This is a genomic window from uncultured Gimesia sp. (assembly GCF_963976445.1).
In the GTDB taxonomy this organism is placed as follows: Bacteria; Planctomycetota; Planctomycetia; order Planctomycetales; family Planctomycetaceae; genus Gimesia.
Window position 1 is genome coordinate 115,344 of the sequence record NZ_CAXBKP010000012.1, and the last position, 57,671, is coordinate 173,014.

The window sequence follows — 57,671 nt, forward strand, 5'->3', positions numbered from 1 at the left end:
TGAACCTTTGGCGAAGGCAGGCCGTTTCTTGAATTCCGAAAAGTCGCATCATCGAATCAGTTGGCGTACCTGGAGTCTGGTGTGCATGGTGGTCCTGGCGTGGATCGTAATTTCGGGGCGGCTGATTTTCCTGCAATATATTGGGCACCGTCAATTCGCCAAAGTTGTGGCGCGGCAGCAGATGTACAAAGAAAAAATTCCCGCCCGACCGGGAGATATTCTTGATCGCAATGGCCGACTACTGGCGACCACAATTGTTAGTAACAGCCTGTATGTAGTGCCGCAGAGGCTGGAAGATCAAAAAAACGTAAAAGCAATTTGTGAGGTGTTGCATCTTGATCTGCCGCATTTTCGCAATCGGTTGAAGCAGAACCGGGAGAAGCTGTTTCTCTGGGTGAAACGTCGCCTTTCCGAGCAGGAACTGCAGGCGATTCGCGGTCTCGATTTATCTGATGATGCCTGGGGTTTTCGTCAGGAATATCGCCGGCAGTATCCTCAGGGCGCGTTAGCGGCCCATGCTCTAGGGCTACGGGATATTGATGGCAAGGGGCAGGGCGGTCTTGAAGAGGCGTTTGACCATTTGATTTGTGGGCAAGACGGCCATCGTTTTCTGATACGTGATGCGCACGGTCGCGTGATTGAAGTTCGCAATGATTCACGTGAGGCAGCTCGGAATGGGGAGACGCTTGTTGTGACGCTGGATTCGATTATCCAGTTGTACACAGAGCGTCAGTTGCAGGCGATTATTCAGGAATGGCAGCCAAAAAGTGCCTGTGCAATCGTGATGGATGTCAAAACCGGTGAAGTGCTGGCGATGGCATCGGCGCCGACGTTTAATTTAAATCATCCCGAAGCGATTTCCGAGTCAGCCTGGAAGAATACGGCGATTGCTTCGATTTATGAACCAGGTTCAACCCTGAAGCCGTTTATTGTGGCAGCGGCGCTGGAAAAGGGACTTCTGGAAAAGTATGAAGAGTTCGATTGTGAGCAGGGTGAGTACCGAATGGGAAAGCGTTTGTTGCACGATCATCATAGCTACGGGATGCTAAGCGTTACGGATATTCTGGTGAAGTCAAGTAATATCGGGATGGCAAAAATTGGGGAACGGTTGACCAACCCCGGGTTATATGAATCGGTGATGGCATTTGGATTCGGGCAGAAAACCGGAATTCAATTGCCGGGAGAACTGACTGGAATTGTCAGGCCACTCTCGTCGTGGAATATCTATTCGACCGGTTCGATCCCGATGGGACAGGAAATTGCTGTGACTCCAATTCAACTGATTACGGCCCACGTTGCGCTGGCAAATCAGGGAAAGTTGTTGAATCCCCGCTTGATTCGAGACCAGATTGACCATAATTATTTCCCGCGTTCCGAAGAAGAGCCGGCACAGGTGCGCCCGATGATTTCAACTCCCATTGTTTCACCCGAAGTGGCAGACTGGCTGGTCAGGGTTCCTATGACGGAAACCGTTGAGCGGGGGACCGGTAGGAAAGCCCAGCTTGAGGGGTATACCGTGTTTGGGAAGACGGGGACCGCACAAAAACCTGATCCAAAGACAGGGAAATATTCTTCACAGTTGCATGTGAGTTCGTTTATTTGTGGGGCCCCGGCCAATGATCCGCGGGTGCTGGTGTTGGTTGTAGTGAACGAACCTTCGGTTGGAGAAAATCATTACGGTGGGACTATTGCAGGTCCTCCCGCTGCTGAGATCCTTAAAAAGACGCTGATGTATCAGCGGGTTCCCTTTGATAAGTCTGGTCAACAACCGTTGGAACGAACTGCCCGTCGCCAGCGGAATGCATTACGCTAGACTTCGTATAACTCCCCGGCTTCCTGTTTTTGCGTTCGTTGACTGCTTTTTTCTGCGATCAGCTGCCGGGAAGGCCCGATCAACTTGAATCAATATTGACAAAAAGTTGCTTTTTTTTGTATTAAGACTCAAGTTTCATTTCTCTCACTTCCACTTCCTTTTCAGTCACACACAAGACGCTCCGTCTGAATCTGTGTGGTTTTCATTTCACTATAGCGGAATCCCGGTTGTCATTGTGGCAATTCTGATTCCATATCACCAATTCCATTTTTAGATGAACCTGACCGTTTCGTTTCAGGGAATCATTAATTGCATAGGATTTCCTGTCAATTCGATGGGCTGTTAAGTCATGGCAGAAGAAAACGAAGAACAACCAGAATCAGACGAGGCTGCAAGCGTTGCGGTGCAAGAACCGCCTGCAGATAAGGCTGCAGATAAGGTTGTAGACAAGGCTGAAGAAACTGCGGTCGAGGAGACCGAAGCGGTTGCACTCTCGTTACGTGATAAGGTTACGACATTTGCCAAAGCACGCTGGAAGCTTCTGGGGATTGCTGCTTCTGTGTTGACGTTGTTGTCGATTTATTTTCTATCGGGGACTGGGGAGCCTGAAAAGACTCCCAAAGAGAAGCTGATGGAAGCGTTGCTGACGCTGGAGACTTCACAGGATGCAAAATCGTGGGCTAAAGCGAAGAGAGTGGCATACGACTTGAAAAAAGAAGAGTATCAGGACCCGGATTTCCCAGGGGCCTTGTATTATATCTTTGGTGTTGTTGTCTTTCGCAATGCCGAGGAATTAAATGGAGAAGCTCAGGACAAACAATTTTTGATCGCCAGCCGTTACCTGAAAGAGGCGGAACGAAGAGCCGTCGATCAGGAGCATCGTCCAGAGTGGTGTTATGCTTTGGGAACCTGTCTCAATTTACTGGGGTCTACCAAACAATCACGTCCCTTGCTGGAAGAGGCGGTCGAGACCTATCCTGCAGGTCGATTAAAGGGTTCGATGTTACTGACAGACATCTATCTTGATCACAAAGCTGATGCTGAACTGAAAAAGGCATTTGAATTAAATACGGATGCAATTCAGATTGAAGGCCTGGATGTTGAGACGCTGGATCGGTTGTATCTCCAGCGCGCACAGATATTTCTGGCACAGGGGAAGAACGAGCAGGCACAGAAGGTTTTGGCTCAGGTGAAACAGAAGGAGTCTGTGAATCAAGTAACGCTTGTGTTCAAGGCACAGACGTTAATGGCAGAGGGGAAGTTTAAAGAGGCATTGGCGATGTTGGCGCCGGTGAAAGACAACCTGGGGCTGGAACGAAAATTTCCCAGACAAGCATCCTATTTAATGGGATTGTGTGCGGAATCTCTGAACGATGATGAGGCTGCGATTGGTTTTTATGAGCAGACGACACATCGTTATGATGGGACCCATGAAGGCTTGGCTTCCTATTTGCACCTTGCCGAGTTATTAAGGGAAAATGGCCGAACAGAAGAGGCCTTGATCGCTTATCGAAAGGCTTTGAGATCGATAGAAAATCCCTCTGAATTTCGTAATCGCTGGATCAGCCTGGAAGGGATTCAAAAGTATGTCCTGGATGCCTGGAATGACTGGGTAGACGAAGAGAAGATTAAAAACGGTGTGACCTATTTCAATGCGGCCATCCAACTGTCAGATTATTTGCCTCCCGTGTTGCCTGAAGTTCAGGCGAAAGAATTAGCAGCCAATGCCAATCGGCGATGGGCAGAGTATTTAGAGCGTCTCAACGAAGACTCTAATGTCACAGAGCAGGAGGCAATGAGGCCGAAATTGAATGAGCGTTGGAAGCAGAGCGGTATCGCCCATTTCGAGCTTGCCAGGAAGTTGAGTACTTCTGATCGCTATGGAGAAATATTATCGATTTCCGCGGAGCACTTCCAAAAAGGGCATGATTTTGAAACGGCCTTGAATGTGTTGACGCGCTTTATTAATACGAATCCAGACAAGCAGATGCCTCAGGCACTGGTCCGCCGCGGTGTGATTCTGCTTGAGCTGGATCAACTCGATAAAGCCATTGATCATTTTCAACGTGTGATCACAAACTATCCCACAGACGTAGCTTCATTTGAGGCTAAATATTTGATGGGAGTTGCCTATCTGGAAAAAAATGAACTGGATCGTGCCCAGGGCGTCTGGAAAGACATTCTGGAAATCAGCAATTTAACTCCGAAAGCAACGCAGTGGGGCGATTCCTTGTTTTCACTGGGAAAGCTGAATTTTCATCTGGGCAAAATTGCAGATTCAAAAAAAGACAACGTTGAGACGAACGCTGCTGAAGAGCAGCAATCGCCGACAAAGGCAAAGAATCTTTATTACGAAGAAGCAACGAAGCGGTTGCGCGAATATGTGGATCGGTATCCTGATTCGGAAAAAGTCCATGAGGCACGGTATCTGTTGGCGCGTTCACTCCAGAATCTCGCAGACCAACCGTTTCGGGAAATGAAAAATGCGAAAACAGACAATGCGCGAGAGGAGCTGAAACGCAAACAGTTTGCATATTTAAATTTGGCCAATGAGCAACTTCAAGTTTTGAACCGTGAGTTGCGACGGTTGGAAAGCCTGGATCGGCTTGACGTTCTGGGGAAACGGTTGCTGAAGTCAACCTGTTTTGGGATGGCACATTTGCTGTATCTGACTGAAGAGTACGAAGAAGCAATTAAATATTATCATGATGCGGTCAATCGCTATCCTCAGTGCACAGAGGTGTTAATTGCTTATATGAAAATGTCAGGCTGTTATGAGAGCCTGGGAAAAAAAAATGAAGCCAAAAGCATGCTCGAACAAGCAAAGATTATTTTGAGACAGATGCCCGATAGTGTGTTTGATTCCAAAGCAAGCAATCTGGGACGCGACGAGTGGAATCGTTGGTTGGACTGGTCTCGCGAATTACGTGATTCGGATAAGCGGACAGATCAATTGCAGAATGGTAATGGTGCGTAAAATTTAGTTTACAGAACTGGAATAAACCTGGAAATCAGCATCGTACTGCGGTCTGTTCCAGATGTAATTTAACTCGAAATTTGATGTAGTTTATTATGAACTCCACACAGATGATTGATTATCCCAAACTGTTTTCGGTACGCCTGGATTATTCAAAAGCATTGTTGAAGCTTTCATTTCAACAGCAGGACCTGATTAACCAGGATGACTATTCCGGCTTACTGGATGTATTGAGTAAAAAGCAGCGATTGCTGGAGCAGCTGGATCAATATAAGAAACAACTTCCTGCGCTCTGGGAAAAATGGAAGAGTGACCGAGATCAGATGTCTGCCGAGACACGCGAAACATGCGAGCAGATCTTAAGTGAGTCGGAAGCTGTGTTGGCGAAGCTGCTGCATAATGAAGATACGAGCACACAATGTATGGTTGATCGTCGCGATCGCACGAAGCAGCAGATTCTGTCTTTGAATCAGGGAGAAAAAGTAGGTGAAGCCTATCGTGACAGTCTGGCGCCGGTGACCCATCGGCATTTGAATATTGATCAGTAACAACAGTTTTAATAAAAAAACGTTTACCTTTCAGTAAGACAGGTTTTGAATAAATGAATACAAGTGTAATGAAGCATTCTGCAGTACGTGGGATTGTTCAAGTGGTGTCTGAAGATCGGATTCGCCGGTTAGAAGTCTGTACTCAATTTTCGAATCTGGGGTACACGGTTGTTCCTCTGTCGGAAGTTGTGTTTTCGCAAGGGGCACGGCTTCCCGAAGGGGATGTTTGCGTGCTGCTGGATCAAAAGGCAATTTCAGAATTTATGATTACAGTGGAGTCGGTACCTGAGGAAAATTTAATTCCGGTATTGTATTATCCGGCCTTCAGCAATGATGCGTCGCAGGCCTTTTTGAATCCATCTCGCACTGCTTCTCATGAAACAATGGCACCCTTTGCTGAGTTGAGATCACAGGATTCTCTGGACAATATCAGCCGGCTGCTTAATTCTGCGATCAAATATGCCCGGTTGTCACACGAATGCAATGATTTGGTTTCTGAACTCAATGCACGCTCCAGCCGCCGATTGATTGGTTACAGTCAGGCCATTCAGACTTTGAGGGATCGTATATCCGATGTTGTTCATTTACGGGTTCCTGTTCTGGTCCAGGGAGTGGCGGGTTCAGACGTGTCGCTGGTTGCGGAAATTATTCATGATTCCAGGTTTCTGAATTACCAGCCTTTGATCAAGGTGAATTGCAGTGGCTTGACTATCGAAAATATTGAACGGGAACTATCAGGCTACTTTTCGCATGAGGAAAGTAACTACTCGAATGAGCCCCTCTGGAATCCTGGTCAGATTGAGCAGGCAGCGGGAGGAACGCTGGTTCTGGATCAGGTGCATCTGGCATCGTTGCCTGTTCAGGCGGTGTTGTTGAAAATTTTAGAAAGTGGGGAATATTATTCTCCAGAAGATTGTCAGCACAAAAAAATGAACTGCCGCATCATTTCCACGAGCCATATTTCACTCAAGGAATTAAGCTCTCAAAATCAATTCAAGAGAAAACTGGCAAGCATTCTTTTGCGGTCAACGATTACGGTGCCGCGCTTGAATGAACGCAGGGAAGATCTGGCTCTACTGACGGAACACCTTTTAAACGAAGTGTCTCAGGTCGAAGGGACGGTTCCTAAGCTGTTAACTCTGGATGGGCTGGAAACACTGAAGAAACATGACTGGACCGGTGATGTTCAAGAACTGCGAAATCTGATTCGTCATGTGAATCAGGTCGATAATGGTCCTCGTCTGGATGCAGCGAGTTTATTACCCTGGATTGGGGCGGAATCGCTATCGAACACAGATGCATTAGTCGGAATGACGTTGCGGGAGATGGAACAAAGGTTAATTGAGAGCACGTTTGCCCGCTGTGGTGGGAACCGTGAAAATACGGCTCAAATGCTGGATATTGGATTGCGGACGCTGTCGGGCAAGTTGAGGTCATACGGGTATCCGCCACGTGGAGGTCCGGATTCCAAGCGGAGCTTTACGGTCAAGCGGGCTGCTTGACCGTCGATCAGTGGTGTTTCATTTTGTAAGGTGGTTTTCATGTTAGAGCAAATTCTGAATTCGAAGTCATTGCCATTGCTGGAAAAAATGGCCGCGTTCACTGAGCGCAGGCAGGATGTTCTGGCAGGTAATATTGCGAACATCGATACGCCATCATATAAAATGCGCGATTTGCCTGTCGATGATTTTCAAAAGGCATTACGCGAAGCAGTTGAATTGAAAGCAAAGTTAAGCGGGCCAGCGGCGCAGCAGTCTTTAGCGATGCCGGTGACGTTTGACAATCATCAGCAAGTCGAAACAGATCTGGAAAAATTGTTTCCTCGAAGTCTGTTCCAGGCGCAGGAAGCGACGCCGCAGAATATCACATTTCAAGATGAGAATAATCGGAGTATCGAGACTCAGGTTATGAAGATGACTAAAAACTCAATGATGCAGCAATTTGCCGTTGAGGTCATGATGGCACAGTTGAATCAGATGCTTACAGTGATTTCAGAGCGTGCCTAGTTCTAGAGCTGAATCGGGATACAAAAACGGTACCTTATATAGGAGCAGGACATGTTAAAGGGAATTGATATCAGTACCAGTGCCCTGGTTGCACAACGTCAGCGGATGAATACTATCGCTGGCAATATTGCTGCGGTGAATGTTGCTTACGATCCCAATAGTGGAGAAGAGCCTTTTTATCGTCGAATTGTGACATTTCAGACAGATACAGAGAGTTTAGGGGAGGGGACAGCGGCTGCCGGTGTAAAGTATAAGGTCGAAATTGATACAGACACACCGCTAAGAAAAACATATGATCCCGGACATCGTTATGCGGATCAGGAAGGGAACGTCACGTATCCCAATATTGATGTCGTGACCGAGTTTGTGAATGCCTTGGAAGCCGGTCGTGCGTATGAGGCAAATATTTCCGCGTTGGATATCACGAAAAACATGTTTAGTACCTCATTAAGAATTCTGGCCTGAGTGTTCCGGGGTTCGATAAAAAATCAGGCTCATTTCATCTGATCTCAGGGAAGGGAACAGGATGACAAGTTCCATCAGTCAAATTGGAAACACGTTTTTACCGGGAATTCCACCGGTAGGCATCAACGAGAATACCACCGGCGGCGCCAGTGGTGGGCTTTCGTTTAAGGATATGATGCTGCAGTCGCTCGAGAATGTGAATCAATTGCAGGTTCAATCAGATCAGGCGATTCAAGGTGGCTTGTTAGGCGAAGATATCACACAGGCAGAGGTGTTTTCTTCCATCAAGAAAGCCGATTTGGCACTCCGTATGATGGTTCAGATGCGGAATAAGCTGCTGGAAGCTTATAACGAAATCCAGAGTATGCAATTATAAAGCTACCACGAGTTAGCACGTAACTTCACCATTTTGACACGGATTCGTCGATTGGTCACCCGGTATGGATACTATCAAAAAAATCTATGAGCAGTTTACAAATTTATTTCAATCAATGTCGGGCAGCCAGCGTGCCATCCTGTTGGCGGTGCCTGCATTGATGATGCTGGCGTTTGGGGTTCTTTTTTTTCGGGAAAGCAACTCCAGTTATGTCTCTCTCTCGCTGGGGAAAGATTTTACGACGCAGGAAGTGATACACGCTGAGGAAGTCCTGCTGCGGGCTGGTCTGACTGACTTCTCACGCAAGGGGCAGCGCATCATGGTCCCCCAGACGGAAGTTCCCCGTTATAACGCCGCTCTGATTGAAGGGGGTGGTTTGCCGACCGACTGGGCTTCGGAATGGCAGGAGCAGTTTGAAAAATCGAGCATGTTTGTCAGCAAGGATCAACTGCAGGTCATGCGGGATATCGCACTGGGAAACCAGCTACGACGGATGATTCGGGCGATTCCTTCTATTGAGGATGCCAGTGTGATGTGGGCGCGTTCGAAGAAGCGTTTGCGCTGGAATAATACGACACCAGAAGTCACTGCGACGGTGATGGTTCAGCCGCGTCCGGGAAGAGAGATGTCCGCGACACTGATCACCAGCCTGCGGGCGGCTGTCGCCACCATGGTTCCCGATCTATCGGCGGAATCGGTGACGGTATTTGATCAGTCAACAGGGACCTCCTATACGGCTGATGATAAAAACGAGGCGTTTGATGGGAAATTTATCGGCTGGGTAAACAAGCATACGAAAAATTATCAGAATAAGATCCATGATTCGATTTCGTATATTCCCGACGTCATTGTGAATGTGAATGTCGATGTTGAAAACCTGAAACGGTACGTAGAACGAAAACAGGAAATCAATAAGGATGGGACAGTCACTTTACAGTCCAAAGAGCAATCGAGTGAGCGGAATGTTGTCGAGAAGCCGGTACGAGCCGAACCGGGAGCACGTTCGAATCAACCTAATTCGCTGTCAGTGGCGCGTGGCAATGAAAAAAATGAAAAGGTGACGGAAACCAATAATCAATCGACGTCCGCGCCATCCTTTACCTGGACAGAGAAAGAGTTTGTGGCAGCCATGCCCAGTACGGTGCAGGTGTCGATTTCAATTCCTGAAGATTATTATGCTGCTGTCGCTGTGAAACGTGGGGCTGAGAAAGGTGAAGCCGAAGCGGATATTGCCGCTTTTAAACAAGTCACTGATGCCGTCAAACTGGAAGTGGAAACAAGTATCCAGAAGCAAATTCAGAAATTGATTCCCTCACAATCGGCCACTGATGCGGTGAGTGTTGCTTCTTATGTACGAGTCGATCCGGTTGTGGCTCAAGTCGCTTTGCCGCTGACAGAAAGCGTGGGTGAATTTGTCAGCCAGTGGGGGAGTACCATTGGCCTCGGACTGTTTGCCATCTGGGCATTGTGGATGCTCAATAAAAGTATGCCTGCAATGGAGGAAATTGAGACAGATACCATAAATCCTCCCCTTGATCGATCAGCGTCAGTGGCATCAGAAGACGAAGTAGAAAAACCGAAGAGTGAACCAACGCAGCGCGATGAAGTTCAACTTCTCGTCCGCGACAATCCTGAGGCGGCTGCTTTAGTATTGAGCAAATGGATTCATACAAAATCATAACCAGGGCGTGTCTTCAAAACTCGCTCTTGTAAATCATATGGACTGTGGGCAGAAAAATGGATGAACTGCAAAAAGCTGCTATCTTGTTACTGAGCCTGGATAAAGCACTGGCTGCTGAAGTACTTAGTTTGATGTCTAAAGAAGATGTCGAGAAAGTGACGATGATGATTGCCCGTATGCAAGATGTTTCCAAAGAACAACAAGCTGGTGTGTTAAAAGAATTTACATCGCTAAGTGGCGAACAGACTAATATGGAACGAGGCGGGATCGCTGCCGTCAATGAACTTCTGGAACAGTCACTCGGAAAAGAGGGTGCAGGGTCGATCCTCGATAGTATCAATCAGACAATGAATTCCGTGCCGTTTGGTTTTTTGCAGAAATCAGGAGCGAACAATCTGCTGACATTTATTATCGAAGAGCACCCTCAGACGATTGCGATGATTATGTCACATTTACCCAGTAATATGGCGGCAGAAGTATTGGCCGGTCTACCATCAAACAAGCAGATGGATGTGATTAAACGAATTGCCAATATGGAGCAAACCAGCCCGGAGGTCATCAGGGATGTGGAGAAGAGCCTCGAGCATCGCATGAAGAATACCTTCAGCCAGGGCATGGAAAAAGCAGGGGGTATCGAACTGGTTGCAGAAATTCTCAACGTAACGGACCGGATGACGAATAAAGGGATTCTGGAAAGTATGGATCAGGAAACCCCCGATCTGGCTGATGAAATTCGTCGATTGATGTTCGTCTTTGATGATCTGGTGAAACTGGATGGTAAGGCAATTCAGGCACTGTTGAAAGAAGTGGATAACAATCAGTGGGCCGTGGCCCTCAAAGGCGCCTCAGAAGAAATTAAGTCGAAAGTTCTCAGCAATCTGTCTCAGCGAGCAGCTGATATGTTGCGTGAAGAAATGGAATATCTGGGCCCAATCAAAGTCAGTGACGTGGAAGCAGTTCAGCAACAGATCGTTGACAGCGTCAGACGACTGGAAGATGCCGGTGAAATTGAAGTGGCAGCCGGTAATGAAAGTGAACAGTACATTTCCTGATTCGCTTCCCTCAAGTGTCTATCAGTCGAAGCGTTATCTAATCAAAACCTGAAACACAGAAAAGAAATAAAGTCAGCAGCATGGCGGAATTGGAACCAGTTAAGTTGTTAAAAGCGGAGGCATTTCGGGCGCTGGGTTCGAAAATTGCCTATAACTTCAAGGACATGGAACAACGCTGCGAAGATTACATTCAGAATGTCCGTAATCAGACACGGCAAATGATTATTGATGCGCAGCAGGAAGCGGAGCAGATTAAACAGGATGCATTCGAGGCCGGCAAACAACAGGGGCATGCGGAAGCCCAGCATGAGCTAGAGGCGATCATTCAGACACGATCTCAAGAGAACGCGAATCGCATGGTCGAGGAAAAGCTGGGGACGATTTATCCCGCGATGCAGGCAGCTGTTGATGGGCTGCAGCGTGAGCAGATTCACTGGCGACAAATCTGGGATGCGACGGCTATCGAAATTTGCCTGAGTATTGCAGAAAAAATGATCCGCCATAAAATCAATTCTGATCCTGGATTGGTACAGGGGATGATGGGTGAAGCGCTCAAGCTGGCGTCAGGTACACAGCACATCAGATTTCATCTGAATCCGGTCGATGTCGCACATTTAAGTGAAAGCGCAAAGCAGTTTGTTACGAATCTCACAGGTTGTCAGACTTGTGAAATCTTTGAAGACGAATCAATTTCTTCCGGAGGGTGTTTCATTGAAACACAGCACGGAACGATTGACGCTACGCTCGAAGCGCAATTAGATCGTATTTCCCAGGAACTTGTGATCCAGACTCAGGATTAACTTCATCGTATGTTTGATGTTTCTCAACAGATAAAGCAGATATTACCTTTTCGCCTGACAGGGCGAGTGACTCGGGTTGTTGGTTTGACTGCATCCGTATCCGGCTTTCCGGCTCCCTTGGGGGCAGTTTGTGCGATCGACCGCGAGAACGGACAACCGATTGAAGCAGAAGTGGTGGGGTTTCAAGATGAAGAAACCTTGTTACTGCCTTATGAAGACTTAACTGGCATACGTCGCGGGGACCGTGTTTCACTCATTCAATCAGTGCCTGCGGTCGCCGTCGGTGAAGGGATTCTGGGCAGAGTACTGGATGGTCGTGGACGTTGTATCGATGGCAAAAACCAGGTCATGTTGTCGCACCGAGCAAATTTAAAAGCCAAGCCGATTTCTCCTCTGAGTCGACCACGGATCGATGCACCACTGAGTACAGGCATTCGATGCATTGATGGGTTATTAACCTGTGGTAAAGGACAGCGGCTCGGGATATTTGCCGGAAGTGGTGTCGGGAAAAGTACATTGATGGGCCAAATGGCTCGTCAGAGTTCTGCTGATATTAACGTCGTTTGTCTGGTAGGTGAGCGAGGTCGTGAAGTACGTGAATTTCTGGACAAGGATTTAGGGCCGGAAGGGTTAGCACGTAGTGTGGTGATTGTGGCTACCAGTGATGAACCCGCGTTGATTCGGCTTCGCGCAGCCCATCTGGCGTCCGCCGTAGCAGAATACTTTCGTGATACCGGCAAAGATGTGTTACTGATGATGGACAGCGTCACCCGTTATGCGTTAGCACAGCGCGAAATCGGACTGGCTGCTGGTGAACCCCCGGCAACCAGGGGCTATCCTCCTAGCGTCTTTTCCCTCCTTCCGAAATTGCTGGAACGCAGTGGTCGCACTGATTCAGGGAGTATTACCGGCTTCTATACGGTTCTTGTTGAAGCGGATGATGCGAATGAGCCGATTTCAGATACAGTGCGAGGAATTCTGGATGGTCATATCATGCTGTCCCGTAAGCTGGCCCATGAGTCGCATTGGCCTGCGATTGATGTTTTGCAAAGTATCAGTCGCTCGATGAATGATATTACCAGCCCCGAGCATCAACGATCCGCGGCAGAGTTGAAGAAATTGATGGCCGCCTATCAGCAATCAGAAGACTTGATTTCGATCGGCGCATATCAGGCAGGATCAAACTTTGAGGTTGATCTTGCGATTAAGTTACGACCTTTGTGGAATGACTATCTGAGGCAGGGGAATACAGAAGATTCCAATTTTGAAGAGGCAGAAAACGGGCTTCAAAATTTGATCACCCGGATACAGCAACTTAAGCCAATGAAGACTGATAACGCTCAGCGTGATTCGCCACCGGGGCAGGAGATCGAAGCGGCCGGTAGCACATCTTGAAATATGGTTTGCCCGCAGAATTTTGTTGATTGATTCATGAAAACGGATCCCAAATGAAAAAATTCGAGTTTCAATTTGAGTCTGTGCTTAAAATGCGACGTCATAAGAGAAGCTTGTGCCGTCAATTGCTGGGGCAGATTCTGCAGACGGATCAGCGGTTGCTTGATCAGCGATTACAACTTGAGGGGCTGAGGCAGGAACAGTTCCGGGAAATTCGTTTGAGGCAGTCTGAGGGTGTTGTGGATATTGATGGGGCAACCAGTCTGCGGTTCTATGCAGGACAGTTACAGGCACAGATTCAGAATGTGATTGCAAACCGTAAAAATCTTGAAAAACAGATTATTGCCGGCAGGCAAGCGCTTGCGCGATCTGAGCAGGATGTCAAAGCAATGGAAAAACTGTCTGACAAACACCGTGATAAGTTTCTGTACGTGCAAAACAGAAAAGAGGAAATGGAGCTTGAAGAGACCTGGGCTGCAACTCAACGAACGGGGGCTGTCAGATGATTCGTTCTTTAGCCATTATTATTGGTGTGTTTTGTGTTGCGACGATTATATCCGAATTGCTGGGGATTGGTTTCTTATGGTTTAAGGGAAATTTAAACGCCGATTCAATCAAAGACATTCGCATGATCATAACCGGTCAGTCCCTGGATGATGTGGTACTGGTTGAGGAAGAATCGACTTTACCTTCTCGAAATGAAGTCATGCTGAACCGTGCAACGCGCATTTTGGAATTGACATCGCGCGAAGATGAAATTGATATGCTAAAAAGCTCGATCACACAGTCTTCGGATTCTCTGAAGAAGGATCGCCTGGCTTTTAAACAGGCGAAGCAAGAGTTTGAAGAGGAATTAGAGGTTCTGAAAGAACAGAGCCAGAGTGTGGCAACGAAAAAAACGCAGAGCGTACTCGTTGCTTTGTCTCCCGGTGACGCTGTGCAATATTTAATGCAACTTTCCATCGAGGAGAACATTGAAATCCTCAAAGGCATGGAGGGAAAGTTTATTGCCAAGCTGTTGAAGGAATTCCTGGTGGCCGTTGATCCACTGGTTGTCAAACGGGGGAAAGAAATCTTCAAGAAGATGTCCCAGGACGAGCCATTCCGCAACTTCTCCGATGAGACAATAGATCAGTTATCAGAAAACAATTGAGGCTTTCCCTGCACGCCTAATGTGATTTTTCGATAAAAAATGTCTATTTTACGCATTCTTACGTGATGTCTCCGTAACGATTCTGACGAATATGATACTGGTGAAACAGTTGAAATTGCAGTGTACTCGACTGCGCTGTTTTATCTGAGAGCGCAAGGCGACTGTGTTCGGGTTCATATTTTAACTGAGGTAATGAGAAATGTCTGATTCTCACAAAATTTCCCTGCTCGATCTGCAAGCACCGGATTTGAGTCAATACGGTAAAACAAATCGTGAGCCAAATCGTGAGCCAAATCGAGGGGTGAATCGAGCAGCTGATTCCAGCTATCGCAGGCAGTTGAGTGAATCTCTCTCTAAGAAACAAACAAATTCTTCGAATGACAAAGTCCAGGAGCCTGAATCCAGGTCAGTCGATTTGAAATCGGACCAGAAGCGGAAAGCAACTCAGAGTTCCGAATCTCGTTCTGCCATCGAGACTCGCGACGATCAGGCACCGCTTGAAAAACAACAGCGCGACGTCAGCCCGAAAGGAACGACAGCTGTCTCTGAAGAATCCAGAGTTGAGGATTCACAGTCAGAGCAGACGGTGACCAATCAGGAACAAAACACTCCTGAAAAATCTGAAACGATTGAATCAACAGAAGAGGTCATCAATCCGCAATCGGGGGTTCATCAACCGGCAAATGATAAAGAACAGAACTATTCGCTGTTTAATACTTCCTTTGCGATACAGAATGAAGGGGCGTTTGATCAAGAGGTCACCACTGTTGACAGCGAAATTCAACCGCCGGGTAATTTTCAGTTTGTGAATGATCAGAACCAGGTGAATTTGCAGACAGAAGTCACGGAAACCGGTTTGAATGAGGCGATTCCGATTCCGGAAGGGTTGGCGGATCAGTTGAAGAAACAGGTTGTTCAAACCTCACAAACCGATTCCGGTCAGGAAGTACAGGCGGTTGACGTAACAAGCCTTAACCAGGAATTGAATGTCGTAGAACCGATCGACGAAACACAGACCGAATTCGCGGAAGGTGAAAACCAAACGTCAGAAACAGAATCGGAACTGCTCTTGAATCAAATTTCCGATCTGGAAATGACAGAGGAATTAAAACAGGCGATAGAGGAGCATCAAACAAAGAATTCTGACAACCCGACAGGGGCCACTGATGAGAGTGAAGTCGATATTCAAGCTTTGATCCAACAGCGTTATCAGCGTTCTCGGAATGACGAGGAGTCCGAATCCTCATCCGATGAAGCGAATGAAGGTGAGATTCCATTAGATCAAGAATCCATTGAGCAGATTTCTGATACGGTCATCGCGCAGTTACAGCAGGAGCCGGATTCCGAGCAGCCCGATATTACTGAAATTGTGAGTGAATCGAGTGCCCGAGAAGCAGAGCGGGCAAAGCAGGCAGAACCGCAGACGGCAGATGTTGCTCAGAATCTGGTAAATCAGGGGCTGCAACCTGCTGCCGAGACACTGAGCCAGGCTCAGACCGAATCAACGAAGTCAGCTCCTGTTTCACAGGATAATGTTGCTTCCATAGATCATGATCAGACACTTTCTCAGTCGGCAGGAGCGCATCAGTCGTCTCGAACAACGGGCACACAGTCGACGACACCAGTCGGGCCTCCCGTGGATGTCAAACAGGTTGAGCAATTAGTGGAACGCGTTGTTGAATCGGTGCGACAATCACAGTCTACCGGGCAGCAACTTAAAATTCGTTTGAGCCCACCTGAGCTGGGTACGTTACAGATCGAAGTATCGCTCAAAAATGGAGAATATACGGCGAAGTTGGAAGTGCAAAACAGCCGCACTCAAAAAGTGATCAATGATAGCATCGCACAGTTGAAAGAGGCGTTGATCAAAACCGGAGTTTCATTGGATCGCATCGATGTGCATATTAACACGGATTCCACCGAAGATCAGCGATCATCACACTCCGACGCGCAATCAGAGTCGGGAAATGATTTTGATTCGAATCAGTCCTCTGAGAATACCGGCGATTCCGAAGAGCGGCAGCAGGAACCGGGATATACCGAAGAAGGAGTCAGGCAAGAAGACTCCGCCGAGCAGGATAACCCACAGGTTGCTCGCTCACAGGGTATTACGACAGAGAATGTAGAAGAAATTGACGTCCAAATTTAAGTCTATTTAACAGAAATAAAGGAGTGCCAGGATGGCCGTAGATGGAATTGGTGGCAGTAGTAGTACTAACTCTGTCAATGTAGTAGAGGCGGATAAAGTCGGCTTCAGTGGTTTGACAGCGGAATCATTTATGAAGCTTTTAATCACAGAACTGCAAAACCAGGATCCGACGGAACCTCTGGGGAACGCTGAATTGCTGGCTCAGTTATCGAGTATGCGGGAGTTGCAATCAAATATTGAGCTGTCTGATACTCTGAAGGCAATCACGACTGGTCAATCTTTAACACAAGCCGCGGGGCTGATCGGTAAAGAAATTGAAGGCCAGGAAAGTAATCAGTCACCCGTTGAGGGAGTTGTTGACCGTGCTTTTGTCCGCGAAGGGATCGCCTATGTGGGCGTCGGTTCGTCTGAGCTTCCCGTGTCTTCGATCACGAATGTGCAATCGCCTGTAACTGCTGAATAATTCAGCTCTTACGATTGTTTTTGTGGGTCATATGAATTCATCGGAATCGAAAATTACCAAAAAATGAAACATGAAGCCGAGCAATTTAGACGATACATAAAGTAGAGCTGTAGCGCAGTGAAGACTGATGCTGCGCGATTAGAACCAAAGGATTAGGTTTTTAACCTGGTTGATTCAACCGAGGAGTAGTCATGGGATTGACGTCTGCATTAAATACATCGTTGGGTGGTTTGGCCCAAAATGAAACAAGTATCGATGTGTTGGGTAACAATATTGCCAACGCAGGGACCAACGGGTTCAAGGCATCCAATGTGTTGTTTACGACCCAGTTGTCACGAACATTGAGCGTGGGTTCACGTCCGACAACGACGAACGGTGGTACCAATCCCCGCCAGATTGGTTTGGGTGCTCTGAGTGCATCGATTCGAAAAGACTTCACTCAGGGAAGTGTGACCAATAGTACCAGTCCTTCAGACCTTGCTATTCAGGGGGAAGGTTTCTTTGTTCTGGACAGCCCCGATGGTCAGGTTTACTCACGAAACGGTAACTTTGAACTCAACAGCCAGAGTCTGCTGACAAGTCAGACCGGTTTCAAAGTTCAGGGCTATGGTGTTGACGAAGACTTCAACCTTGTGACAACAACCCTGACTGATATTGAAGTGCCTCTGGGGGATTTAAACGTCGCTCAGGCAACCAAGAATGTAGAGGTTGGCGGTGCTTTATTGCCCACAGGAACCTTGGGGACATTGGGGACAATCACAGCAACAGCACCATTGACCGATGCCGGTAATGCAAATGCTCCGATCACTGGGGCTACATTGCTAACCGATGTGGAAGCCTCGATTGGGACTCCTTTATTTACTGTCGGGGAGACACTGTCATTCACGCCCAGCAAAGGTGGAAGATCTCTCGATCCCATGACGTTACTTGTCGGGGCAGGTACGACTGCTGCAGATTTTACTGATTTTATAGATCGAACAATTGGTATCCAGAATGGAGGTGGTATTCCCAACGATGCTGGTGCTGGAGTTCAACCGGGAGTCACTGTGACTGCGGGTGGGGCATTTCAGATCGTTGGAAATAGTGGTGAAGTGAATGATATTTCCCTTACGATTGGTAATATCACATCGGATGGTGCTACCGTATCATTACCATTTACCAAAGCGCAAACAGCGAATGGTGAAAGCGCCATTACCGACTTTGTGATTTTCGACTCGCTGGGTGAACCGGTAACCATGAAAATGACCAGCGTATTGGAATCGCGCTCGTCGAATAACACGGTCTTCCGCTACTACCTGGACAGTGCCGATGATAGTGATGGTGATATTGCCGTTTCTACCGGGACGATTACCTTTGATAGTAAAGGGGTTGTGACCAATTTTACGCCGAACACGTTTGCGGTGAGTCGGGTTCTGACTGCTGCCGATGAAATGGATGTGACTCTCGATTTGTCGAACATCTCTGGTATTTCATCAGCGGCTGCTGGTAGTACGTTGAAACTGACTTTACAGGACGGTTCCGATCCAGGAACCCTTTCCAGTTTCGTAATTGATGAAACCGGAATCATTAACGGTGTCTTCGATAATGGTATCATTCGTACGTTGGGTCAGGTGACACTGTCTCGTTTTGCGAACCCTCAAGGGTTGCTGGAATCAGGAAACTCAACATTCCAGGAAGGGGTCAGTTCCGGACCTCCGTTCCTCGTGACTCCCGGTAACTTTGGTGCAGGTACGATTCGTGCTGGTTCTATTGAATTATCCAATACCGACGTCGGGCGAAATCTCGTGGATCTAATTGTGGCTTCGACGAATTATCGAGGAAACGCGCGGGTCATCAGTTCTGTGCAACAGTTGGTAGACGAGCTTCTGGTTCTGGGACGATAGTAAAATTACTATGAAGATTTCTTGTCGTCACACTCATGATGTTGCTGTGTCAGGGAGAATTGCAGCATGATCAAATTGACCAGGCTGAATGGTGAAGAGTTTGTCATTAATGCCGCATTGATACAGTGTATTGAAAGCAGACCAGATACCTTTATTACACTCACTTCAGAGGATCGTTTGATCGTCAAGGAGAGTGTGGAAGAGGTCGTCAAACGTTCGATTGCCTATTCGCGGGCGATTCGTCTGGTGCCTGGTCTTTGAAAATCGGATTTCCGCCGAACGAGAGAATTTAAATTTTGATTTTGGGGTCAGTGGCTGTTAAGCGGTTCGCGGTTCAAGTGTAACCAACAGTCAACATTCATCAGGAACGTTTGCAGAAATGGATAAGGCAACAGCCGGTGGACTAGTCGCAGGAGTCGCATTGCTTTTGCTGGCGATCGCCATTGCGCCAGGTTCTAGTTTCGCCGCCTTCATTGATATTCCTTCCGCTGCCGTGGTTATCGGAGGGGCGATTGCCGCCTGCTTTATCGCTTTCCCTGGTGCAGCGATGCTGTTGTTTCCTAAGGTTGTGATGAAAGTCTTCTTCCCCAAACAACAGGATATGGCACCTGTGATTTCACAAATTGTGGAATTTGCTGAAATCGCCAGACGGGATGGTATTTTAGCATTGGAAGCCAAAACGGAGGAGATTCAGGATCCGTTCATTCTCTTAGGCGTACAAATGGCCGTCGATGGCACAGACGTTGACTTAATGGAGCAAATCCTGCGAACGGAAATGGAAGCAGTGGCGGGTAGGCATAAGAATGGAAAATCCTTGATGGATACGGTAGGTCGTTATGCACCTGCTTTTGGAATGATCGGTACCTTGATGGGGTTGATCATCATGTTGGGGAATATGGACGATCCGGAAGCGATTGGCCCTGGTATGGCAGTTGCGTTGATTACGACCTTGTATGGAGCGATTGTATCTAACCTGTTTTTTCTACCGTTTGCAGATAAGCTGGCTTATTACAGCAAGCAGGAATTTCAGATTCGTGAAGTGATTGTCAAAGGTTTGATTGCGATCCAGGAAGGCGATAACCCACGGGTTATAGAACAGAAGCTAAATACCTTTCTTCCTTTGGATCAGCGAGTTGGGAAAGACGATCAGGCAGCCTGACGCTGTTCTGGCAGTTCACGAAGTTATTTTCATCACTTCAATTCCATGACCGGCTCAATGGGGGGGCTCATTGTGTGAATGATTTAACAGGAGTTTTCTCAGATGGCAATGCCGGAAGATGATCCACCTCCAGGCGTTCCTGAATGGGTTGTCACCTATGGTGATATGATGTCTCTTTTACTGACATTCTTCATCATGTTGGTGTCAATGAGTGAAATCCGCAACGATGAAGGTAGCGTGCGCGCCATGCTGGACTCATTGCGTGAGCGTTTTGGTACACATCAAGGTAACGCTGCCGTTCCTGGAAAATCTTTGGATGCCACCAGTAATCAGAGCAAGCCGGCTTCGAAGGGGACCAGTTCAGATGGGGGGACCAAAACCGGAAAAGAGAAATCATCCGGTGGTGGTGGCGCTAATAAAACGGTTGAGCGGATCAATACGGGAACCGAAGTGACTTTGGGAGGCGCTGCCAGTTTTGAGCGGTTTTCTGCAGAATTGACGCCTGGAATTAAATCCAAATTGGATATTATTGCCGAAGTTCTGCTCCCCACCCCCAACCGACTGGTTGTGCGTGGACATGCCTCCCCTGAGCCTCTCCCAAAGGACTCAAAGTTCCGAAACTCACAAGAACTCTCTTTTTATCGAGCCAAAAATGTGGCCGAGTATCTGGAATCCAAAGGGATTGAGCCCGAAAGACTGATTGTCAGTTCAGTGGGTGATGCAGAGCCACGGACCATCACTCGGAACTCCGCCGAGCAATACTTAAATCGTCGGGTTGACGTATTTTTGATTGATGCGTATATAGTCTCTCCACAGACAGGCGATCGTTAAATAGAAACGATCGATTAAGCCTGATCGAGCGTATTGATTAATTCACTCGGTTTTTTCGCTGTGCCTGTTGAACCACATGTCCGCTCTAGGCGGCACGTCAGAAAGACAAGGGATTTGTCTTTCTTCAAAAACAGGGTGGGAGAGTTCAAGGAGGAGACTCGTGGCAACAGACACCGAAACAGATGAAGCGGGTGTCGATCCGGACGCAGAAACAGCTGCTGAAGAGAAGGAAACCTCTGGTGGTCATTCAAAAGCCAAGCTATTGAAGGTCGGAGGACTGTTACTGATCGTCATTGTGCTCCAGATCGGTATATCCTATTGGCTGCTGGCACCATCGGGTCAACCAGAAGAAATTCCCAATGAATTCCCTCAAGAGAGCGAAAACGCAACATCGGAAGTTTCCATAGATAACTTCAGTGTTACGAATAATATCGCTGAGCCGGGGGCAACCATTCATGTGACGTTCAATCTGGTGGGGCTTGTCGAGCAGGGCTCAGCAGCAGATTTCGAATCAATGGTCAAGGAACAAAATAAAGCACGCGTCAAGCAGGCTGTGATCGAAGTGGTTCGAAAATCGAGCTTGAGCGACTTGAATGATCCACAGTTAGGTACGATGAAACGCATGATGAAAGAGGCCATCAATAAAGTTCTCAAGAAAAGCTATGTAGTGGAAATCGTGATCAGTGAATATCGAACCCTGACGCAATGATGTGTGAATAGCATAACAGGATACAACCGTGGCTGATGAGAATGATGATCTTCTGGATCCCTCAGAAATAGAAAAACTATTAAGTGCTCAGGGCGGAGATGCGCCCGCAGATCCTCCCCCGGCGAAGGAAGCAGCGAATGAAGATGCAGCGGGGGCAGGAGAACTTCTAGATCCTGCTGATATCGAAAAATTATTGCAAGGTGCTGGTGCGGACCCCGGAGGGAGCAGTGATGACGCGGGAGCAAGTCCCGTGGTCAACAATGATGATATCGACGACCTGTTCAATCAACACTCAGAACCAGAACCGGCGGGCGATCAGTCTGGCATGCCCATATCTGCTTCGCATGCAGAGACAGAAGCATTACTGAATCAGGCGGAAGCGAATCTGGCAGCAGCGATTTCTCCCAATCTGGGGCCCGGCAGTGGTATTCCAGGTGACCTGGGGGGCACGAAGTCATTTGAGTTTCCCGATTTTGAATCGATGGCCAGTAATCCAGAAGAGGCAATGGCACTGTCTTCATTGCAAAATGTGGAACTGGATTTATGTATTGAATTGGGAAGAACAGAGTTACTGATTGAAGAAGTCTTAAAAATGAAAGAAGGGGTTGTCGTCCCTTTGGATAAACTGGCAGGTGATCCGGTAGATATTCTGGTGAATGGTCGGATCATCGCGAGGGGTGAAGTTCTGGTTCTGAATGATAATTTCTGTGTGCGAGTGGCAGAGATTATTTCTCCGGAACTTTAAATCCTGTTCAGGAAAATGGAATTCCTGTATCTAAAATGATTGGCGACATAAAGGATTCAATGATTCGTCTACTTTATTTTTCTGTCCTCATTCTGATTTGTAGTCTGTCTTGCATTTCCAATGCGATGTCTGCAGATGGGGAACCTGCGTTTCGAACTTCAGGCTTCTCTCATTCACGAGGGGGCAAGAACGAAATGACGGGCTTTGCTCAGCAGCCCCAACGTGGTTCCCGGCAGGGTGCGCAAGGACAGGCTGGGGGGGCTCATTCCAATCAATTTGTACAACGTACAGAAGCAGCGACGACACACGGGGTACAACACAACTCTCCGACGGATAGAAAAAGGAACGTTGTTACCAATCCGATAACCCCCCTCGATCGAGCAAAGCAGGCCAGTCAAAGTAATGCGAAGAATGGTGCCAAGAGATCCGCCCCTTCCATTTGGGGAACCCTGGGGGCCTTGCTGGTTGTGATTTCGATTATTCTGGTATCAGCGAAGTTATTTAAAAAACATAGCCCGCTGGCTTCTTCCAATCTGCCCCGTGAAGTGGTTGAAGTTTTGGGGAAGAAGCCTCTGGACGCACGTCAGACGATTCATTTTGTGCGATGTGGTTCGCGGATTTTGATTTTAGGTTCTTCTCCCGCTGGCATGGAAATGCTCAGTGAAGTTTTGGATCCAGTTGAAGTTGATCTGATCACAGGCATGTGTCGAGATCGGGCTCAGTCTGCACGATCCAATTCCAAATTTTTAAATCTGTTTCAGTCAGCTCAAGCTAAGACGGAACAGAACGTTCGCAATCCGGCTGAAAGCGCTTTTTCTCAGACAGATAATGGCAAACCGAGCCAACCCGTTCGTGAGTCCGGGCAGGAAGATTTTGCAGATTATGATTCCGCTGTCACTCGCTTACAGCAGAAATTAATGCATTCGTCTCGACAGTCGCTGAATGATGAAGCGGAGTCTGGACATGCTTAAGCAGCGGGCGCAGCAAGAACGGACGGCGAGTCAGCGTTTTCTTTTGGGAACGAAAACGCTCCTGGTCATTGTGAGTTTACTTACAATGTCCATGGGAGCTCTAGCAGTTCAAGCACAGCCCCCCGCGACAAATCAGGCTTTATCGAATCAAAGTGTGATTAACCAGAATCCACAGGTCTCTCAGTCGCAACCCACTCAACTGGCGCCAGAAAATGGTAATTCTGGTGTACCGGAAATGTTGAATGTGGAGCAGATGACCTCACCTCAGGGCTTAAACTCCACATTAAAGCTCTTTCTGTTATTGACGATCTTGAGTCTCGCACCTTCGATCCTGATCATGACGACGAGTTTTATTCGTTTTGTGATTGTCTTTGGTTTGTTGCGGCAGGCATTAGGCACGCAACAACTGCCTCCAAATCAGGTACTGACGTCACTCAGTCTGTTCTTGACCATTATGGTGATGTCTCCCATCTGGCAAAAAGGTTATGAAGAAGGAATTGTGCCTTATACCCATCAGACAGAACAGGCACCGGTGACGTTAGAAGCGGCGTTTCAAAAAACCGTGGCCCCGATTCGAAAGTTTATGAGCGATCAGATTGAGCTCACTGGGAACAGTGATACGGTGTGGATGTTTCTGGACTATCAGCAACCGCTGCCTGGTTCTCCCGGTGCAGCCGATTACCAGGCACCCAATGATTACGATGAAGTTCCACTGACAGTGCTGTTACCGGCGTACATGTTAAGCGAAGTGAAAACCGCGTTTCTGATTGGTTTTCAGTTGTACCTACCATTTATTGTGATCGATATGGTGATCAGTTCGATTCTGATCAGTATGGGGATGATGATGCTGCCCCCGGTATTGATTTCATTACCCTTCAAAATTTTATTGTTTGTGTTGATCGATGGCTGGTTGTTGACTGTGGGTATGTTACTGGAAAGCATCAGGACCGTCGGCTGAATTCGAGCGCACGCATTGCGCCCGGATCATTCTTAATTACAGGTATCAGATATGGATAGTGCAACAGTTCTGGATCTAGGGAGAGAAGGCTTACTGATCATGCTGGAAGTCAGCGGGCCGATCATGCTGACTGCTGTCGTTGTCGGTTTGGTTATCAGTATCGGACAGGCGGTTACTCAAATTCAGGATCAGACGATCAGCTTTGTCCCTAAAATTATTATGATGGTTCTGGCGATTCTTTATACGTTGCCCTGGGTCACTGCATTGCTTGTCGAATACAGCACAAATCTGATAACGAATATTCCTTCCCGCATTTGACTCTGTGGAAGCCGCTGAAATAGAGAACATGAGAAACCCGTGAGCGAACTTCTCGACCAATACGTTATGAACCCTTTATTGCAGCTGGCTCCGGGGCAGATTCTGCAATGGGCCATGCTGCGGTTTTATGCATTCACGTTAGTCTTGGTTCGCATCAGTGGCCTGATGATTATTGGGCCGGTATTCGGGCAGCCGATTTTTCCTACGAATATCCGCGTCTTATTAATTCTCTGCCTGGCATTACTGATTACTCCGACGTTGCACGATCAGGTGGTGGTTGGTTTTTATGAACTGGATGCCAATCAGGATCAGCGACTCAGTCAGGATGAAGTTCCCACACATTTGCAGGACCGCTTTGATGCGCTGGTTCTCAGTGCTGGGCGTCAAGGAACACAGGAATTGACGGTGAATGACTACAAGTTTGTGGTCAACATGCCAGTCTCATTGCTGGATTATGCCTGGTCGATTCTGGGGGAACTCTCGTTAGGTTTTGCGCTGGGGTTGGGGGTCTACATCATAATGTTAAGTCTGCAGATGGCAGGTCAGATGGTAGATCAGCAGGCGGGGATGGCTTTAGGTGAGGTGTTTAATCCCGGTTTTGATATGAATGCGTCCCTCAGTGGTCAGTATCTGTATTTTATCGGGATTACGGTTTTTCTAGTGATGGAGCCAGTGAACGGGCACTTATTGCTGTTGTCGTCGTTGATCGATACGTTTCAGATCTTTCCGGTAGGGGAAGGGATCGTTTCCACGAATACGCTCGATCTGTTGCAGGCATTAATGCATCAGTCGTTGGTGTTATCCATTAAAGTAGCTGCGCCGTTGTTGGCGATTAGTGCGTTGATTTCCATCGCAATGGGGTATCTGGGGCACACGGTTCCTCAGATTAATGTGCTGGTCATTGGATTTCCAATTCGGGCCATGATCAGCCTGCTGGTGTTGATGTTCACTTTATCGGGGGCAGCAGACATTGTGGTGGATGCGATACCGTCGGCCATTGACCAATTGAGCCGTAGTGCAGTGATGTAAATCGAAATCGGTTTGAGACCAGAGTTCTATGGCAGATAATGACAGTGGAGAAAAAACCGAACAGCCCACCGATCGCCGGCGCAATGAAGCCCGCGAGAAGGGGAACATTGCGAAAAGTACCGACTTAAATGCGGCTGGTATGATGCTGGCAGCGGCCTGCGCACTCTATTTTTTCGCGGTCGGCCTCAGCAATGAAATGAAGAACTTTATGGAACTCACACTGACAGCGCCGGTCTGGCTGCAGATGGAGCCTGTGAAGTTGATCGAGCGTTGCGAAGCCATTATCAAATTGTTCCTGGAGGGAACCGTCATGATGATGGTCATGTTGTTCATTTCGGCGGTGCTCTTGAATCTTGTCCAGGTCGGTTTTTTAATCTCTCCCGATGTATTGCAAATTAAGTGGGAACGATTGAATCCCATTGAAGGGGCCAAGCGGATTATCTCAGTCCGTGGTATCGTGAAACTGGCAGTGAGTCTCGGGAAACTGAGCCTGCTGGTTTTCATTGCCGCCTGGTTCAGTTATCTGGTCTTTCCTAATTTTCTGGCATTGATGGGGGCATCTCCAGAGACCATTCTGCGCGATATTTTCAATTCAACAGTCGAGTTAGGGATTTTATTGGCACTGGCATTGATTGTGCTGGGATGTATCGATTTTGCGTTTCAGAAGTGGAAGCATGAAAAAGATCTGATGATGAGCAAGCAGGAAATTCGCGAAGAAATGAAATCGATGGAAGGGGATCCGCTACTTCGTCAAAGACGGCGCGAAGCGCATCGAAAGCTGGCGATGTCCCAGGAACTTTCAAAAGTGGAATCTGCTGATGTGGTCATTACCAACCCAACTCATATTTCGATTGCGATCAAATACGACCCGGAGTCAATGCCCGCACCAGTTGTCGTAGCCAAAGGGGCAGGTGAGATCGCGTTTCAGATTCGTAAGATTGCGAACGAGCATGGCATTCCCATTGTTGAACGGAAAGCATTAGCGCGGCAGATGTATCGGGATGTGAAAACGGGCCAGGAAATTCCCTTCGAATTATATGAAGTGTTCGTGGAAATTATGGCTTACGTATATAACTTGACTGGAAAGTCGATGCCGGATGCGTAAGAGTCGTTTGAAACTCTACCAGCTTTAGAAACTGAGCAAAATAACAGTCAGAAACGAAGGGCTTCGGAGCAGCTGGATTTCCCTGTATTCACTAAGTTTCAGTAACAAAAGCGAGTTTTCTCGCAGTGATCTCTGGTGTTTGATCCTGTTTCTCACCAAGATACAATGTAGAGCGATCAGGTGATCGAAATCGCGAATTTCAGGCTTGTTTAAGGGGAATCCATGCGTTGGGAACATCCCGTTCAGTTCGCATCGCAGAGTGATGTTGGCTTTCGGCGGAGGAATAATGAAGATTCCATCTCTGTCCGCATTTGTAAAGACCAGGAAAGTTGGCGGGATCATGGGCACTTCTTCCTCGTTGCCGATGGGATGGGGGGGCACGCCGTTGGTGAACTGGCAAGTAAAATGGCCTCGGAGACGGTGCCACATACGTTCTTTAAAAATAAACCCGGGCCTGTCGCGAAATCATTGAAGACGGCGATCGAAGTTGCCAATCAGGCGATTAATGAGCGGGGGATGGCCAATCGCGAATTTCTGCGTATGGGGACGACCTGCAGCTCACTATGTCTTTGTTCAGAAGGGGCTGTGATTGGTCATGTCGGGGACAGTCGTGTCTACCGGGTACGTGAAAACCGCATTGATCAACTGACATTTGACCACAGCTTGCAGTGGGAGCTCATCCGTCAGGGGCGCATGAGACCCGAAGAGGTTTATCTGAATGAACCTCGGAATGTGATTACCCGTTCTTTAGGTCCTGAGCCAGTTGTGAAGGTCGATATTGAGGGTCCTTACCCGGTGATGGCAGGTGACTGCTATATCTTATGCAGTGATGGATTGACCAGTCATCTGAAGGATGAAGAAATCGGAATGATCGCCAAGTATCTCGACCCCAGCGATGCCTGTCGATTGATGATTAATCTGGCCAATTTGAGAGGCGGCTCAGATAATATCTCGGTGGTCGTAGTGCGAGTCGGGGAACTACCTGATGGAAATCTTCCACAAGAGCGTCCTCCTGAACGAGAGCCGGAACTGGATCTCGACAAGGGGTATGGAGAATGGGTATGGCTGGCGGGAGTCTGGGGCGCTTCGCTCATGGTCGCGACTGGGATTCTAATGTGGATCTTAACCCAATTTGACCGAGGGGAATTTCTGACGTTCGGTGGCATGTCTCTTTTGGTGATGCTGTTGGTACGAAAAGTGTTTGCACAACGCGAGTCCAGTAGCCGTGAGGAGTACCTGGATACCAATAAAACGGTCGAATGGAAGCCTTACCGTTCGGAACGCCTGAAGTTTAACACAGATTTCCTGCAGTATCTGACGACGATGGAGTCCGAGTTGCAGCGGGCCGCGATGGAAGAAGAGTGGACCATCGAATGGTCGGCTCATAATAAGATTTACTACGAAGCCAAAGAGGAGCTGGAGAAGAAAAAGTATCTAAATGCGTTTCGGGATTTTTCCCGGGCGATTGATATTTTGATGACCGGTTTGCATTCGTACCGAAAAGAGATGGTCCATCAGGCCCGTTGGAAAAAAGGGCCTCCAACGGGTTCCTCGGAAGATTGACGCAAAAAAAAATAGGCCAGAGCTGAGGCTAGATGACCTGTCGGATCCTGGTAGAAGTTTCTAATTTAACATTGGATTTCCGTTCGCTTTCCTGTATGATTTGGCTCTTATATCAGTGACTCTGAAGCACTTGTGACACGGAGGTCGGTGTGTTCTTTACTCAAACAATCAGGCGGAAATTAGGTCTGGGGCTGGGAATCATCTTCTGCATGTTGATTCTGCTGGCATACGGAGCCGTTTCCGGGTTGCAGTCTTATGATGCGACTGTCCAGGATTTTAATTATTCACTGAATGATTTGCCTGACCGCGATCGGGTGATTGTTTCGGTGGCCGCTCTCAATGATCCCCTTCAGAAGATCCGGAACGCGCGGCCCGATTCTGCGGCGAGCGCCCATTATCAGCAGAAGTTTCAAGAGCGGCTTCAGGAAGTTTATACTGAAATCCAGGGGTTTCTCCAAAAGGTGGATCGGTTGCCGGACCCGGCTTTAGGGACTTGGAAGGGGTTTGTGAAGTCGCAACTCAGTGAGCATAGCGCAAGCCAGTCAACGCTGAACAATCTGTCGCTGATGCAGGTAAATCTGGAGAATCCGAATCCCCAGGAGCGTCACAAGGTGGCTGAGCTGATGATACTGGAAGTGGCACGCCTGGAAACGCTGATGCTGGAGATCCGTGATGTTCCCTCCAGTACCAAAGCAGTACTCGACCGGGCATCGAAAGTTTACCGTTCCCGCTCGAATCTGGTCTGGATCACTTGTCTGGTTGCGTTTATCGCCTTTGGTTGTCTGATCTGGTACGGGCATCGAACGGTTCTCACTCCGATTCAGGATTTACATGAAGGGGCCCGGATCGTGGCCCAGGGGCATTTTGATCATCAATTTAAGATTCAGTCGAATGATGAGATGGCCGAGTTGGCGGAAGCGTTTAACCAGATGACGATGCGGTTCAAGGAAAAGCGGGACGAATTAAATCACAAGGTCGACGAACGTAGTAAGCAACTGGTTCGATCCGAACGACTGGCGGGAATCGGGGTTCTGGCAGCGGGAGTGGCGCATGAAATCAATAACCCGTTATCTGCGATTTCCATGGCATCCGAGTCGCTGCAGGGGCGGATGCTGGATCTCAAGCCGCATTGCGAGGAGTCTGAGGTTCAGGTGTTTGAGCAATATCTTGGCTTAATTCAGCGAGAAGCAATGCGTTGCAGGGAGATTACATCAAAGTTACTTGATTTTTCACGAGGACAGAATTCCGTGCGGAGTATGAATGACCTGTCAGGCGTGATTGAGGAAGTTTGCTCAATGGTTAGCCTGATCAAACGTCTCAAAGGGCGGAATATTCATGTTGAAACAAAGGAGCCTTGCTATGCTGAATGTAATCCTGCCGAAATTAAGCAGGTCGTGCTAAATGTCATGACCAACGCGCTGGAATCGATGGAAGTGGGAGGGGATCTGGAAATCCAGGTGCGTGAAAACGTTGATTCGGTGACCCTGATTTTCAAAGATGACGGATGCGGGATGACTCAGGATGTGAGGGAAGGGTTATTTGACCCTTTCTTTACCCAACGCGCTGACGGCACAGGCACCGGTTTGGGGATGTCGATTACTCACCGGATCATTAAAGATCATGGTGGTGAGATCGAAGTGGAGAGTGAAGGGCCAGGGAAGGGGAGTACTATTTTTGTGGAACTGCCCAAAAAAGCAAAGGCGCAAAGCAAAGCTGCATAAAAAGTTAAGTAAAATTATTAGAAACCGACTTTGCTGCGATTCTCCGATTGCCACGATTTTAAAAATCTGATATCAATTGTCTCTCCCCACGAATGATTCACATAAAGTTAACGATGCAGGAGAAAATGGATGTTCTCTGTTCAGCAGATTGCCTCGAAGATCCCCCTTCCTTACGTTTCGCGTATTGTGCAGAGAAAGGTCTTGGATAGAGTCCCGGTTCCGGGGCGACGCAATTGAATTTTGATGCTGGAGAATACGATGAGTTCGACAGATTCGAACAGATTTTCTTCAGAACCTTTCCCTTATCCTTCCTGAATACCATTCGGTTATGAAATTTGTTAAATGGCTTTCTCTTTGGCAGGATGCCAAAGCGGGAAGAAGGAGCACAACTTGAGTAATTCGGTCAATAAATTACGAGTCTTGTTTGTCGACGACGAATCAGCCATTCGAGAAGTGATGCGAATTGAGCTGCCACGAATGGGACATGATGTTACCATTTGTGAAGATGGTCAGTCGGCTTTGACTGCGTTGGATAAGATCACATTTGACGCTGCGATTGTGGATTTGCGGATGCCCGGACTTAGTGGCTGGGATGTGGTTGATCATATTAATAAGGTTTCACCAGAGACAGAAGTTATCATTAGTACTGGTCATGGCAGTATTGATGAAGCGATCCAGGCGATTCGCCGGGGTGCTTACGACTTTCTGCCCAAGCCTTGCAAGCTGATTGATATCGCAACGGTTCTTCAGAAGGTGGCGGATAAACGTTCCCTGCAGAACAAAAATTACGCACTTGAATCGCGGCTGAAGAGTGTGGAAGGTCCTTGTCAGATTATTGGTGAAACGCCCCCCATGTTGCGGGTGAAAAACCTCATCGAGAAAATTGCTCCGACCGATTCTACCGCTTTGATTCTGGGAGAAACCGGAACGGGTAAGGAGCTTGTTGCGCGACGTGTGCATGATTTGAGCATGCGTGCTTCGATGCCTTTTGTACCTGTTAACTGTGGTGCGTTGCCTGAAAATCTGGTTGAGAGCGAACTGTTCGGGCATCGTAAAGGTGCATTCACTGGAGCAGATACGCCTCGCAAGGGGCTGATTGAAATAGCCAATGGCGGTACGCTCTTTCTGGACGAACTAGGTGAATTAGATAAAACCATGCAGGTCAAGCTGCTGCGTTTTCTTGAATCGGGTGAAGTGCGGCGAGTGGGTGACAGCGAAACGTTTCATGTTGACGTTCGCATTGTCTGTGCTACCAACCGGGATTTGCAGGACATGGTTAATGAAGGCACGTTTCGTGAAGACCTCTATTTTCGTGTGAATACATTTGAGATCAATCTTCCTGCTTTGCGGGATCGGAAAGGGGATATTCCCGAGATTTCCCGTGTGTTATTGAAGCGGCACCTGAAAAAAGATTCGATCCCCCAGGATATTCTCGCACCGGAAACGGTTGAGCTTCTGCAGTCTTATGACTGGAAGGGGAATGTTCGGGAATTAGCAAATGCGTTAGAGCACGCAATAATTCTGTGGGATGGTTCGCAGATCATGCCAGCAGATTTACCGGCCAATTTAACCCGTCAATCTTCGATTCCGATTTCTTCCTCAGCAACAGTGAACTGGACGGAAGGAACCGAAGGTAAAACCTTGCGGGATATTGAAATGGAAGTGATTTATCATGTGCTCGACAAGCATGATGGTGATAAACCTAAATGTGCGGCCGAGTTGGGAATTGCTTTGAAGACGCTCTATAACAAGTTGAATCAGTATCAGACCCGAGCCGCTGGCTAGGCAGTTTGATAGCTTTGGATTCAAAAAAAATGCTCTGGCAAAATACCAGAGCATTTTTTGAAAGCACTTCGAAAAATGACGGGTCACTCACATTGAGTTGATGACCGCATTTTTCAAATGGCTGTCACCTGCTATTTAAAAATCGCAGGTGACATTGTGGGTTTCTTTTAGTATTTTCGAATGACCCCAGTCACAACTCCAAGGATATCAACGTTTTTGGAATAAATTGGTTGCATACTGGAGTTCGCTGGCTCAAGACGAATTCGATCGCCTTCAGAGTAGTAGCGTTTCAGTGTTGCTTCCTGGCCATCCACTAAAGCGACAACAATATCGCCTTCTTTGCATGTGTTTTGCTTGTGAACAACGACATAGTCTCCATCCGCGATCTGATCTTCGATCATGGAGACACCTTTGACTTTCAAGCAGAACTGGTCATCTGGATCGAACAAAGGTCCGAAATCGATGTGCTCATCATCCTGCACTGCAAGAACGGGACTGCCAGCGGCAATCTGTCCAGCTAATGGAAGACGTGTTCGCTTCTGTGAATGGTCACAGAGTTGGATTGCCCGTGACATGTGAGATTCACGAGTAATCAGCCCTTTCTTTTCCAGAGCCTTCAGGTGGCACATCACGCCATTGGGAGAGCGGATACCAAAATTCGCACCGATTTCACGGACAGTTGGTCCATATCCCCGGTTAATAATTTTGTCTTTCAGGAAATCATAAATCTCTTGTTGTCGTTGTGTAAGGTTTGCTTTGGTGCCTGCCATAACAAAGTACCCCGTTTCTTAAAGTAGAGTGAACTAATCATTGATTCCTGAAACATACAGGAATCCATAAACGTATTACCCAAAACAAACGCGAATTGGGATTTAAAAAACAATATGCGGTATCAGGAAAAAAGAGGGTGTTTCATATGTGTGATAAGCACTGGAAATCCTGAGCATCGCATATGCCCTTTATTCTAGTATACTGTCGTCTACAGGGCAAGTATGACAATCAAAAAACATTGAATTCCAATTGCCATTTACAAGTCCCGGTGAATATGATGGTCTAGTTTGATTGATGTAAGTTATTAAAATATTGATATTTATGGCTAATAATCTATGTTATAAGAAAAAAGATGTTTTTTTGAATAATTGGCAGAATGTTCATTGAGGGTTGCTCACACTACTGTAGGTGAGTTACCTGATATTAAAAGCGCTCTTTAAAAAATTGACAAATCGAGAGAGGCTCATTCTACAAGATACGCGTTTATCTCTGAAAGCCTGCACAATATGCTTGTCTCACTAGTAGGTTGTATAGTGAGAGACCATTCTTAACACAGAAAATTGGGAATTTAATAATTAAATTAGACAAAATCAGAGATATGTAGAGAATTTGTATGGTTAATGTATGTCTAGATAATAGCTTATTTTAATTCTAGAGAAGAAACAAGCGATCTGAAATATCAGAGAATTAGATTTGGCACTCCAATAAGAGGGAACTCAAAGAAGGTGGGCGAAAAGATGAACCCCAAGACCTGTTTGCAGCGCGGGTTTACTCTCATCGAATTGCTGGTCACTTTGACGCTTATCGGACTACTGGTGGCGTTATTAGTGCCTGCAGTGCAAAGGGGGCGGGAAGCAGCCCGAAAAATGCAGTGTGCCAATCATCTGAAGCAGATTGGTCTTGCAGTTCATGCTTATCATGGCTCGCATCACGTTCTGCCGTTTGGTGTTGGTACTGATTATGATGGTCCCATTTCTTCCTTAGGGACACTCAATGACCGGAGGTATTCGGCTCATACCATGCTGCTGCCGTACCTCGATCAAGCCGTAGTCTACAACCGACTCAATTTTAACGTCGCTCCTTTTCATCCTTTTGTGAATGCGGCCAATGATAAACAGGAAGAACTGGCAAAACGGTTCAATGAAGTGATTAACGGCCCGGCTGCAGAGACAAGGTTAAGTGTGTTTCTCTGTCCCAGTAATCTGGATCGGCTGAAAAGTCGCTGGGGACCAAATAACTACCGTTCCTGTAATGGAAGTTCCTGGTCTGGCCGCGCAGGAAACGGCATGTTCGGCCAGAACAGCAGCGTTCGGCTGGGGGATGTGAAAGATGGTCTCTCCAATACGGCCATGTTCAGCGAACACTCTAAAGGGACCTGGGATGATACTCTGATTGATCCCTTGTCGGATCTCTATAATCTGCAGGGGGTTTGGACGGAAAGCCAATTCTCAGATGCCTGTGGCAGTTTGACGCCCCAGACGGCGGGCGCTTATCAGTATGATGTTGAGTCGGGGCAAACCTGGTTGGCAGGTAATATGAACTGGACTCGATATAATCATGTGAGGACGCCTAACCGGATTAACTGCAAAAATGGTTTTACCTGGGATGGTGTGATTCTGAATCCCTCCAGTTGGCACACGAATGGTGTCAATGTGTTGCTGGGAGATGGTGCGGTCCGGTTTGTCAATGAAAATATCAATGCGGAAGTCTGGCGGTCCTTAGGCAGCATTGCAGGTGGAGAGCAGACTGCGGGGGTGGGGCTATGAAGCTGATAATGAAGTCCGGACTCCGTTGGGCATTTGTGCTATGGGTGGCGACAAGATTCGTGTTACCGCTGGCAGCAGAGTCCTCAGATCGCGAGATTTATTTCAGCTTTTTGGGTGAGCAGTTTGACAATGAATTGTTGGTACCTCTGGGTAGGGGAACAGTCAGGTTATTAGAACCGCAGTCCGATGGTTTATTATTCAACCTGCCGGCGGGATATAAGCTGACTGCGGTTGGAGTCAGTCTCCGTTTTCAGATTCAGGGTGATTTTGAAATCATCGCCTCTTATGAAGTACCTGCCTGGAAAAATCCTGAAGCAGGCTACGGGATGGGGCCAGGTCTGTACTTGAAAATGCATGATGAGAAAGAATCGGCGGTCAGCATTGGACGATTACTGCGTCCGAAACAGAAGCATGTTTTCAACGCGACCTTGTCCACGACAGAGGATTCCAAACGGAAGCATGACGTGAAACTGTTCGATGCCAAAACGAATTCCGGAAAGTTAAAACTGGTCCGCGAAGGAAGCCTGCTGAAGTATTCTGTCATGGATGGGCCCGACGGCACCTTCCGTGAATTACGAGAAGTCGAACTGGGAACTGCCGACGTTGACCTGCTGCGTCTGGGGGCGCAACAAAGCGATGTCAAAACTCCTGTGCAGGTCTTGTGGAAAGACCTGTTTATTAAAGCGGCGTCTTTTCCAAATCATCCTGATTCTCTGGCTAAAGGGGAACGCCAGCATGTCCCCCATTATCAACCTGCACCTCAGCCAGAGTCGATTTCCCTGTACTGGAGTCTGTTGGCGGGAATCGGCTTGCTGCTCGTTTTGGGAGTCGCTGTCTGGGTGAAGAAGCGGGCTTAGATCGTTTGTCAGCGATGGCCTGTTCTATTTTCTCTTGAATTATTAACAGTACGCGGCATTGAAAAAAATGGGCTCGGACTGGCACCTGTGAAGGGATTCTGGTTAGACTGGATAGAGCGTATTCAGCTTGGATTTCCGGCTAGCCTGTGTCCCGGTTTCCTGTCGCGTCTGTAAGCCCATTCGGGGCGAGTATCACAGAGTGAAAGACGCGATTATTAAATGGGGTGCGTTCTAGATTTTCTGTCATAGAGAAACTTTCGAGAAAGCGGGGAAACGATGTTTCAGAATGATGACCAATTCTCAATGGATCGCAGGTCAGCTTTGCAAAATATTGGGTTGGCATTTTTGTCAGCAGGCGTTTTCCATGGCGCGTCTCGCGCTGGGAATGTCTTCGCTGCTGACCAGATTCCGGAATTCAGTGACCGTCGACTGGGCGAATTGAAAGATCTGAATGGCTACTTCCCGTTCACGCCGAGCGCATCACCGGAAGCGTGGGAAAAACGGGCGGAGTATGTTCGACGACAAATTAAGGTGGCCGCTGGTGTCTGGCCGGAACCAGAGAACTCCGAAATTAAGGCAACCGTGCACGGTAAAGTAGACCGAGATGATTACACGGTTGAGAAAGTCTTCTTTGAAAGTTCTCCCGGATTGTATGTCACCGGTAATTTATATCGGCCCAAAGGGAAGCCGGGACCGTTTCCGATGGTTCTGTCTCCACACGGTCACTTTGCGGACGGCCGTTTTTACGATAGTGGAGAAAAACGCGTTCAGGAAGATATCAAAGCAGGAGCCGAAAAGTATGAACTCGGAGGCCGGTATCCCTTGCAGGCCCGTTGTGTGCAGCTGGCTCGGATGGGATGCATGGTCTTCCATTATGACATGCTGGGTTATGCAGACGGATTCTGTCTGAGTTACGATTTGATTCACCGTTTTGCGAAACAGCGACCAGAGATGTCGAGTGAGAAGAACTGGGGACTATTCAGTGCGCAATCGGAATTGCATCTGATCAATGCGCTCGGTTTACAGACTTTGAATTCGATACGCGCGCTGGATTGGGTGAGTTCGTTATCTGAAGTCGATCCGAAGCGGATTGGGATTACCGGTGCCAGTGGTGGTGGGACACAGACTTTCATTCTGGCGGCCATTGATAATCGGATTACTGCCGCGTTTCCCGCGGTAATGGTTTCAACGGCGATGCAGGGGGGCTGCACGTGTGAAAACGCGACCTACTTGCGGGTTGATACCGGGAACATCGAGTTTGCTGCCTTACTGGCTCCTCGTCCTTTGGGAATGACTGCCGCCGATGATTGGACGAAGGAGATCGAGACCAAGGGACTGCCTGAGCTCAAGCAGCACTTCAATATGATGGGGGTTCCTGACAATGTGGTCGGGAAATATTATCCCTTTCCGCATAATTATAATTATGTCAGCCGTGCGCTGATGTATGAATTTTTCAATCAACATTTCAATCTGGGAATCAAAACGCCGATTATTGAAGCCGATTTTGAGCCGTTGACGCGCGAAGAGTTGTCCGTCTGGAATCAAAAGTATCCAGGGCATCCGAGCGATGAGCAATCAGAGATCAAAATTTTGCACACTCTAGCTAGCAATAATGCCAAACAGATTCAGGCGCTCACTCCGCATGATCAGAAAAGTCTTGCCGAATATCGGCGTGTTGTCGGAGGCGCTTTCGATGTCATGGTGGGACGTCCTTTGCCCGAAGCAGACGATCTGAAATCGGAGCAAATTTCAGAAGAAGAAAAGCAGGGCTTTCGCCAGTATTACTCATTGATTAAAAATAAACGTTATGGGGAAGCAACTCCGACTTTATTCTTGCTGCCAAATCAGTGGAATCAAAAACTCGTAATTTGGTTGGATGATCAAGGTAAGGCAGGATTACTGAATCAGGATGGCTCTCTGACGGCTCCTATTCAGAGATTGATTGATTCTGGAACGGCAGTAGCCGGGCTTGATGTGTTGTACCAGGGTGATTTTAATCAGCAGCAACCTGCGCCGACGGAAATGCCCATCGTTAAGAATCCTCGTGAATTCGCCGGTTATACATTGGGATACAATCACCCGGTATTTTCAAAACAGGTGCACGATATTTTAAACGTGCTTTCCTTTTCCAAGCATCATGAAAGTAACCCTCAGTCGATCAGCCTGGCTGGGTTTGGCTTTTCTGGAGTCCGGGCGGCTGCCGCTTGTGCGCATTCGCCTGAACTGGTCAGTCGGCTGGCTGTCGATACCGGCGGTTTCCGATTTGCCGAAATCACAAACATCCGAGACCTTCGATTATGGCCCGGTGCCGTGAAATACGGTGATGTGACGGGACTGTTATCACTGTGTGAGCCGGCTGCGCTCTGGATGGCGGGCAGTTCGGCGGCAGTCCCGAAACTGGTGCAGGCGACTTATAATTCTGCTGGTCTCTTAAACAAAGTAGAGATGTTTCATGAATCGGCCAACAGGAAAAATGCAGCCGTTGATTGGTTATTAAAAGGTTAAGCGATTTCAAAAATTCAAAAGTCAAAAAAAGTTAATGCAATCCACATTTGAGTACTTATACTACTGTGAGTTCGTTGACTGATCGTATTGATCGCCTCTACAAAATAAAAATGCGTTTCCGGGGAGTCTTTCTATGAATTCAGGTATTCGATTGCGTGCGTGGTCTTGTTTCTCTTTTCAGAATCATCGACAGGCAAACCGGTCTGTGGCAGGAATGCTCTTGGCGTTGCTGATGTTGACCATCCCCGTTTCTGTTTTTGCAGCAGAACGCGTGCAGTTGAAGTATGGCTGGGAGCAGGGACAGCAGTATGCGTATCAAGTAAAAATCGATGTCACAATGGAGAATCATTCTGAACTCCTCACTGGTGTGACGCAGTATCGAGTGATCAAATCGGATGCAGACAGTTTTGCAGTCCGGTGTACCGGCAAATTGAATTCTGTCACAAAAAGTAAAAACCACCATCTGTTGATGCCTCCGATTCGCATCCATCAGCACCGAAGTCCCTTTGCCGGTCTGACGCATAGTATGCGGGGCGCCTTTGAGCCTCATATCTTAGAGCTGAATCGTTATGGCGAAATTGATACCGTGAAAGGTTCTTCGCTGTTACCTTATCTGATTGGGCAGCTCTCGCAAATTAATCTGATTCCTCTTTCTCCGGATGGGGATTCCGAATGGTCAGAAAGTGAAAAAACGAGTGTTTCGATTATTTCAACGGACCGAATTCCTCTGCCGTTTCGAGATTCGAATGTTGAAAAAACGATGGGAGCAAAACAGATAACCAAATATAAGATCACCGGCGAAAAAGGGGATGATGTGACGATCGCGGTGACTCATTCTTATCGCACGGTGTCAACCGTGGATGGCGAACCGGAAATCGAACTGTCAGGAACAGGCACGATCGAATTTAACAAAAAACAGGGGGGCGTTAAAAGCCTGTTATTGAATTACAAGATGTTCCGACGAACGGAAACCAGTGTTCACAAAATTCCGATCACGATTTCTTCAAAGCAGCTCTCTGAAGAAGCGTTGGCCAAGTTAAGAGCGGATCAGGACGAATTGCATAAGAAACATCTGGCACTAATGAAAAAACGTGAGGAAGCGTCCAAATTTGAGGTCCCGGAAAATATTGATGCCGATCTGAAGGAGATTTTAACTGATCTGGCAACGAGCAATATATTCAAGCGAAAGGCGGCACTTAAAAAATTAAGCCAGGCAAAACCAAAGCAGGACAACCGGGAAGTCTCCCAAATCTTAATTCAGCTCTTAAAGAGCAAAGACATCACGATTACGATTGATGCTTCCGAGGCGTTGGTGGTCTGGTCCACGAAAGATGATGTACCTGCAATGATAAAGTTGCTACCAGAAATTAATGTTCTGGGACTGAATCATCTGATTGATGCCATCCTGAAACACCAGACTCCCGAAGGTATTGCCACTATTGCAAAATTAATGCAAGACCCGCATAAGGCACATTTTGCATCCAAGCAACTGATTGCATATGGCAGCGGGGCAGAAGATGCTGTGCTGGAACAACTGGATCCGTCAAACTTTATCGTTATGGTCGGTGTGTTTCGCGTTCTCAAAGAGATTGGGACTGAGAAAACCCTGCAGAAAATTGAGGAAATCAAGCTGACAACCGATAAGAGAAGTTTTCAGCTTCAAGCTGCTGCGACCGTAAAAGCGATTGAAGCACGTATGAATCAGACAAAGAGTTAGTGTAATCTCAAATCGAGCCTACGGTTTATTGTTCAGACAACTCCTGAGAAGAACGGAACAGCAATTCTTCTGATTCGCTCTCGTTTGAAATACGGATGATCGCCGGTTTTTCTTCTACAGAGAGTTCATCTAGTGATTTGAACGAATTGATTTCCAATGCCTCTTCTTCAACCTCGAACACAGGTTTGGAAATCGGCTTGATCACAGGTCTGGAAACCGGGGGTTGAGACGCAACTGGCTTGAACTGGACTTCTTTTTTCAGAGAAGCCTGAGAGATTAGCTTTTGTCTGACAATCGGCGTGGTTGCATTGAGAGATGGTTTCCGTGTTATTTCCACCGGTTGTTTTGCACTGACCAACTGCGTGGTCTGTGTTTCAAGCTGTGTCATGATCGGAGTTTTGGCGACTGTATTTTGACGTTTGAGTGTCTCTGTTTGAGGGGCGCTCTGATCGGCTGCCAGTTGTTGTTCTGTTTTTTGTGCCTGTTTTGCAAGGAGCAGAATTTTCATTTCTGCCAGTTCAGCAGCTGCTAAGCCGGCTGTTTCCAGATCTGGGTCTTCCGTTAGTGCCAAGTCATATTCTTGAAGTGCTAATTCCCCTTCTCCTCTTTGTGTATGAATATAAGCAAGATTGGCATGTGCTTCCGCGGGAGGCATGACGTTGCGGAAGAGTGAGAAGCTTTCTTTAAACCGTCCCTGGTGACCCACTGTTAACGCAAGATTATTGATGATGCGACTGTTCTTGGCGTCATTTTGTAACGCTGCTGTAAATATTTTTTCAGCAGCATTATATTGTCCACGTTGATACAGTGCATACCCAAAATCATTCAGCACTTCTGAATTGGTTGGATCAAGTTGCCGGGCTTGTGTGAAATAGCGTGTGGCAGCAACAGAATCGCCTAAACGCGAACAAACGATACCCAGGCGGTGGCAGGCCTTGACACTTTTGGGATCTTTTTTCAGATGGGTTTCATACTGTTCCCGGGCCGCCAACCATTCGTTTTTACTTTCATAATTTCTGCCAGAGGCAAGCAGGTTTTGGGGTTTCTTGTGACCGGGCAGGGCCGATTTCACTTTGGAAACCTGATTGCCAACAGTGGCGCATCCCTGAAATGAAAGTGTGATGAGAAGGATCACAGTTGAACAAAACAATCCTTTGTTGTTCATAAGTCTGTTCCTGGCGTTGTGCTGACTGATATTGAATAGGTTTTAAATCAGGTCGATTTAAGTTATAAAGTTTAGAGAGTCATTGAGTCTGTTATTTGGTATTGTGTAAGATATTTCAACAGATTGCATCAATCTGAATGTGCATCTTGATGTTATTGAAAAGTGGACGGATTCTAAAGAACCCGCCCACCGGATGAAAAAATCTTGGCAAGATCTCTTTCTTCGATTAGAAGATTCCAGCGCCACCTCCGCCGATACCGCCACCAAATCCAGAACCGAACCCACCGAATGAACCACCACCACCACCACCGTTGGAGCGGTTTCGGAATCCGTTCGTGTAAGTCCGATACGCTTCAAATCCTTCGAAGCCAGGAGTGAAGGCTGGTGCGACAACGACGCGTTCGTCAGCATCTTGAACTTGCATTGCCTGCAGCATTTTGACAATCACGTTTCGACGGTGCATGTCGAGGTCATCATTCCCGTGAATCGGATACTTGTATTCATCCGATGCTTTGACTGACATCGAGCTGGGCTGGACGACAACTGGAAACGGTGTTGAAATCATGCGGGCGGCGATTTGTTTAATATGATCTTCGCCAGCAGCATTCAGTTTCGCGGTAGCGCCAACGAATTCGCTTTCGACAATCACGAAGTCAGAGGCTTCCCCGTTCTCTTCCTGTTTTTGCCAAATGTCATCACTGATGCTTCCTAATGGTGCTACAGAGTCATAGGGAATCTGAGCGTGTTGCTGTTTATGTTGGCAACCACTCACCAGTATTGCTGCCAGAGCAATAGCAGGCAAACTTGCAAATTTGGGTTGTATAGACATCGCTTACTTCCTTGTATTTCTCTCACATCATTAAGTTGAGTGTGATTGGAATTTTAATAAGTATCATTTGGCAAAGAAATAATAACTAGTATTAGTCAGAGAAACCGTAGTCGCCATTGATATAGTATTTATCAGATTTGGTCTGATGAATATAATCTTTTTGTTGTTGGTGAATCCGTTTTTTCTGCATGTACCAGACAGTGCTTCTGTGGTGCACATCCGGCTTGCCTTCAATATTATTCATGAAGAAGAAGTCCACATCGCCAGGTTCGGTTACTTCCATTCCAGGCAATACAGTCGGAGCATCTTCCGGTTCCATTGGATGAACCAGTTCTGGGCTAATCAGGATAATCAGTTCGGTTTCGTCACGTTGAACAGACTTGTTTGAGAACAGGGTGCCTACCAGAGGAATATCACCAATGAAGGGAACCCGATTCAAATCTCCTCGCTGTTGTTCTTGAATCAGACCGGCGATTGCCAGAACTTGTCCTTCTCGCAGATCAACAGTTGTGCTGACCGATTGCGTATTCACACCCAGAATTCCGTTGACCGAGAGAGCTGGATTGACGGTACTGAAGGTGGGAGTGACTTGTAATCGAATTCGATCTTTATCAAGTACGGTTGGCAGGAACGTCAATTGAGTACCAAAACCTTTGAATGTTGTGGTTGCAGCCTGAGCACCGCCAACTCCCACTACGGTGGGAACTGCGAACTCACCACCTGAGATAAAGTTCGCGGAGCGGCCACTGATGGTCACCAAGTTTGGTTCTGCAAGAATTTTCGCATAACCATTCTGAGCGAGAGCCGAGATAAACATGTCTACATGTTTACTGTTTAAGGATGCTGTTACCAGCCCTGTTCCACCACCGGCTAACTGCTGTGCGATTCCTGTGAAAATTTGGCTGAATCCAAATTCACCTGAGTTGACAATTAAGTCTGTGCTGGCAGAACGGGCAGCTGAACGGTCGATTTGAGCAATGCGAACTTTCAGCATGACTTGTTTTTCGCCAGGTACTTTCATCATGTCGATAACAGTCGCTTCCGGCAGTTTTGCTCCTTCAGGGAAGGGATCAGCGGCTTGGCCATCTGCGAATAACGAGCCACTTCCAGAACTACCGTTTCCGATGCTGCTTCCTGATCCGGAGCGAGATCGAATAATTGAGATGATTTGAGTTGCTTCCTGCTCATCGCGTGCCTGACCGCGAACGATCAGTTTATCTGCAAAGGGAATCAACTGGATTTTGCTGTTCGGGAAGAACTCGTTGATCATTCTCTGGAACTCGCCATATTCCATACGGCGTAGATCTTCGATAGAGTTATCACCTTCGACTTTTACTTGCACACTCAAGATCTGGGGGTTAGCTTCTTCACCCAGCCAGAGAGTCATTGTTGTCGTGCCGGTTTCTTTTCCGATCACTTCAACTTCTTGTGCTCCGAAAGCGACAACTTCGATCTTCTCCGGATCAGCAATTGCGACGCGGAAGACGCCCATTTTCATTTTCAGAATTTTTGAATGCCGTTGTTGAACGCTTAGTTCAACTTCAGATTCATAAATTCGCTCAACGAGTTGATGAACTTTTTCTTTAGTTTTGGTGCTTACAACTGGCTTGTTCGTTCTTGCTGCTCCAGAGGTAAACTTTGTTGCTGTGATTTTTCCTGGAACAGGAGGAGCTGGTGGTACCTGTGCAGCAAGTGGTGTGGCTGTGATAGCAACACCGCAGGCAAAAGCCAGCATTGTGCGTCTTTTCCATGAGGCGTTTATAGACATACTTGTCTCCCAATCCTTTGGACGTCAGTAATGAGATATTGGAGTTAGTAAATTGTTTATAGGCGAAATTCACATTAAACCACGTTTAATGGAACCTGTTTCAATTTTATAACCCAGGTGCGACTCAATGTTGTATGGTGCTGGGCGACCCTTTACCTGTCTCAAAATTGTTCCAAGTATTCAGGGTCTGGCCTTCCGGCTTTTTCTTTTCGAGAAAGCAAGAAATATATAGGGTTCTATCGTTCATAGAATTCCTGTGGCATCAATCATATCGGAAAAACCTATACGGGAGGTTAATATAAATTTTGCCGGGTTTCCCAGTTTATGCAAATTTTAAGATATTAGTGATTTCTACGGTTTTCTACTTTACCTTTGATGACTATCAGGTCGAAAACGATCTATGGTGAGAGACATTGTGCTTTGGGTTCAGAGTGTATTCCAAGAGTGTATTCCAATTGTTATTCACCAGTATGCCTAACTAGAAGAGTTGTAAAAACAACATAAATTATAAAAGGTGATCTCATGAATGCGAGTTTTGCATTGCTCATCGGTTTAAGTGTATGGCAGTTTGACGGAGAGGTCATTCCTGCAAACACAGTCAGTGCTCCCGCAACAATCTCATTAGCATCATGTGAATGTAGTTACCCTGCAGCTCATTCCTGTATGGCGGGTGAGTCTTGTCAGTCTGGGTGTGGTACAGGTGGTGGCGTTGGTGCTTGTGGAATGTGTGGCAGTAGCTATTGTGATGGTTGTTGCCAGCTCAAGAAGCGGCCCTGGCTGGATTGCCGAACGACTGGGGAGATGTATCCTCACTATGCTTATACACCAGTGTATCATGGTTATTATTACTTCCGACCATACAACTATTCGAATATTTTGAGGCAAAAAGGAGAGGTTGTCGCATTGGGCGGTGATCCTAAGGCTCCTTATTCTCATAAAATGTTCTTACGAATCTACGAACAGATTGATTTGACTTCGTATGAAGAATCTCCCTCAAATGGAGAAGGACTTCCCATCCTGGAGCCAATTCATACTCCTCTTCCCAGCCTGGAAGACATTCTGAAAAGCAAGTAAGTGAACTCTGCTTTGAATTTGCAGATTGTGAAAGTGAATCGAAAATAAAAGATCTGTACCATTGTGTGCAGATCTTTTTTTATTGAGATTCAGCAAAGCACTTGCGCAACTGTTAACAGGAACGATCAGCTTTACCATTGAGGAAACGTTGTGAAGGAATCTGATTCAGCGCAGCTTCCCACTGAATGGAACATGGGGCAGCGCGAATGGTATTTTGCAACAGCCATGATCTGGGGCGCGTGTCTGTTTTTAATGTGCACGGTGACCATTGCAGATCCGGACCTCTGGGGACATACTTTGTATGGGCTCCGGGCAATCGAGCAGGGCGTTCTGGTCGAACGAACTGATCCGTTCTGCTATACCGAGCCTGGTGCTGTCTGGGTCAACCACGAATGGTTATCAGAATTGTCTTTTGGCTGGCTCTGGAATAACTTCGGTAATCTCGGTCTGTGGATCTGGCGTAACTTCTGGTTGCTGATGATTTTTATTCCCGCGTGGATTGCGTTGCGGAAATTCGAGGCAAGCCTGGCTGCGTCTGTGTTACTGCTGGTCTACACAGCATTCTGCCTGTCACAGTTTGTGGTTTTTGTTCGTCCGCAGCTGGCCACTTTTGGCTGTTTTGCACTGACACTCTTATTACTCAGACAATTCCTTGAACAACCACAGTCCAAAGCCATCTGGTATCTGCCTGCCGTGATGTTGTTCTGGGCAAACTCGCATGGCGGCTTTCTGGCTGGCGTGGGGATGCAGGGAGTGGTATTGCTCTGGATGGGGCTGGGAGTGATTCAATTACGCTATCAACGTCGCGATTTGATGCGGCTGGCAGTTGCCGTGGGTTTCGCCTGGGCAGTAACGCTGGTCAATCCTTATGGGATTCAGCTGCATCAGATGTTATGGGATCATTTGATAACAAAGCAGATCGTCCGTGAGTGGCAACCACTTTGGGAAGCGCAGCAGGCATTGCTGTATTATGTTCCGTTTTTCCTGATCGGGCTGGCGTTTTTCGGTTCGCGAAAGTGGGAGTGGATCGACCTGATTCTGGTTGTTGTGGTTGCTTATCAGGCTGTGAGTCATATCCGGCATGTTGCTTTACTTGCGATTGCTGTCATCATTTTATTACCCAGACCGATCTCAGATGCAATTCGAAATCTGTTTCCTTACATGAACCAGCAATGGACCGGGGATCATCGTTTCAAATTGCGTTCTGTGTTAATCGGATTGACCATGTTCACCGTCTGTGGTCTGGGAATTCATACGATTGTGAATCTCTGGAGAGAATCGATTCCTCCCTGGCAGATTGGTGTCGAAACACACAGTAGGGCGCCCGGAATGCCCGTTGCCACAATGACAGTCATGCAAGATGAGAAACTAAACGGGAATATCTTAACCGACTATGGCTGGGCTCAATATGTGATCTGGCAGACGTTTCCGGAATCGCGGGTTGCGTTTGACGGGCGTTATCGAACTGTTTACTCGGCTAAGCTGGAGCAGGAGTTTGTGGCTTTTCAAAAGCTGGATGCGAGCTCTGAGGGCCCGACACCATTACTTGATCAATACCCCACTGAAATCTTATTGCTGCCGAGTTCTCTGGAAGTGCGCGGATATTTGCAGCGTCGGACGGATTGGATTCAGATCTATGAAGATCCTCAGGCGATGCTCTGGGTCAAAAAACTCCTCCGTTTTGAAGAGCTCATAACGCGCGCAAAACAGAATCAACTAAAACGTCCTGAGATACCCCCATGGTGTCTTTTTCCTGCAGATCCCCAGGAATTTGAGGGAAAGTAAGGTTGCGTGTAGTCGGATGAGTCTGTTCCACTGGCTCTCTCCAGTATGGAAACTTGGTTCTGGTCTGGCATGATCAACAATGATTCTAAGCTCAGAAACTCGTTAACCAATTGCCGATTCAATACTGAAGAGTTGCTGAAATAATAGACGCAGGCTGATGCCCGATGTTACAATACTGGGGTTCTGATTCGGAATATGCATCAAACTTATTCAGATGAGAATCATACTTCAAGTGGTAGCAACGACATTCGGGGTTCCAGAAAAAGGTTGAAACATGCAAACAGTTCATCAAGCCTTACTGCGAGTATTGTCCATTGTGTGCTTTAACTCAGAGTGGAAATCTGGAGTGAATCAGCCGGTGGTGGTTGCATGTTTTCTTGCCGCTTTTTTAAATACGATTCCTGCGTGGGCACAGTTTGATGACTTGCTAAAAAGTATTCCTGCCGACGCTAACTCGATGGTTGTGATTGATGTTGCTGCAATGCATGCCAGTCCACTTGCGATAAAAGAAGGCTGGCAAAAGAAACATGAAGCTGCCTATGTGAAACGGCCCATTTATGTACCACCTGAAGCAGACAAAATTATTATTGCGGCTCAACTAAATCTGGCTGATCATCTTAGACAAAACTGGGAATTGGCCGTGATGAGTTTGATTGAGCCTATCTCCATGCGATCCATCGCCCGCTCAGAAGCCGGTTACGTTGATACGATTAACGGTTTGGAAGCGGCCTGGACTCCCAGTGATGCGTATTTCGTTAAACTCAATAATTCATCTATGGGAATCATGCATCCGGCAGATCGGCAAGTCGTTTCGCGCTGGGCAGACTTTGGGCGCAAAAATTCCAGTTCTATTGTCTCTCCCTATTTGTTGCAGACATCTAAAATCGTTCGTCCCGGTGGACCACAAATCGTAATGGGCATTGACCTGAAGGACATCACACAACCTCACAAGCTTGAGGAAGGTCTTAAACAATCGAGTGTTCTCAAGGGAAACGCATCTAAAATTAAAGAACTAAATGAAATCATCAGCGGGATCCAAGGTGCGACTTTTTCCGTTAAGATCGGCAGTAAAGCGGAAGGGCAAATTCGGATCGATTTTAATTCAGAAACGGCGAAATTCGAAAGATATGGCAAGCCTCTGGTTTTAGAGGTACTCGACAAATTTGAAGTTCACTTGGATGACCTGGAAAAATGGAAGTATCAATCAAACGGAAATTCATTAATCCTTTCAGGTCCACTTTCCAATGACGGCATGCGTCGTGTGTTTAGTCTTCTGGAAATTCCCACGACGAAATTCAGTGAGCTAAACGGGGAAGACATTAGTCCCGGCAGTCCCGATGCGATTGCCAAAGCGTCATTAACTTACTTTAAGTCAGTCACTGTCCTGATTGATGACTTACGGAAATATCTCAAAACAAATCGCGACAATCACATCGTTTACACAGAACGTTATGCGCGAAAAATCGACAGGCTTCCGATCTTAAACGTGGATGAAGACTTACTCGCTTATGGCTCAGATATTGCAGAAACACTCCGAGGAATCGCACTTGCGAAAAGGGCAGCGGGATCTCGCACGGGGGTGCGTAACTCGAACGTCTATGGAAACTACAGTTACAACTATGACTCTAATAACAATTATTATGGCCAACGTGCGAACGCAAGTGTGAAGATTCAGAATCGTGCCGAAGAGCAGGCTAAAGCGACTGGCGTGCGCTTCACCAGTTGGAAAGATATCGAAGACGAGACAGCAGGCATCCGTAGAGAGATGACTAAGCGTTACCAAGTGGAATTCTAGAAGTGACACAAACTGAACGAGACCTGCTCTGTTTCAGTTCGCTGCAAATCAATCGATAATAATCGCCCGGATCTGGGTGGGTTTATGTTGACTAGCGGCAGGGTTGTGGCCCAGGGAACAAGTCCTGGAGCGAAATGGGGCCTGATAGATCTCCTGAATCAAGTTGAAACAGGATTTGGGGTCCCTCAATATCAACCACAGTCAAAAACTGATCACCAACCTGAATTGTATCACCAATGGAAAGTTCGATTTCTAAAGTACGGGTTACCAAATCTGCCACGTATGAGCCTTTCATCGAGAAACAGCGGTAAATCTCTTGAGAGCAGCCAGAAGACGGGTTATTGTAATATCTGTACAAAAGGTTCCGTTGGTTGCTCAGGTCTATAAGGCGGGAGAGATTAGCAGGAGTTCCCGTTTATGGCAATTGAAACCTTTAAAGAACATTTGTTTCATGAAATGGTTCCCAAAAACGTAGAGAGTTCCGTTCTCACAAATCAGAGAGTTTATAGTTGCATTTAGTAGGTTTTGTGGTTTAGGATCATAGGGAATTCCTTCTTTACTGATCCTTCTATCTTCTTTACTCGTAGTGCCTTTCTCCAAATTATGTCATTGCAAGAAGTCCAATCAACGGCCACTTTGTTGCCACTAGAGTTTACGCCGCTATTAAAGCGTACTCGGTGGGGTGGGGAGCGTCTGGGCACGCAACTTCATAAAATGATTGGAGTTGAGCGAGATTATGGTGAGAGTTGGGAGCTGTCGGATCATCCCCAGGCACCGACACGGATCGCCAGTGGTGAGTACGCCGACTGGACTCTGTCTCAACTTATTCAGAAAAATCCAGACGCCGTGTATGGGACGGGAAAGTATCATTCCACGTTTCCGCTGTTAATCAAGTTCATTGATGCGACAGACCGTCTTTCGCTTCAGGTCCATCCTGGTGATTCTCAGCAGCCAGATTTTGATGCCGCCCGATCCGGAAAATCGGAAGCCTGGGTGATCCTTGATGCCATTCCAGGAAGTTGTATTTATGCCGGGTTGAAGTCAGGCATTACTGAAACCGAGCTGCGACAGCATCTAGAGCAGGGGATCGTTGAAGAGTGTTTGCACAGCTATCCTGTCAAGAAAGGGGATTGTGTTTACATTCCCTCGGGGACACTGCATGCGATCGGTGAAGGAGTGCTGCTAGCGGAAGTCCAGCAAACCAGTGATGTCACGTATCGTTTGTTCGATTGGAATCGTCTGGATCAGTCAGGCAACCCGCGACCATTACATATCGCAAACGCCTTTGACTGCATCGACTTTGAACGAGGTCCCGTTGATCTACTCCAGCCCCGGAAGCAGTCCATGCGTGTGCATCAGGTAGAAGATCTACTGGAGTCTGAGCATTTTACGATCCGGCGCCATTATTCCAAGAATTCGTTTCCTTTGAAATCTTTGAATCAGCCTCAGATCCTGGTTGTGCTGGAAGGAGCGGGGCAGTTAGACAGTAGCACAGAAACCTTTGAACTGTTTCAGGGAAAGACGCTTTTCATACCAGCTGCTGCCTCTGATTGCCAGATACACGTTGATGGTGAAGTCACATTTCTAGAAGTGGTGCCCACTTAATCGTTGAGTCTGGTGAATGCCGATTGTCTGTGGTCCGAATGGTATCAGTCGCGTTGATATCTTTTGTAGCCTTCCATCTCAAACTTGTGCAACGTATTTTCCATTTTCTGTTTGATTTCCTGCAGGCGATCATTGTCTTCTATTTTTCGGTTATGTTCGTCAATCACGTAAAACACATCCACAACCTGATCCAGGTGTGTTGAGATTTTCGCCATGACGACAGACAATCCCATGCGGCTGATCGCGCGTGAAACGATGTATAAGAGCCCCGTTCGATCATGAGAAATGACGTCGATAATCGTACAGCGTTTGGAAGACTGATTATCAATTTCCACGCGGCCCAGATCGAACTCACCACTCAGGCTGGCTGAGTCCTGGAAACGCTGATTATTTAAAAACATGGTTTTGGCGTCACTCTCGCCAATCACCGCTTTTCTGATTTCTTCTTCTATCTTATCGATGCGGTTGCGGGGAATTTCTTTTGAATAACTGTTATCGATCACATGGAAACTGTCGACGACACCGCCGGAAACGCTCGTGGTAATATGTGCGGAGATGATCTCCATGCGTTTTGCTGTAAAGACACTGACCATGCGGTGGAAGCAGGATTGCGAGTACATTGCCGGTGCAATTACATGATAATTCACGGTGCTGGTTTCTGGCTCAAATTCCCCTTCGACAACGATTTGATCGGCGGGAAGATCGTGCAGGATTTTGATATCCGCTGCGATCCGCTTAGAGGGTGTCACCAGCAGGTAATGCGGCGAAAAAGAGTTAAACAGTTCTGTAAACCAGGTGTCTGTACTTTCCTCATGCTCCGAGACTTGTGGAAGATTGAGATGACTGCGCACACGTTGTTTGACGCGGGCCAGTCTCTGGTCTCGATGATAGCGGGAATGTTTTCCGCCGAGCAATAACATGGTGCGTTCATAAAGATCTGCCAGCAGTTCCGATTTCCAATCGGTAAATACGCCGGGGCCGACGGCGGTAATATCGGCGGCGGTCAACACATACAGCATGCGTAATTTTTCGGGGCTGCCGACTTTCTGGCTGAACGCGAACAGAATATCAGGATCCGAGATATCGCGGCGAAAGGCGAGATGGGCCATCGTGAGATGTTCAAATACCAGAAAGACCAGTAATTTCTGATCTTCTTCTTTTAAGCCCATGCGGATCGCCGTTTCGGCGGCAATCATGGCGCCAACTTTGCTATGGTCTTCTCCATAACCTTTCCCGATATCGTGTAACAGGATAGACAGATTCAGGATGTCTTTCTTTTCGATATGTCGATAAGAACTTCCCAGAGCAGAGTCATCGTCTGTAAAGGTCTCAGATGCTTCGATTGCGCGAAATGTGTGTTCGTCGACGGTGTAGCTATGATACTGATTGAACTGCAACAAACAGTAGGCATGCTTCATGTAGGGGATCAGTAGATTTAAAACCCCTGTTTCAAACATGGTTCTTAAAATTGGCCCCAGATTGGTACTGCGTCCGAGTATGTCGCGAAAGAGGTCGATGGACCTGTTGGTCAGTGCTGAGGGCAACTGCAATGCTGATTCGCGGATACTATCCTGCAGATCTGGTGAGATCGAGATCCCATACAGTGACGCGGTATCGAATAGTTTGAGAATTTCTTCGAGGCTGCTGCAGACTTGGCTGCGGTACTTGGGAACCACATCGAGGTGGTCGGGTACAATTTTGAGAATCGAATCGGAACGGTGGGTCATGAGAAAGTTATAGACCCGCGACAAAAACGGCTGGGGACGATGTGCTTTGATAAAGCGTTCGGTGATCTCCGCGACGGCTTTGCTGTGCCTGAAGTATTCCTGCATCAGCAGTTCCACAGGGCGTTGCCCGTTTGTCCCCGTTATCTGGCGTTGTTCTGCCATCCAGAGCTGAGTGTCTTTGGTAAACAGGTCCTGTTGTCGACCCGCTTCATAATGTAGTTGGATCCGAACTTTGAGTAAGTAATCCCGGGCATTTTTTAACGTTCTGACATCTCGGCTGCTGATTCGTCCATCCAGACGTAACATATCAAGGTTTGCCGTCCCGTAGCGGGCGAAACCAACCCAGCGCAACAAGTGAATGTCACGCAGACCACCCGGCGAACGTTTGATGTCGGGTTCCAGTTGCATGACGGCGCCGCCGTGCTGCTTGCGCTCTTCCCAGCGGGCTGTGACACATTGCTCGAAAAAGATGCGTCTACGGAATAATACCACATGTCGGTAAAAAGACCGCACCAGTTGTTCGGCAAGATGTTCGGATCCCCAGATGGAACGGGCTTCGATCATCGCGGTGGCGAATTCGGGTTCGGTGCGCGCCATCTTAACCGAGTCCACAACGGTTCTCACACTGTGGCCCAGTTTGAGGCCGGCATCCCAGCAGCTACGAACAACGTTACCGACAAACTCCGAGAATTCACTGACAATTTGATTGCGATAGAGAAACAGCAAATCGACATCCGAATAAGGAGCCATTAAACCACGTCCGGAACCGCCGATCATAACGATCGCACTTTTCTGCAGCAGTAATTTTTGCTGTGCTTCAGGAAGCTGTTGCAGTTGGTCGTGTATAATTTGCAGGATCAGCTGTTCGATGGATTCGGCAATTGCGGTGGCAATCTGCAAGCCATTGGCGCCACTGCGCAATAATTCCTGCCCACGTTGTCGGGCTTGCTCCACCTTGGTGCGGTAGACAACAAATTGTTGTGTAGAGCAGGGCGGAGAAGGCTGTGACATCATCGGTTCCAGGCTGAAACGAAAAAGAAAAAATAGTTGTGGCCCGGGGTCATGACAGTAATTCGTAACGTGAAGCAATCAGTCAATCAGACTGCTTCTGCTCCGGTTTCGCCCGTGCGGATTCGAATGACTTCATCCAGATCTGTAATAAAGATTTTCCCATCGCCAATCTGGCCGGTCCGGGCAATCTGCGTGATCGTTTCCACTACTTGGGGGACCATATCGTCCTGGACAACAATTTCGAGTTTCACTTTGGGAAGAAAATCAACGATATATTCGTTGCCCCGGTAGGTTTCTTTGTGGCCGCGTTGACGACCAAACCCCCGTACTTCACTGACAGTCATACCACTGATACCGATTTCCGAAATCGCGTTTTTGACTTCTTCCAGTTTGTAGTGGCGTATGATTGCCTGAATTTTTTTCATCTAAGACTACTTTCGAAAAACCGTAATTCGACTTATGACAGAATTGATGTAAAGCAAAAGGGGCAATAAAACGCCCCTCGCTTTACAGTCATCTGTTAAAGGGCGGTATCGCCTGATTCACCGGTTCGAATACGAATAATGTCTTCGACTGGCATCACAAAGATCTTCCCATCACCGATCTGTCCGGTCCGTGCTGATTCTAAAATCGTATCAACAACGCTTTTGACCTGATCATCGGGAACGATTACTTCCATCTTGGCTTTAGGAAGAAAATCAACCGTGTATTCAGCACCACGGTATTGTTCCTTATGGCCTTTTTGACGTCCAAAACCACGGACTTCTGAGACCGTCATACCTTGAACACCAATTTCTGTCAGAGCATCTTTAACTTCTTCCAGCTTGAAATGTCTGATGACAGCTTCCACTTTTTTCATCGGAATCATACTCCCAGGAAAATGCTCGGTTTTCTTCCAGCGCTTTCAGAAACCCAAGCGACTATCACACTTAACCATTATATCGTATTTGGAGAGAAATCTCGATACCTCAATTTCATTTCCCCAAAAACAATAAAAACTATTGGCCTAAAAGGCCTTTTGGAGCCACTTTCCTAATCATGAGCAAGAGAGCCAGCCATGTGCTGGCTCTCAATACTCAAGATTGTTATAGGAAAATGTATCCTTCTTCACCATGTTGACTCAGGTCAAGACCCTGAATTTCACCATCTTTACTGACCCGCAGGCCCATCGTTAAATCGATCAACTTCAGGATGATGATCGTGCCGATCACGGAAATCACAATCGCCGCACCGACACTGACCAACTGATTGATCAACTGCTGCGAATTTCCTTCCAGTAAACCGGACCCTTCTGCATCTCCTGTGATGGCTCTGGTCGCAAAGACCCCTGTGAGGATGGCCCCCACGGTTCCTCCGATACCATGAACGCCAAAGGCATCCAGTGAATCATCGTATTTAAATTTTGATTTTAAAGTTGTACAGGCAAAATAGCAGGCAAAACCTGCAATCAGGCCTAAAATAATTCCCGATAGGGGAGTCACGGTACCGCAGGCGGGCGTAATACAGACCAGACCTGCCACAGCACCCGAACAGGCACCCAAAATACTTGGTTTCCCATTATAATACCACTCAGCGACAGCCCAGGCCAAAACCCCAGCCGCTGCAGCCAGATGTGTGGCGACAAATGCATTGACGGCTGCGGCATTCGCACCACCGGCACTACCCGCGTTGAAGCCGAACCAGCCGACCCACAACATGGTGGCACCGATAAAAGTATAGGTCAAATTGTGGGGGGGCATAGGTTCTTGACCGTATCCCAGTCGTTTTCCCAGTAAAATGGCACAGACCAAAGCCGAGAATCCAGAACTAATGTGCACGACTGTTCCGCCCGCGAAGTCGAAGGCGGGGAAGGCAGCACCTTCATTCCATTCACACAGCCATCCGGTATCTGACCAGACCCAGTGCGCAATAGGACAATAGACGAAGGTTCCCCAGAGGATTGAGAAAACGACCATCGAACTAAATTTCATCCGTTCGGCGAACGCCCCACAAATCAGGGCAGGGGTAATGATGAAAAACATCATTTGGAAGACCATGAACAGTGAGGTCGGGATGGCCCCATTATCGGGCACAACAACCGCACCATTTTCCCAGGTAGGGATGATCCCCTTTAACAGGACATGGTCAAAACCTCCCACAAAACCGCCAAGAATGTCAGATCCAAAGGCCAGGCTATAGCCCCAGAGTGCCCAGATGATAGACATAAGTCCCATTAGGAAAACACATTGCATCATGACGCCCAGAATGTTTTTTTTCCGAACCAGTCCGCCATAAAACAATGCCAGACCAGGGGCGGTCATCATCAAAACCAAAGCGGATGAGACCATCATCCAAGCCATGTCAGCGCCATTTAATGCGACTGAAGCTTCTAATTGAGCAGGCGCTTCTGCACCCGAGGGTAAGGGGGGAGGATTAGATGCTTCGTCAGCGAAGATCTCTCCATTACCCAATAAACTTAAACAACATGTCAATACTGTACAGTACGTAATCTGTCTGTAGACTCTCCTCATTCCAGGGGCCTTTCCGAGCGCGAAAAAAATTATCAAAGCAGTGAGTGAGCGAGCGCTTTGGTTCTCTGAATTGATCGGGCAATCTGTTTGTGAAATAACCATTTCAGATGATTCTGTTTCAGAGCAGTTTCATCTAATTTGATTTTTTCATCCAACCGCAATTGCGGTTGGACGCAGCAGACTTCACCATAAACCACGTCCAACAGGATCTTACGATCAAACCAGTTAACGCGTCAGTTTAACAAAGCTTCGTTGTAAAATCACCCATAGCGTAACGGGTTTTGTTCAGGTTTGTTTAAGATATGGTTTACTTTCAGATTAAACACTTGAATAGTGTTCTGCCTACAGAATTCGCACTCTTGGTCCCCTGCGCGATTTTATTTCTGCTGGGAGCAGTTGTGGGGCAGGGGGTCAATGCCTGGGTTAGGCGGATGTCGCTTAAGCCGGTCATTCAACCTCTGTCGCGCTGTCAGGGATGTGGTGCGCGCGTTTCGCGCTGGAAGCTGATTCCCGTCTTGCGCTGGATTCCTTTTCAGAATCGTTGCGCTGAATGTTCCAAGCCTTTGCCCGGGTCTGAGTATCTGCTGGAGTTCGCGACGGGCGGATTGTTTGCGTTTTATTATTTCATGGTCGTGTCGCAGCGCTCTCTGGACTTACCCTCGGTGATTCCTCCCGAAGGAATGTTCGAGTGGCGGCTGCTGTATCACTATGTTCTGTTAACATTGCTGGTGGCGGCGACGAGTATTGACTTTCGCGAATATCTGATTCCCGACCAGATAACGGTGACCGGCATGATCATCGGCGTAGTGGGAGCGACGATTGCGGGACAACTGCAGATCATTCATTTCTGGGTCGACTGGAATCAGGCGATTCCTGGTTTATCGGGGCCTTATATTCCAGACTGGATCAAGGTGCATTCACACTGGCACGGTTTGACGTGGAGTCTGTCAGGACTGATCGCAGGTGGAGGACTGACCTGGGGGTTACGGCTGGTTTCTTCCGTGCTGCTCGGTCAAGAAGCGTTAGGACTGGGTGATGTGACGCTGATGGCGATGGTAGGCAGCTTTCTGGGTTGGCAACCAATATTGCCGATTTTGTTACTGGCTCCTTTATGTGGATTATTGATCGGTTTTATTAGTCGTGCCGTGACGGGAAAAACCTATCTGCCATACGGCCCCTATCTCTGTGCCGCGACGCTGATCGTGTTGATGGGCTGGAAATGGATCTGGCTGGCGGAGTGGCCGGCGGCGGTTTCCGGGGCGTCTCCGGTATTCTCGATCCGCAAATTATACGGGGATGCGATGGGGCTGGTCATGCTTGGCGGCATTGCGCTGGGGGCGTTGATTCTGATGCTGCTATTGCTGCGAATTTATCGGGCGATTCCCGTTAAACGCCGCTGAAATAACCGGGAACTAAAGAGAACGCACGCAGTCCGGGATTCAGATCAGATCCAGTTTTTTGTGACGCCGCTGGGGAGGACGCGAGCATTCCTCGCAGATCCCATATACTTCGAGCCGATGTTCATTCATGCGGAAATTAATTTTTTCCGCGAGCTTTTCCAGAATTTCCGCGATATCGTCATTCTGGAATTCAAACAGTTCCCCACAACTTTTGCAGATAAAATGATCGTGCTGCGGATAGCCGTAGTCGTGCTCATAGACATCCCGGTCATTGGTTCGGGCGACTTTTCTCAGCAGGCCGGCATCTTCCAGCCAGCCCAGCGTGCGATAAACGGTCGAACGGCTGACACGTCGTCCGGTTTTTTGTGCGGCCATCCGGTCAACCAACTGGTCTGCGTCAAAATGTTCGTGGGAAGAGAAAACTTCAGCAACGATTAACTCTCGTTCCTGAGTTAATCTCATTCCCTTTGTGGCCAGGTACTCTCTGAATTTCTCCGTGGGAGAAACAGCGATTTCCAGGCTTTCAAAATTGAGCACTGTTTATCTCTTCCTCTTCTTCTCTACTACAGCAATGGAGATGGTTACTCGGAGTCAAATTGATCCAGCATGCGACCTAAGGCTGCATCCAGCTTTTCATCGGTCTCGTAAGTTCCATCATCAATGGCTGCCTTGATTTGTGCTAACCGTTCCGCTCGCATTTCAGGGTCGTTCGTCATTTCATCCATCATACGCCCTGCGGAAGAGATCTCTAATTCATCTTGCGGTGAAGAGATCGGTTTCGATGCAGGCGTCTTATTGGTGTTGGTGTTGCTCGGACCGACCTGCTTATTAATAGGCAGTGGTCCGGAAATAGAACTTGCGCCGTTAACATCCATGGCGGCATTCCCCCTGTCACTTGATTCTGAACCAGTCGAGTGAGAATTCTCCCGACCATTAGTTACTGTATGGGGCTCATGATATCGTAAGACAGGGGATCGATTCAACTGGTAGTCTGCAGTCATCGCCAATTCTTTCATTGAATTCACTGAATTCAGGCAAATTTGCCACGTAATGTAGCAAAAGAACACCTTTTTTCAGGTTGTCATCAATATTGAATGTAGAATGGCTTCCTGCGCATCCTCCAGCTCAATGGTATGTAAAACGAGATAGGGCTTAATAGTAAGACATGATCCTATGTCTTTACGGCCTCATTCGTTGAGGGGAGTCTGAACCTTTATTCCATCGACGCAGCGATTGTAAAAAGTTTAATTCCGGAACAGGAAAACTGCCGTTCTCGCAAGGACACGTTGGCTGGTAACGATTTTGCGGATTACAGAGAGGGGGAAATCACTGAACTGAAGGTCGAGTGTGACTTTTTTTGTTAAGTGGTTCAACTCTCGTGCTTTATGTGAAGATAAACCGGTTAGCCGCGGGCATAAGGACCAGTGGCGATTCCCTGGTATCGATCGAGGCCCGCTTTCAGCACTTCACGGATAGCTGCGGGAACCTGTTCGATCTTTTCGCGACTGACATCGAGATGAGTACAGGCGCGAAGCCGCGTGTGTCCCATTGCGCCGATACCGACTCCGACCTCATGCAGGGCTTTCGACAGTTGCATGGCGTTGCCCAGTTCGGGATGGATATCAAAGAAGACCAGATTGGTTTCTGTTTCTGCGGGATTAGCGGTGATGCCTTCGATCGGCTCAAGTTGCTCGGCCAGGAAACGAGCGTTGTCGTGATCCTGCTGCAGTC

The 57,671-nt window shown here is 47.6% G+C and carries 49 protein-coding genes (1 of these 49 only partly in view); 38 read left to right on the top strand and 11 right to left on the bottom strand.

Features of this window, described 5'->3' with window-relative positions; genetic code table 11:
- Positions 1-28 precede the first annotated feature (28 nt).
- From AAC022_RS14935 to AAC022_RS15075, 29 genes are all read left to right on the top strand, one after another.
- Positions 29-1,813 carry a penicillin-binding protein 2 gene (locus AAC022_RS14935; protein WP_339732163.1) on the top strand — a complete coding sequence of 595 codons (1,785 nt, stop codon included), beginning with the start codon at positions 29-31 and terminating at the stop codon, positions 1,811-1,813.
- A gap of 349 nt (positions 1,814-2,162) precedes the next feature.
- On the top strand, positions 2,163-4,790 hold the full coding sequence (locus AAC022_RS14940; RefSeq protein WP_339732165.1) for a tetratricopeptide repeat protein: 2,628 nt from the start codon (positions 2,163-2,165) through the stop codon (positions 4,788-4,790).
- A gap of 95 nt (positions 4,791-4,885) precedes the next feature.
- Entirely contained in the window at positions 4,886-5,338 is a 453-nt protein-coding gene (locus AAC022_RS14945; protein WP_339732167.1) for a hypothetical protein, read from the top strand.
- A gap of 53 nt (positions 5,339-5,391) precedes the next feature.
- The gene (locus AAC022_RS14950; protein ID WP_339732168.1) at positions 5,392-6,840 is read left to right on the top strand and encodes a sigma 54-interacting transcriptional regulator; all 1,449 of its coding nucleotides are present in this window, start codon (positions 5,392-5,394) and stop codon (positions 6,838-6,840) included.
- A gap of 39 nt (positions 6,841-6,879) precedes the next feature.
- Positions 6,880-7,344, top strand: a complete 465-nt coding sequence (locus tag AAC022_RS14955) for a flagellar basal body protein (protein ID WP_339732169.1) — start codon at positions 6,880-6,882, stop codon at positions 7,342-7,344.
- 51 nt (positions 7,345-7,395) lie between these two features.
- Positions 7,396-7,809, top strand: coding sequence for a flagellar basal body rod protein FlgC (flgC, locus tag AAC022_RS14960; RefSeq protein ID WP_339732170.1), 414 nt, complete (start codon positions 7,396-7,398; stop codon positions 7,807-7,809).
- A 61-nt stretch (positions 7,810-7,870) separates the two neighbouring features.
- A complete protein-coding gene (fliE, locus tag AAC022_RS14965; protein ID WP_339732171.1) occupies positions 7,871-8,185 on the top strand; it encodes a flagellar hook-basal body complex protein FliE in 315 nt (104 codons plus the stop codon).
- Between the two features lie 64 nt (positions 8,186-8,249).
- Entirely contained in the window at positions 8,250-9,866 is a 1,617-nt protein-coding gene (locus AAC022_RS14970; RefSeq protein WP_339732172.1) for a hypothetical protein, read from the top strand.
- Positions 9,867-9,922: 56 nt separating this feature from the next.
- The gene (fliG, locus tag AAC022_RS14975) at positions 9,923-10,918 is read left to right on the top strand and encodes a flagellar motor switch protein FliG (RefSeq protein WP_339732173.1); all 996 of its coding nucleotides are present in this window, start codon (positions 9,923-9,925) and stop codon (positions 10,916-10,918) included.
- Positions 10,919-10,998: 80 nt separating this feature from the next.
- On the top strand, positions 10,999-11,718 hold the full coding sequence (locus tag AAC022_RS14980; RefSeq protein ID WP_339732174.1) for a FliH/SctL family protein: 720 nt from the start codon (positions 10,999-11,001) through the stop codon (positions 11,716-11,718).
- A 9-nt stretch (positions 11,719-11,727) separates the two neighbouring features.
- Complete coding sequence (locus AAC022_RS14985; RefSeq protein ID WP_339732175.1) at positions 11,728-13,113, top strand: FliI/YscN family ATPase; 1,386 nt, start codon at positions 11,728-11,730, stop codon at positions 13,111-13,113.
- Positions 13,114-13,166: 53 nt separating this feature from the next.
- Positions 13,167-13,619 (top strand): hypothetical protein, encoded by a 453-nt coding sequence (locus AAC022_RS14990; RefSeq protein WP_339732176.1) that lies wholly within the window; start codon positions 13,167-13,169, stop codon positions 13,617-13,619.
- Positions 13,616-14,266 carry a hypothetical protein gene (locus AAC022_RS14995; protein ID WP_339732177.1) on the top strand — a complete coding sequence of 217 codons (651 nt, stop codon included), beginning with the start codon at positions 13,616-13,618 and terminating at the stop codon, positions 14,264-14,266. The genes AAC022_RS14990 and AAC022_RS14995 overlap by 4 nt, the downstream gene beginning before the upstream one ends.
- A gap of 199 nt (positions 14,267-14,465) precedes the next feature.
- Positions 14,466-16,415 carry a flagellar hook-length control protein FliK gene (locus AAC022_RS15000; RefSeq protein WP_339732178.1) on the top strand — a complete coding sequence of 650 codons (1,950 nt, stop codon included), beginning with the start codon at positions 14,466-14,468 and terminating at the stop codon, positions 16,413-16,415.
- 31 nt (positions 16,416-16,446) lie between these two features.
- Positions 16,447-16,878 carry a flagellar hook capping FlgD N-terminal domain-containing protein gene (locus AAC022_RS15005; protein ID WP_339732180.1) on the top strand — a complete coding sequence of 144 codons (432 nt, stop codon included), beginning with the start codon at positions 16,447-16,449 and terminating at the stop codon, positions 16,876-16,878.
- A gap of 191 nt (positions 16,879-17,069) precedes the next feature.
- The gene (locus tag AAC022_RS15010) at positions 17,070-18,761 is read left to right on the top strand and encodes a flagellar hook-basal body complex protein (protein WP_339732181.1); all 1,692 of its coding nucleotides are present in this window, start codon (positions 17,070-17,072) and stop codon (positions 18,759-18,761) included.
- A gap of 66 nt (positions 18,762-18,827) precedes the next feature.
- The gene (locus AAC022_RS15015; RefSeq protein ID WP_145308543.1) at positions 18,828-19,022 is read left to right on the top strand and encodes a flagellar FlbD family protein; all 195 of its coding nucleotides are present in this window, start codon (positions 18,828-18,830) and stop codon (positions 19,020-19,022) included.
- 118 nt (positions 19,023-19,140) lie between these two features.
- Positions 19,141-19,920, top strand: coding sequence for a motility protein A (locus tag AAC022_RS15020; protein WP_339732184.1), 780 nt, complete (start codon positions 19,141-19,143; stop codon positions 19,918-19,920).
- 102 nt (positions 19,921-20,022) lie between these two features.
- A complete protein-coding gene (locus AAC022_RS15025) occupies positions 20,023-20,751 on the top strand; it encodes an OmpA family protein (RefSeq protein ID WP_339732186.1) in 729 nt (242 codons plus the stop codon).
- 160 nt (positions 20,752-20,911) lie between these two features.
- On the top strand, positions 20,912-21,460 hold the full coding sequence (locus AAC022_RS15030) for a flagellar basal body-associated FliL family protein (protein WP_339732187.1): 549 nt from the start codon (positions 20,912-20,914) through the stop codon (positions 21,458-21,460).
- Positions 21,461-21,488: 28 nt separating this feature from the next.
- Positions 21,489-22,205 carry a flagellar motor switch protein FliN gene (fliN, locus tag AAC022_RS15035; protein WP_339732188.1) on the top strand — a complete coding sequence of 239 codons (717 nt, stop codon included), beginning with the start codon at positions 21,489-21,491 and terminating at the stop codon, positions 22,203-22,205.
- A gap of 194 nt (positions 22,206-22,399) precedes the next feature.
- A complete protein-coding gene (locus AAC022_RS15040) occupies positions 22,400-23,176 on the top strand; it encodes a flagellar biosynthetic protein FliO (protein ID WP_339732190.1) in 777 nt (258 codons plus the stop codon).
- Entirely contained in the window at positions 23,169-24,134 is a 966-nt protein-coding gene (gene fliP / locus AAC022_RS15045; RefSeq protein WP_339732192.1) for a flagellar type III secretion system pore protein FliP, read from the top strand. Before AAC022_RS15040 ends, fliP begins: the two co-directional genes overlap by 8 nt.
- A gap of 51 nt (positions 24,135-24,185) precedes the next feature.
- The gene (fliQ, locus tag AAC022_RS15050; RefSeq protein WP_339732194.1) at positions 24,186-24,452 is read left to right on the top strand and encodes a flagellar biosynthesis protein FliQ; all 267 of its coding nucleotides are present in this window, start codon (positions 24,186-24,188) and stop codon (positions 24,450-24,452) included.
- 39 nt (positions 24,453-24,491) lie between these two features.
- The gene (locus AAC022_RS15055) at positions 24,492-25,481 is read left to right on the top strand and encodes a flagellar biosynthetic protein FliR (protein ID WP_339732196.1); all 990 of its coding nucleotides are present in this window, start codon (positions 24,492-24,494) and stop codon (positions 25,479-25,481) included.
- A gap of 28 nt (positions 25,482-25,509) precedes the next feature.
- Positions 25,510-26,586 carry a flagellar biosynthesis protein FlhB gene (flhB, locus tag AAC022_RS15060; protein WP_339732197.1) on the top strand — a complete coding sequence of 359 codons (1,077 nt, stop codon included), beginning with the start codon at positions 25,510-25,512 and terminating at the stop codon, positions 26,584-26,586.
- A gap of 222 nt (positions 26,587-26,808) precedes the next feature.
- A complete protein-coding gene (locus AAC022_RS15065; protein ID WP_339732198.1) occupies positions 26,809-28,149 on the top strand; it encodes a PP2C family serine/threonine-protein phosphatase in 1,341 nt (446 codons plus the stop codon).
- A 149-nt stretch (positions 28,150-28,298) separates the two neighbouring features.
- Positions 28,299-29,870 carry a HAMP domain-containing sensor histidine kinase gene (locus AAC022_RS15070; protein ID WP_339732199.1) on the top strand — a complete coding sequence of 524 codons (1,572 nt, stop codon included), beginning with the start codon at positions 28,299-28,301 and terminating at the stop codon, positions 29,868-29,870.
- Positions 29,871-30,260: 390 nt separating this feature from the next.
- Positions 30,261-31,655, top strand: coding sequence for a sigma-54 dependent transcriptional regulator (locus AAC022_RS15075; RefSeq protein ID WP_339732201.1), 1,395 nt, complete (start codon positions 30,261-30,263; stop codon positions 31,653-31,655).
- Positions 31,656-31,822: 167 nt separating this feature from the next.
- Here the strand turns inward: AAC022_RS15075 and lexA are convergent, their stop codons facing one another.
- The gene (lexA, locus tag AAC022_RS15080) at positions 31,823-32,425 is read right to left on the bottom strand and encodes a transcriptional repressor LexA (RefSeq protein WP_145175801.1); all 603 of its coding nucleotides are present in this window, start codon (positions 32,423-32,425) and stop codon (positions 31,823-31,825) included.
- Positions 32,426-33,163: 738 nt separating this feature from the next.
- Here lexA and AAC022_RS15085 point away from each other — a divergent pair.
- The 4 genes from AAC022_RS15085 to AAC022_RS15100 all read left to right on the top strand — a co-directional run bounded on the left by AAC022_RS15085 (position 33,164) and on the right by AAC022_RS15100 (position 39,271).
- Complete coding sequence (locus AAC022_RS15085; protein ID WP_339732204.1) at positions 33,164-34,192, top strand: DUF1559 domain-containing protein; 1,029 nt, start codon at positions 33,164-33,166, stop codon at positions 34,190-34,192.
- 8 nt (positions 34,193-34,200) lie between these two features.
- The gene (locus AAC022_RS15090; protein ID WP_339732206.1) at positions 34,201-35,049 is read left to right on the top strand and encodes a DUF1583 domain-containing protein; all 849 of its coding nucleotides are present in this window, start codon (positions 34,201-34,203) and stop codon (positions 35,047-35,049) included.
- Between the two features lie 276 nt (positions 35,050-35,325).
- Positions 35,326-37,554, top strand: coding sequence for an acetylxylan esterase (locus tag AAC022_RS15095; protein WP_339732207.1), 2,229 nt, complete (start codon positions 35,326-35,328; stop codon positions 37,552-37,554).
- A gap of 133 nt (positions 37,555-37,687) precedes the next feature.
- Positions 37,688-39,271 (top strand): hypothetical protein, encoded by a 1,584-nt coding sequence (locus tag AAC022_RS15100; protein ID WP_339732209.1) that lies wholly within the window; start codon positions 37,688-37,690, stop codon positions 39,269-39,271.
- Positions 39,272-39,296: 25 nt separating this feature from the next.
- On the opposite strand, the gene AAC022_RS15105 is transcribed toward AAC022_RS15100, so the two are convergent.
- From AAC022_RS15105 to AAC022_RS15115, 3 genes are all read right to left on the bottom strand, one after another.
- The gene (locus AAC022_RS15105; RefSeq protein ID WP_339732211.1) at positions 39,297-40,436 is read right to left on the bottom strand and encodes a tetratricopeptide repeat protein; all 1,140 of its coding nucleotides are present in this window, start codon (positions 40,434-40,436) and stop codon (positions 39,297-39,299) included.
- Between the two features lie 226 nt (positions 40,437-40,662).
- On the bottom strand, positions 40,663-41,265 hold the full coding sequence (locus tag AAC022_RS15110) for a hypothetical protein (protein WP_339732213.1): 603 nt from the start codon (positions 41,263-41,265) through the stop codon (positions 40,663-40,665).
- 91 nt (positions 41,266-41,356) lie between these two features.
- Positions 41,357-43,033, bottom strand: a complete 1,677-nt coding sequence (locus AAC022_RS15115) for a pilus assembly protein N-terminal domain-containing protein (protein WP_339732215.1) — start codon at positions 43,031-43,033, stop codon at positions 41,357-41,359.
- Positions 43,034-43,555: 522 nt separating this feature from the next.
- Here AAC022_RS15115 and AAC022_RS15120 point away from each other — a divergent pair.
- The 4 genes from AAC022_RS15120 (at position 43,556) to AAC022_RS15135 (ending at position 49,292) form a co-directional block, all read left to right on the top strand.
- On the top strand, positions 43,556-44,107 hold the full coding sequence (locus tag AAC022_RS15120; protein ID WP_339732217.1) for a hypothetical protein: 552 nt from the start codon (positions 43,556-43,558) through the stop codon (positions 44,105-44,107).
- 150 nt (positions 44,108-44,257) lie between these two features.
- Positions 44,258-45,892, top strand: a complete 1,635-nt coding sequence (locus AAC022_RS15125) for a hypothetical protein (protein WP_339732219.1) — start codon at positions 44,258-44,260, stop codon at positions 45,890-45,892.
- Between the two features lie 274 nt (positions 45,893-46,166).
- Complete coding sequence (locus AAC022_RS15130; RefSeq protein WP_339732220.1) at positions 46,167-47,687, top strand: hypothetical protein; 1,521 nt, start codon at positions 46,167-46,169, stop codon at positions 47,685-47,687.
- A gap of 603 nt (positions 47,688-48,290) precedes the next feature.
- Positions 48,291-49,292: a type I phosphomannose isomerase catalytic subunit gene (locus AAC022_RS15135; protein WP_339732222.1), complete on the top strand. Its 1,002-nt coding sequence runs from the start codon at positions 48,291-48,293 to the stop codon at positions 49,290-49,292.
- Positions 49,293-49,336: 44 nt separating this feature from the next.
- On the opposite strand, the gene glnD is transcribed toward AAC022_RS15135, so the two are convergent.
- From glnD to AAC022_RS15155, 4 genes are all read right to left on the bottom strand, one after another.
- Positions 49,337-52,033, bottom strand: a complete 2,697-nt coding sequence (gene glnD / locus AAC022_RS15140; protein WP_339732223.1) for a [protein-PII] uridylyltransferase — start codon at positions 52,031-52,033, stop codon at positions 49,337-49,339.
- A gap of 83 nt (positions 52,034-52,116) precedes the next feature.
- Positions 52,117-52,455 carry a P-II family nitrogen regulator gene (locus tag AAC022_RS15145; RefSeq protein WP_339732224.1) on the bottom strand — a complete coding sequence of 113 codons (339 nt, stop codon included), beginning with the start codon at positions 52,453-52,455 and terminating at the stop codon, positions 52,117-52,119.
- A gap of 95 nt (positions 52,456-52,550) precedes the next feature.
- A complete protein-coding gene (locus AAC022_RS15150) occupies positions 52,551-52,889 on the bottom strand; it encodes a P-II family nitrogen regulator (RefSeq protein WP_145214827.1) in 339 nt (112 codons plus the stop codon).
- A 226-nt stretch (positions 52,890-53,115) separates the two neighbouring features.
- Positions 53,116-54,369, bottom strand: coding sequence for an ammonium transporter (locus AAC022_RS15155; protein WP_339732228.1), 1,254 nt, complete (start codon positions 54,367-54,369; stop codon positions 53,116-53,118).
- A 473-nt stretch (positions 54,370-54,842) separates the two neighbouring features.
- Here AAC022_RS15155 and AAC022_RS15160 point away from each other — a divergent pair, with 473 nt between their 5' ends.
- On the top strand, positions 54,843-55,940 hold the full coding sequence (locus tag AAC022_RS15160) for an A24 family peptidase (RefSeq protein ID WP_339732230.1): 1,098 nt from the start codon (positions 54,843-54,845) through the stop codon (positions 55,938-55,940).
- A 39-nt stretch (positions 55,941-55,979) separates the two neighbouring features.
- Here the strand turns inward: AAC022_RS15160 and AAC022_RS15165 are convergent, their stop codons facing one another.
- The 3 genes from AAC022_RS15165 to ltaE form a co-directional block, all read right to left on the bottom strand.
- Positions 55,980-56,477, bottom strand: a complete 498-nt coding sequence (locus tag AAC022_RS15165; RefSeq protein ID WP_339732232.1) for a Fur family transcriptional regulator — start codon at positions 56,475-56,477, stop codon at positions 55,980-55,982.
- A 44-nt stretch (positions 56,478-56,521) separates the two neighbouring features.
- A complete protein-coding gene (locus tag AAC022_RS15170) occupies positions 56,522-56,815 on the bottom strand; it encodes a flagellar biosynthesis anti-sigma factor FlgM (RefSeq protein ID WP_339732234.1) in 294 nt (97 codons plus the stop codon).
- A 527-nt stretch (positions 56,816-57,342) separates the two neighbouring features.
- Positions 57,343-57,671, bottom strand: partial view of a low-specificity L-threonine aldolase gene (ltaE, locus tag AAC022_RS15175; RefSeq protein WP_339732236.1) — the end only. Its footprint extends 769 nt past the window's final position; the window shows 329 of its 1,098 coding nt (coding positions 770-1,098); the start codon falls outside the window, past its right edge — the gene reads right to left on this strand; it ends in the stop codon at positions 57,343-57,345.

Coding starts and splice junctions, on each gene's coding strand:
- AAC022_RS14940 (WP_339732165.1), top strand. CDS start 2,163: ATGGCAGAAGAAAACGAAGAACAACCAGAATCAGACGAGGCTGCAAGC.
- AAC022_RS14945 (WP_339732167.1), top strand. CDS start 4,886: ATGAACTCCACACAGATGATTGATTATCCCAAACTGTTTTCGGTACGC.
- AAC022_RS14950 (WP_339732168.1), top strand. CDS start 5,392: ATGAATACAAGTGTAATGAAGCATTCTGCAGTACGTGGGATTGTTCAA.
- AAC022_RS14955 (WP_339732169.1), top strand. CDS start 6,880: ATGTTAGAGCAAATTCTGAATTCGAAGTCATTGCCATTGCTGGAAAAA.
- flgC (WP_339732170.1), top strand. CDS start 7,396: ATGTTAAAGGGAATTGATATCAGTACCAGTGCCCTGGTTGCACAACGT.
- fliE (WP_339732171.1), top strand. CDS start 7,871: ATGACAAGTTCCATCAGTCAAATTGGAAACACGTTTTTACCGGGAATT.
- AAC022_RS14970 (WP_339732172.1), top strand. CDS start 8,250: ATGGATACTATCAAAAAAATCTATGAGCAGTTTACAAATTTATTTCAA.
- fliG (WP_339732173.1), top strand. CDS start 9,923: ATGGATGAACTGCAAAAAGCTGCTATCTTGTTACTGAGCCTGGATAAA.
- AAC022_RS14980 (WP_339732174.1), top strand. CDS start 10,999: ATGGCGGAATTGGAACCAGTTAAGTTGTTAAAAGCGGAGGCATTTCGG.
- AAC022_RS14985 (WP_339732175.1), top strand. CDS start 11,728: ATGTTTGATGTTTCTCAACAGATAAAGCAGATATTACCTTTTCGCCTG.
- AAC022_RS14990 (WP_339732176.1), top strand. CDS start 13,167: ATGAAAAAATTCGAGTTTCAATTTGAGTCTGTGCTTAAAATGCGACGT.
- AAC022_RS14995 (WP_339732177.1), top strand. CDS start 13,616: ATGATTCGTTCTTTAGCCATTATTATTGGTGTGTTTTGTGTTGCGACG.
- AAC022_RS15000 (WP_339732178.1), top strand. CDS start 14,466: ATGTCTGATTCTCACAAAATTTCCCTGCTCGATCTGCAAGCACCGGAT.
- AAC022_RS15005 (WP_339732180.1), top strand. CDS start 16,447: ATGGCCGTAGATGGAATTGGTGGCAGTAGTAGTACTAACTCTGTCAAT.
- AAC022_RS15010 (WP_339732181.1), top strand. CDS start 17,070: ATGGGATTGACGTCTGCATTAAATACATCGTTGGGTGGTTTGGCCCAA.
- AAC022_RS15015 (WP_145308543.1), top strand. CDS start 18,828: ATGATCAAATTGACCAGGCTGAATGGTGAAGAGTTTGTCATTAATGCC.
- AAC022_RS15020 (WP_339732184.1), top strand. CDS start 19,141: ATGGATAAGGCAACAGCCGGTGGACTAGTCGCAGGAGTCGCATTGCTT.
- AAC022_RS15025 (WP_339732186.1), top strand. CDS start 20,023: ATGGCAATGCCGGAAGATGATCCACCTCCAGGCGTTCCTGAATGGGTT.
- AAC022_RS15040 (WP_339732190.1), top strand. CDS start 22,400: ATGACGGGCTTTGCTCAGCAGCCCCAACGTGGTTCCCGGCAGGGTGCG.
- fliP (WP_339732192.1), top strand. CDS start 23,169: ATGCTTAAGCAGCGGGCGCAGCAAGAACGGACGGCGAGTCAGCGTTTT.
- fliQ (WP_339732194.1), top strand. CDS start 24,186: ATGGATAGTGCAACAGTTCTGGATCTAGGGAGAGAAGGCTTACTGATC.
- flhB (WP_339732197.1), top strand. CDS start 25,510: ATGGCAGATAATGACAGTGGAGAAAAAACCGAACAGCCCACCGATCGC.
- AAC022_RS15065 (WP_339732198.1), top strand. CDS start 26,809: ATGCGTTGGGAACATCCCGTTCAGTTCGCATCGCAGAGTGATGTTGGC.
- lexA (WP_145175801.1), bottom strand. CDS start 32,425: ATGGCAGGCACCAAAGCAAACCTTACACAACGACAACAAGAGATTTAT.
- AAC022_RS15085 (WP_339732204.1), top strand. CDS start 33,164: ATGAACCCCAAGACCTGTTTGCAGCGCGGGTTTACTCTCATCGAATTG.
- AAC022_RS15090 (WP_339732206.1), top strand. CDS start 34,201: ATGAAGTCCGGACTCCGTTGGGCATTTGTGCTATGGGTGGCGACAAGA.
- AAC022_RS15095 (WP_339732207.1), top strand. CDS start 35,326: ATGTTTCAGAATGATGACCAATTCTCAATGGATCGCAGGTCAGCTTTG.
- AAC022_RS15100 (WP_339732209.1), top strand. CDS start 37,688: ATGAATTCAGGTATTCGATTGCGTGCGTGGTCTTGTTTCTCTTTTCAG.
- AAC022_RS15105 (WP_339732211.1), bottom strand. CDS start 40,436: ATGAACAACAAAGGATTGTTTTGTTCAACTGTGATCCTTCTCATCACA.
- AAC022_RS15110 (WP_339732213.1), bottom strand. CDS start 41,265: ATGTCTATACAACCCAAATTTGCAAGTTTGCCTGCTATTGCTCTGGCA.
- AAC022_RS15115 (WP_339732215.1), bottom strand. CDS start 43,033: ATGTCTATAAACGCCTCATGGAAAAGACGCACAATGCTGGCTTTTGCC.
- AAC022_RS15120 (WP_339732217.1), top strand. CDS start 43,556: ATGAATGCGAGTTTTGCATTGCTCATCGGTTTAAGTGTATGGCAGTTT.
- AAC022_RS15130 (WP_339732220.1), top strand. CDS start 46,167: ATGCAAACAGTTCATCAAGCCTTACTGCGAGTATTGTCCATTGTGTGC.
- AAC022_RS15135 (WP_339732222.1), top strand. CDS start 48,291: ATGTCATTGCAAGAAGTCCAATCAACGGCCACTTTGTTGCCACTAGAG.
- glnD (WP_339732223.1), bottom strand. CDS start 52,033: ATGATGTCACAGCCTTCTCCGCCCTGCTCTACACAACAATTTGTTGTC.
- AAC022_RS15145 (WP_339732224.1), bottom strand. CDS start 52,455: ATGAAAAAAATTCAGGCAATCATACGCCACTACAAACTGGAAGAAGTC.
- AAC022_RS15150 (WP_145214827.1), bottom strand. CDS start 52,889: ATGAAAAAAGTGGAAGCTGTCATCAGACATTTCAAGCTGGAAGAAGTT.
- AAC022_RS15155 (WP_339732228.1), bottom strand. CDS start 54,369: ATGGCTTGGATGATGGTCTCATCCGCTTTGGTTTTGATGATGACCGCC.
- AAC022_RS15160 (WP_339732230.1), top strand. CDS start 54,843: ATGGTTTACTTTCAGATTAAACACTTGAATAGTGTTCTGCCTACAGAA.
- AAC022_RS15170 (WP_339732234.1), bottom strand. CDS start 56,815: ATGGATGTTAACGGCGCAAGTTCTATTTCCGGACCACTGCCTATTAAT.